Annotated in this window: 52 protein-coding genes and 1 pseudogene; 27 read left to right on the top strand and 26 right to left on the bottom strand. The window is 70.0% G+C overall.

Annotated elements, in window-relative coordinates:
• Positions 1–60: 60 nt before the first annotated feature.
• Both leuE and ACFXJL_RS03925 read left to right on the top strand, forming a co-directional pair.
• Entirely contained in the window at positions 61–723 is a 663-nt protein-coding gene (gene leuE, locus ACFXJL_RS03930) for a leucine efflux protein LeuE (RefSeq protein WP_384631622.1), read from the top strand.
• 80 nt (positions 724–803) lie between these two features.
• The gene (locus tag ACFXJL_RS03925) at positions 804–1,103 is read left to right on the top strand and encodes a DUF1876 domain-containing protein (RefSeq protein ID WP_358876364.1); all 300 of its coding nucleotides are present in this window, start codon (positions 804–806) and stop codon (positions 1,101–1,103) included.
• 140 nt (positions 1,104–1,243) lie between these two features.
• Here ACFXJL_RS03925 and ACFXJL_RS03920 read toward each other — a convergent pair whose 3' ends face one another.
• The 3 genes from ACFXJL_RS03920 to ACFXJL_RS03910 form a co-directional block, all read right to left on the bottom strand.
• On the bottom strand, positions 1,244–2,251 hold the full coding sequence (locus ACFXJL_RS03920) for an Acg family FMN-binding oxidoreductase (RefSeq protein ID WP_384688909.1): 1,008 nt from the start codon (positions 2,249–2,251) through the stop codon (positions 1,244–1,246).
• A 200-nt stretch (positions 2,252–2,451) separates the two neighbouring features.
• The gene (locus ACFXJL_RS03915) at positions 2,452–3,387 is read right to left on the bottom strand and encodes a universal stress protein (protein ID WP_384631619.1); all 936 of its coding nucleotides are present in this window, start codon (positions 3,385–3,387) and stop codon (positions 2,452–2,454) included.
• Positions 3,384–4,073: a CBS domain-containing protein gene (locus tag ACFXJL_RS03910; protein ID WP_358876361.1), complete on the bottom strand. Its 690-nt coding sequence runs from the start codon at positions 4,071–4,073 to the stop codon at positions 3,384–3,386. The genes ACFXJL_RS03915 and ACFXJL_RS03910 overlap by 4 nt, the downstream gene beginning before the upstream one ends.
• A gap of 494 nt (positions 4,074–4,567) precedes the next feature.
• Here ACFXJL_RS03910 and ACFXJL_RS03905 point away from each other — a divergent pair, with 494 nt between their 5' ends.
• The 8 genes from ACFXJL_RS03905 (at position 4,568) to ACFXJL_RS03870 (ending at position 13,886) form a co-directional block, all read left to right on the top strand.
• Positions 4,568–5,815, top strand: coding sequence for an amidohydrolase (locus ACFXJL_RS03905; protein ID WP_358876532.1), 1,248 nt, complete (start codon positions 4,568–4,570; stop codon positions 5,813–5,815).
• Between the two features lie 382 nt (positions 5,816–6,197).
• A complete protein-coding gene (locus tag ACFXJL_RS03900; protein WP_384631615.1) occupies positions 6,198–7,241 on the top strand; it encodes a BMP family protein in 1,044 nt (347 codons plus the stop codon).
• Between the two features lie 238 nt (positions 7,242–7,479).
• Positions 7,480–9,255 (top strand): ABC transporter ATP-binding protein, encoded by a 1,776-nt coding sequence (locus ACFXJL_RS03895; protein WP_384689163.1) that lies wholly within the window; start codon positions 7,480–7,482, stop codon positions 9,253–9,255.
• Positions 9,252–10,364, top strand: coding sequence for an ABC transporter permease (locus tag ACFXJL_RS03890; RefSeq protein ID WP_358876359.1), 1,113 nt, complete (start codon positions 9,252–9,254; stop codon positions 10,362–10,364). The genes ACFXJL_RS03895 and ACFXJL_RS03890 overlap by 4 nt, the downstream gene beginning before the upstream one ends.
• Entirely contained in the window at positions 10,361–11,650 is a 1,290-nt protein-coding gene (locus ACFXJL_RS03885; RefSeq protein ID WP_358876358.1) for an ABC transporter permease, read from the top strand. The genes ACFXJL_RS03890 and ACFXJL_RS03885 overlap by 4 nt, the downstream gene beginning before the upstream one ends.
• Positions 11,647–12,045: a cytidine deaminase gene (locus tag ACFXJL_RS03880; RefSeq protein ID WP_358876357.1), complete on the top strand. Its 399-nt coding sequence runs from the start codon at positions 11,647–11,649 to the stop codon at positions 12,043–12,045. The genes ACFXJL_RS03885 and ACFXJL_RS03880 overlap by 4 nt, the downstream gene beginning before the upstream one ends.
• A gap of 97 nt (positions 12,046–12,142) precedes the next feature.
• Positions 12,143–13,420 (top strand): thymidine phosphorylase, encoded by a 1,278-nt coding sequence (locus ACFXJL_RS03875; RefSeq protein WP_384688903.1) that lies wholly within the window; start codon positions 12,143–12,145, stop codon positions 13,418–13,420.
• Between the two features lie 142 nt (positions 13,421–13,562).
• Entirely contained in the window at positions 13,563–13,886 is a 324-nt protein-coding gene (locus ACFXJL_RS03870; protein ID WP_358876355.1) for an STAS domain-containing protein, read from the top strand.
• 48 nt (positions 13,887–13,934) lie between these two features.
• On the opposite strand, the gene ACFXJL_RS03865 is transcribed toward ACFXJL_RS03870, so the two are convergent.
• From ACFXJL_RS03865 to ACFXJL_RS03855, 3 genes are all read right to left on the bottom strand, one after another.
• Positions 13,935–14,924 carry a sigma-70 family RNA polymerase sigma factor gene (locus ACFXJL_RS03865; RefSeq protein WP_384688900.1) on the bottom strand — a complete coding sequence of 330 codons (990 nt, stop codon included), beginning with the start codon at positions 14,922–14,924 and terminating at the stop codon, positions 13,935–13,937.
• A 68-nt stretch (positions 14,925–14,992) separates the two neighbouring features.
• Positions 14,993–15,718: a L,D-transpeptidase family protein gene (locus ACFXJL_RS03860; protein ID WP_329022620.1), complete on the bottom strand. Its 726-nt coding sequence runs from the start codon at positions 15,716–15,718 to the stop codon at positions 14,993–14,995.
• A gap of 234 nt (positions 15,719–15,952) precedes the next feature.
• Positions 15,953–17,239 carry an MFS transporter gene (locus tag ACFXJL_RS03855; protein ID WP_358876353.1) on the bottom strand — a complete coding sequence of 429 codons (1,287 nt, stop codon included), beginning with the start codon at positions 17,237–17,239 and terminating at the stop codon, positions 15,953–15,955.
• Between the two features lie 62 nt (positions 17,240–17,301).
• On the opposite strand from ACFXJL_RS03855, the gene ACFXJL_RS03850 reads away from it, so the two are divergent.
• Positions 17,302–18,255 carry a LysR family transcriptional regulator gene (locus ACFXJL_RS03850; protein ID WP_358876352.1) on the top strand — a complete coding sequence of 318 codons (954 nt, stop codon included), beginning with the start codon at positions 17,302–17,304 and terminating at the stop codon, positions 18,253–18,255.
• A gap of 46 nt (positions 18,256–18,301) precedes the next feature.
• Here the strand turns inward: ACFXJL_RS03850 and ACFXJL_RS03845 are convergent, their stop codons facing one another.
• Positions 18,302–18,994, bottom strand: coding sequence for an alpha/beta hydrolase (locus ACFXJL_RS03845; protein WP_384631609.1), 693 nt, complete (start codon positions 18,992–18,994; stop codon positions 18,302–18,304).
• 250 nt (positions 18,995–19,244) lie between these two features.
• On the opposite strand from ACFXJL_RS03845, the gene ACFXJL_RS03840 reads away from it, so the two are divergent.
• The gene (locus ACFXJL_RS03840; RefSeq protein ID WP_384688896.1) at positions 19,245–20,399 is read left to right on the top strand and encodes an adenosine deaminase; all 1,155 of its coding nucleotides are present in this window, start codon (positions 19,245–19,247) and stop codon (positions 20,397–20,399) included.
• Between the two features lie 125 nt (positions 20,400–20,524).
• Positions 20,525–20,896, top strand: a complete 372-nt coding sequence (locus ACFXJL_RS03835) for an ATP-binding protein (protein ID WP_358876350.1) — start codon at positions 20,525–20,527, stop codon at positions 20,894–20,896.
• Between the two features lie 94 nt (positions 20,897–20,990).
• On the opposite strand, the gene ACFXJL_RS03830 is transcribed toward ACFXJL_RS03835, so the two are convergent.
• From ACFXJL_RS03830 to afsQ1, 5 genes are all read right to left on the bottom strand, one after another.
• The gene (locus ACFXJL_RS03830; RefSeq protein ID WP_329022631.1) at positions 20,991–21,200 is read right to left on the bottom strand and encodes a PspC domain-containing protein; all 210 of its coding nucleotides are present in this window, start codon (positions 21,198–21,200) and stop codon (positions 20,991–20,993) included.
• A gap of 101 nt (positions 21,201–21,301) precedes the next feature.
• Complete coding sequence (locus ACFXJL_RS03825; protein ID WP_384688891.1) at positions 21,302–21,883, bottom strand: VanZ family protein; 582 nt, start codon at positions 21,881–21,883, stop codon at positions 21,302–21,304.
• 132 nt (positions 21,884–22,015) lie between these two features.
• Positions 22,016–22,747, bottom strand: coding sequence for a hypothetical protein (locus tag ACFXJL_RS03820; protein WP_358876348.1), 732 nt, complete (start codon positions 22,745–22,747; stop codon positions 22,016–22,018).
• Entirely contained in the window at positions 22,744–24,345 is a 1,602-nt protein-coding gene (locus tag ACFXJL_RS03815; protein ID WP_358876347.1) for a HAMP domain-containing sensor histidine kinase, read from the bottom strand. Before ACFXJL_RS03815 ends, ACFXJL_RS03820 begins: the two co-directional genes overlap by 4 nt.
• Positions 24,346–24,409: 64 nt before the next feature.
• Positions 24,410–25,087, bottom strand: a complete 678-nt coding sequence (gene afsQ1, locus ACFXJL_RS03810; protein ID WP_175257369.1) for a two-component system response regulator AfsQ1 — start codon at positions 25,085–25,087, stop codon at positions 24,410–24,412.
• 194 nt (positions 25,088–25,281) lie between these two features.
• On the opposite strand from afsQ1, the gene ACFXJL_RS03805 reads away from it, so the two are divergent.
• Positions 25,282–26,028 (top strand): SigE family RNA polymerase sigma factor, encoded by a 747-nt coding sequence (locus tag ACFXJL_RS03805; protein ID WP_358876346.1) that lies wholly within the window; start codon positions 25,282–25,284, stop codon positions 26,026–26,028.
• A 223-nt stretch (positions 26,029–26,251) separates the two neighbouring features.
• On the opposite strand, the gene ACFXJL_RS03800 is transcribed toward ACFXJL_RS03805, so the two are convergent.
• A complete protein-coding gene (locus ACFXJL_RS03800) occupies positions 26,252–26,956 on the bottom strand; it encodes an ATP-binding protein (protein WP_358876345.1) in 705 nt (234 codons plus the stop codon).
• Between the two features lie 118 nt (positions 26,957–27,074).
• Here ACFXJL_RS03800 and ACFXJL_RS03795 point away from each other — a divergent pair, with 118 nt between their 5' ends.
• Complete coding sequence (locus tag ACFXJL_RS03795; RefSeq protein WP_329022642.1) at positions 27,075–27,476, top strand: hypothetical protein; 402 nt, start codon at positions 27,075–27,077, stop codon at positions 27,474–27,476.
• Positions 27,477–27,612: 136 nt separating this feature from the next.
• Here ACFXJL_RS03795 and ACFXJL_RS03790 read toward each other — a convergent pair whose 3' ends face one another.
• The 3 genes from ACFXJL_RS03790 to deoC are packed head-to-tail and all read right to left on the bottom strand — an operon-like array spanning position 27,613 to position 30,943.
• Complete coding sequence (locus ACFXJL_RS03790; protein WP_358876344.1) at positions 27,613–28,560, bottom strand: aldehyde dehydrogenase family protein; 948 nt, start codon at positions 28,558–28,560, stop codon at positions 27,613–27,615.
• A complete protein-coding gene (locus tag ACFXJL_RS03785; protein WP_329022646.1) occupies positions 28,553–29,989 on the bottom strand; it encodes an aldehyde dehydrogenase family protein in 1,437 nt (478 codons plus the stop codon). The genes ACFXJL_RS03790 and ACFXJL_RS03785 overlap by 8 nt, the downstream gene beginning before the upstream one ends.
• 6 nt (positions 29,990–29,995) lie before the next feature.
• A complete protein-coding gene (gene deoC, locus ACFXJL_RS03780) occupies positions 29,996–30,943 on the bottom strand; it encodes a deoxyribose-phosphate aldolase (RefSeq protein WP_384689161.1) in 948 nt (315 codons plus the stop codon).
• 211 nt (positions 30,944–31,154) lie between these two features.
• On the opposite strand from deoC, the gene ACFXJL_RS03775 reads away from it, so the two are divergent.
• The gene (locus ACFXJL_RS03775) at positions 31,155–32,702 is read left to right on the top strand and encodes an FG-GAP and VCBS repeat-containing protein (protein WP_384688885.1); all 1,548 of its coding nucleotides are present in this window, start codon (positions 31,155–31,157) and stop codon (positions 32,700–32,702) included.
• 141 nt (positions 32,703–32,843) lie between these two features.
• Positions 32,844–33,479 (top strand): PH domain-containing protein, encoded by a 636-nt coding sequence (locus ACFXJL_RS03770; protein WP_358876342.1) that lies wholly within the window; start codon positions 32,844–32,846, stop codon positions 33,477–33,479.
• A 66-nt stretch (positions 33,480–33,545) separates the two neighbouring features.
• Here ACFXJL_RS03770 and ACFXJL_RS03765 read toward each other — a convergent pair whose 3' ends face one another.
• The 3 genes from ACFXJL_RS03765 to ACFXJL_RS03755 all read right to left on the bottom strand — a co-directional run bounded on the left by ACFXJL_RS03765 (position 33,546) and on the right by ACFXJL_RS03755 (position 37,845).
• Positions 33,546–34,754 carry a hypothetical protein gene (locus ACFXJL_RS03765; protein ID WP_384688882.1) on the bottom strand — a complete coding sequence of 403 codons (1,209 nt, stop codon included), beginning with the start codon at positions 34,752–34,754 and terminating at the stop codon, positions 33,546–33,548.
• A 196-nt stretch (positions 34,755–34,950) separates the two neighbouring features.
• Positions 34,951–36,645, bottom strand: a complete 1,695-nt coding sequence (locus ACFXJL_RS03760; protein WP_384688880.1) for a phospho-sugar mutase — start codon at positions 36,643–36,645, stop codon at positions 34,951–34,953.
• 423 nt (positions 36,646–37,068) lie between these two features.
• A complete protein-coding gene (locus ACFXJL_RS03755) occupies positions 37,069–37,845 on the bottom strand; it encodes a purine-nucleoside phosphorylase (RefSeq protein ID WP_358876528.1) in 777 nt (258 codons plus the stop codon).
• 217 nt (positions 37,846–38,062) lie between these two features.
• Between ACFXJL_RS03755 and ACFXJL_RS03750 the strand changes: the two genes are divergently transcribed.
• Both ACFXJL_RS03750 and ACFXJL_RS03745 read left to right on the top strand, forming a co-directional pair.
• Positions 38,063–38,332: a hypothetical protein gene (locus ACFXJL_RS03750; protein WP_384688877.1), complete on the top strand. Its 270-nt coding sequence runs from the start codon at positions 38,063–38,065 to the stop codon at positions 38,330–38,332.
• 173 nt (positions 38,333–38,505) lie between these two features.
• A complete protein-coding gene (locus ACFXJL_RS03745; RefSeq protein ID WP_384688874.1) occupies positions 38,506–38,853 on the top strand; it encodes a hypothetical protein in 348 nt (115 codons plus the stop codon).
• A gap of 486 nt (positions 38,854–39,339) precedes the next feature.
• On the opposite strand, the gene ACFXJL_RS03740 is transcribed toward ACFXJL_RS03745, so the two are convergent.
• Entirely contained in the window at positions 39,340–39,777 is a 438-nt protein-coding gene (locus ACFXJL_RS03740) for a gamma-glutamylcyclotransferase (RefSeq protein WP_329022672.1), read from the bottom strand.
• A 179-nt stretch (positions 39,778–39,956) separates the two neighbouring features.
• On the opposite strand from ACFXJL_RS03740, the gene ACFXJL_RS03735 reads away from it, so the two are divergent.
• Together ACFXJL_RS03735 and ACFXJL_RS03730 are read left to right on the top strand one after the other, a co-directional pair.
• The gene (locus ACFXJL_RS03735; RefSeq protein ID WP_358876337.1) at positions 39,957–41,396 is read left to right on the top strand and encodes an NAD(P)H-quinone dehydrogenase; all 1,440 of its coding nucleotides are present in this window, start codon (positions 39,957–39,959) and stop codon (positions 41,394–41,396) included.
• Positions 41,397–41,600: 204 nt separating this feature from the next.
• On the top strand, positions 41,601–42,539 hold the full coding sequence (locus tag ACFXJL_RS03730) for a DeoR/GlpR family DNA-binding transcription regulator (protein ID WP_384631915.1): 939 nt from the start codon (positions 41,601–41,603) through the stop codon (positions 42,537–42,539).
• A gap of 87 nt (positions 42,540–42,626) precedes the next feature.
• On the opposite strand, the gene ACFXJL_RS03725 is transcribed toward ACFXJL_RS03730, so the two are convergent.
• Entirely contained in the window at positions 42,627–43,211 is a 585-nt protein-coding gene (locus ACFXJL_RS03725) for a TetR/AcrR family transcriptional regulator (RefSeq protein ID WP_384631913.1), read from the bottom strand.
• Positions 43,212–43,522: 311 nt separating this feature from the next.
• Positions 43,523–45,277: a biotin carboxylase N-terminal domain-containing protein gene (locus ACFXJL_RS03720; RefSeq protein WP_384631584.1), complete on the bottom strand. Its 1,755-nt coding sequence runs from the start codon at positions 45,275–45,277 to the stop codon at positions 43,523–43,525.
• A gap of 468 nt (positions 45,278–45,745) precedes the next feature.
• Between ACFXJL_RS03720 and ACFXJL_RS03715 the strand changes: the two genes are divergently transcribed.
• The gene (locus tag ACFXJL_RS03715; RefSeq protein WP_384688871.1) at positions 45,746–46,198 is read left to right on the top strand and encodes a hypothetical protein; all 453 of its coding nucleotides are present in this window, start codon (positions 45,746–45,748) and stop codon (positions 46,196–46,198) included.
• A gap of 172 nt (positions 46,199–46,370) precedes the next feature.
• On the opposite strand, the gene ACFXJL_RS03710 is transcribed toward ACFXJL_RS03715, so the two are convergent.
• The 4 genes from ACFXJL_RS03710 to ACFXJL_RS03695 all read right to left on the bottom strand — a co-directional run bounded on the left by ACFXJL_RS03710 (position 46,371) and on the right by ACFXJL_RS03695 (position 49,304).
• Positions 46,371–46,982 (bottom strand): Maf family protein, encoded by a 612-nt coding sequence (locus tag ACFXJL_RS03710; RefSeq protein WP_384688868.1) that lies wholly within the window; start codon positions 46,980–46,982, stop codon positions 46,371–46,373.
• Between the two features lie 20 nt (positions 46,983–47,002).
• Complete coding sequence (mmpB, locus tag ACFXJL_RS03705; RefSeq protein WP_383535877.1) at positions 47,003–47,131, bottom strand: morphogenic membrane protein MmpB; 129 nt, start codon at positions 47,129–47,131, stop codon at positions 47,003–47,005.
• A 336-nt stretch (positions 47,132–47,467) separates the two neighbouring features.
• Positions 47,468–47,674, bottom strand: a complete 207-nt coding sequence (locus tag ACFXJL_RS03700; protein WP_329022683.1) for an acyl-CoA carboxylase epsilon subunit — start codon at positions 47,672–47,674, stop codon at positions 47,468–47,470.
• Positions 47,675–47,711: 37 nt separating this feature from the next.
• A complete protein-coding gene (locus ACFXJL_RS03695) occupies positions 47,712–49,304 on the bottom strand; it encodes an acyl-CoA carboxylase subunit beta (protein WP_329022685.1) in 1,593 nt (530 codons plus the stop codon).
• A gap of 131 nt (positions 49,305–49,435) precedes the next feature.
• Here ACFXJL_RS03695 and ACFXJL_RS03690 point away from each other — a divergent pair, with 131 nt between their 5' ends.
• The 5 genes and pseudogenes from ACFXJL_RS03690 (at position 49,436) to hutH (ending at position 56,025) form a co-directional block, all read left to right on the top strand.
• Positions 49,436–50,296, top strand: a complete 861-nt coding sequence (locus ACFXJL_RS03690; RefSeq protein ID WP_358876332.1) for a biotin--[acetyl-CoA-carboxylase] ligase — start codon at positions 49,436–49,438, stop codon at positions 50,294–50,296.
• 128 nt (positions 50,297–50,424) lie between these two features.
• Positions 50,425–51,597 (top strand): adenylate/guanylate cyclase domain-containing protein, encoded by a 1,173-nt coding sequence (locus ACFXJL_RS03685; RefSeq protein ID WP_329022688.1) that lies wholly within the window; start codon positions 50,425–50,427, stop codon positions 51,595–51,597.
• Positions 51,598–51,796: 199 nt separating this feature from the next.
• Positions 51,797–52,591, top strand: a complete 795-nt coding sequence (locus ACFXJL_RS03680) for an enoyl-CoA hydratase/isomerase family protein (RefSeq protein WP_384631579.1) — start codon at positions 51,797–51,799, stop codon at positions 52,589–52,591.
• A gap of 948 nt (positions 52,592–53,539) precedes the next feature.
• Positions 53,540–54,358: pseudogene (locus tag ACFXJL_RS03675) on the top strand (diguanylate cyclase domain-containing protein); the annotation flags it as partial.
• A 113-nt stretch (positions 54,359–54,471) separates the two neighbouring features.
• Positions 54,472–56,025 carry a histidine ammonia-lyase gene (gene hutH, locus ACFXJL_RS03670; RefSeq protein WP_358876526.1) on the top strand — a complete coding sequence of 518 codons (1,554 nt, stop codon included), beginning with the start codon at positions 54,472–54,474 and terminating at the stop codon, positions 56,023–56,025.
• The last annotated feature ends 267 nt before the right edge of the window (positions 56,026–56,292 follow it).

The following is a 56,292-nucleotide window of genomic DNA, read 5'->3' as shown; positions in this document are numbered from 1 at the left end:
TCCGGGCGTGACCGGGAACACACTGATGAATCACCGTAACTCTGTGCGAAACTCCGATTCATGCTGGGTGTCACCGATCTTCCGACCTACTTGACGGGTCTCATACTGATCGTCCTCCTGCCGGGCCCGAACTCGCTCTACGTCCTCTCGGTCGCGGCCCGACGCGGCGTGCGTACGGGATACACTGCCGCAGCCGGCGTCTGGTGCGGCGACGCCGTGCTGATGGTGCTCTCCGCCGCGGGTGTCGCCTCGCTGCTCCAGGCGAACGCCGTCCTCTTCGGCATCGTGAAGTTCGCCGGTGCCGGATATCTGACCTGGCTGGCGATCGGACTGCTGCGCGCGGCCTGGTCGATGTGGCGGGCGCGGCGCGAGTTGCCCGAGGCGACCCTGTCCGAACAGGGCGCTGAGGACGGCGCGAGCGTTGAACGGCCCTTCCGCAGGGCCCTGGTGATCAGCCTCCTCAACCCCAAGGCGATCCTCTTCTTCATCGCCTTCTTCGTGCAGTTCGTCGATCCCGCCTACGCCTATCCCGCACTGTCGTTCGTGGTCCTCGGAGCCTTCGCCCAACTGGCGTCCTTCCTCTATCTGACCCTGCTGATCTTCACCGGCACCCATCTCGCCGCGGCCTTCCGGCGTCGCAGGGCACTGTCCGCGGGGGCCACATCGGCGGCGGGCGCCCTGTTCCTCGGCTTCGCCGTGAAGCTCTCGCTCAGCAGCGCCTGAAACGGGTGTGGGTGCGATCCTGAAGGCAGGAACGCGCCCCGGCGGCTGACCAGGGCCGGGCGCGGTGGAGGAGGTGTGCCATGACACGGACCCTGGAGTGGAAGGTCGATCTCGTCCTGTCGGAGGAGGACGGCACGACCAGAGCCCGCGCGATGCTGGAGACCGGTTCGGGGCGGCTGACCGGACGCGGTACGGCCCGTTGCAGCCCGGCCGACGCCGACATCCCGAAGATCGGGGACGAGCTGGCGGCTGCGCGGGCGATGCGGGACCTGTCCGGGCAACTGATGCGGGTGGCGGACCGCGATCTGGAGGCGATGGGTGCCGCCCCGCCGGTGCAGCCCTCGGTGCCCGACACCGGCTGGTCACCGGCCGCCGGATAGGGCGCGCGGTCCGCCCGACCTGCCGCCCGTAGCGGGACTCGACGCCCACGGCCCGGCCCGGTTGCTCGACTGCGCACACAACCGGCTCGCGGAGCCGGCCGCCGCCGACCGCGTCCCGATCGTGCGGTGCTGCCGATCGCTCAGCGGATGTCCAGCATGTCCTCCACGGACCTTCGGGGTGTCGCCGTGCCGTGGGGGCCGTACCCCAGCCGGATCACCATCTGGATCTGACCGCCCGATGCCGAACCCGGCTCCCGTACCGCCCACCGCAACTCCGGCCACTCCAGGGCCTGCGAGGTCAACGAGGTGGACAGCCCGTCGATGGTGGCTTGGAGCAGTACGCGCTCCAGCGCCTGGCCCGCCCGCAGCCAGTCCACCGGCCGGTCCTCGGCGGTCCCGAGCAGCCCGAGCCGCGGATAGTGCTCGAACTCCACCGCCTCCCGGCCGGGGATCGGCCGGCCCTGGGCGAAGTCCCGCATCGGGCCGGTGGTCCCGCGCGGCCGGGGCCCGAAGGCGCTCACGGGAATGCCGTCGCCCGGCTGGGGAGTGCCGTCTCCGTCTCCGGTCCGCACCTCGGTCCTGGTCCACGAGGCCAACTCCGCCCGGGCCTCGGGGTCCAGCACCGCCCGTTCCTCGGCCTCGTGCACCAGGTCCAGCACCGTCTGTACGTGCCAGTCGTCGGGGAAGACCAGTCGGCACCCCTCCAGCAGTGCGGCGGCGCTGAGGCCGTCCAGCACCTCGACCGGAACCGCCTCGTGGGTGAAGGGGTGGCGGCTGGTGTGGCGCAGGCTGATGGCGGGGTGGAGCGGGGCCAGATCGTCGTCTGCGCGGACCGGTTGATCGAGCCGCACCTCGGCGAGCAGCGCCGGGTCCGAGCCGTCGGGCAGCAGTGCGGTGACGGGTTCCCACCCCTGGTGGGCCGCCGCGACCCGCAGGTTGAAGAGGGCGGCTCCGCAGCCCAGGTGGAGGGCCCGGTTCGCGGGGTCCTCGGCGGGCAGCGCCCGGGTGGGGTCGGCCCGCACCTGGAGGACGCTGCGCTCGCGCAGCAGCCGGAACTTCCAGGGCTGGGCGTTGTGCAGTGAAGGGGCGGCTGCCGCGTCCTGGACGACGGCCGTCACCGTGGCCGGGTCGAGTGGTCGTGCGGGCACGGGTCCTCCTCGGTGTGACTCGGGATGTGACTTGGTGTGACTCGATGTGACTCGGGGTGAGCGTTTCTGCGCGTGCGGTCCTGGTGCGATCCCCGGTCCGGGGGATGTCCGTTAGGGCGACCGCAGTGAAGAATCGTTTCTTCTCTAGGGCTTTCACGCCTTCCGCGATCTGCGGTGAAACCTTTCTTCTCGATGGGTCCTCAACTGTGCGCGATGATCGCCACCGGGGCGGTGGCATGGTGCATCACCGCATGGGTGACCGGGCCGATGTGGCCGCCCAGCGGAGACCGCCGGGCCCGTCGTCCCACGACCACCAGGGCCGCACCTCCCGTGGCGCCGAGCACGGCACGGGCGGCGGAACCGGCATGTGCCTCCTCGACCACCTTCACCGACGGATATCGCTGCCGCCACGGGAGCAGCAGATCGCGCAGGGTGCGGGTGAACTCCCGTTCGACCTCCAGCCGGGTCGTCGCGTCGAAGGCAAGCCCGTGGACGAAGGGCGGACGCCAGCCGTGCACGGCACGCAGCGTGCAGCCGCGGCGCACGGCCTCCTCGAAGGCGAAGGCCAACGGTGCGTCCACGGGGTCGTGGACGTCCACGGCGACCACCACCTCTCCCGGGGGCTGGCCCGAATCGGCTGCCGTCCCGGTATGTCCGTCCGCCCCTTCGCCCGGGACAGGAGCGCCCCCGCCCACCGCGTTGGCCGTGCTCCCCTCCGTGCTGCGCACCAGGACCACCGGACGGGTGGTCGCCCCCACCGTCGCCGTTCCGACCGAGCCGATGAGGAAACCCGCCACCGAGCCCAGACCACGTGAACCCAGCACCAGCAGACCGGCCTCGTCACCCTCCGACGCCAGGGCGGCGGGGGTACGGCCCGAGCGTTTGCGGGTGGTGACCTCCAGCGCCGGGTGCCGTGCCCGCAGGGTCGCTGCGGCCTCCTGGAGGACGGCGTCCCCAGCCGCGCTGTCATCGCTCGCCGCGATCGCGAGCGCCGCCACGACCAGGGTGAGCGGCTTGTCCGCCACGTGCACCAGCCGCAGGGGCACATCGCGCAGCAGGGCCTCCGTCGCCGCCCACTCGGCGGCGGCGAAGCCCTCGGGGCTCCCGTCCACTCCGACGGCCACGTGGTGGGTCATCCCTCCCACCCCCCGCCCGTAGCCGCCTCGGCTCTCGTCCCGGCCGTGCGGGTCGCCGCCCTCCCCGCCACCGGCTCCAATGCCGTCCCACCCGTGTCATCGACCTCGTAGACCAGTCGGTCCACCACGTCCACCACGCCGTCCACGCTCTCGCAGAGCCGTACGGTCACCGGGATCAGACTGCTCCGCTCCACCGCTCCACTGAGGGTGACGACCCCGTCGGTGACATCCACCGTCAGGGCGGAGGGGGAGAGTCCGAGCGTCTGGGTGAGGACGTCCTCCAGGATCTCCTCCTGGATGGACCGGTCGCGGCGCAGGAAGAGCTGGAGCAGATCGCTACGGCTGATGACCCCTGTCAGCCGGCCGTCCCCGTCCACCACGGGCAGCCGTTTGATGCGGTGCTGTTCCATCACCCGGGCGGCCCGGATTGCGCTCCAGTGCGGCTGGGCGACGACGGCGGGGCTGGACATCAGCGACTCGGCCGTGTTCCCGGTCGTCTGCGAGGTCTGTCGGCGCAGCAGATCGGCCTCTGAGACCACACCGACCGGTCGTTCGTCCTCGTCGACGACGGGTACGGCGGTGATCCCGTACTCGTCGAGGAGGCGGGCGATCTCCTTGAATCCGGTTCCCCGCTGGACGCTCACTGCGGCGGGCGTCATCAGGTCGGTGACCCTGCGGTGCCTCATGGCTGGCCTTTCCGGCATATCAAAACATTCGCCTGTGAACACATGATCTGATCACAAGGGTGGACCCGGTGCGCTGCACAGGCACAGGGACCTTGGACCCTTTGGTGCATTCGTAGGGCCCCGATGCCGTCCCGGACGCTCGTTTTGCCGCGCCGGTGACCGGGTGACCGGGTGAGCGAGTACCGGGTGGCTGGGTGAGCGAGCCGTGCGGTGCCGGGCGGTGCGGGGCGCGGCAGCGGCCGTCGTCCCGGGCTCTGTCCCCGGTCGGTTCGGGCGCGGGCCGTTCGGCCCCTCCACACGGCGGCGGGAGGGCTTCCCGAAGGCCGGGAGCGATGGGTTGCGGTACGGTCGATAAAGAGCCGTGAGCTTACCCACACGCCCAGGTATTCATGCCGCTAGGGGTCGTTTTTCCTTCCCCTAACGGATTGAACTTTTGTTGATCAGTGGCCAGTTGGGCCTTGCCTGGGCTTACCCTTCAACAGGTGAACCAACTGATGTCCCGTGAGTCCGCAGCAGACCTGCCCGGGAGCGGCGCACTGCCCGGCATCCTGTCCCCGGAACTCCGTGCTGAGCTGATCGCCTTCCGTCGGGATCTCCATATGCACCCCGAACTGGGCAACCAGGAGTTCCGCACCACCGCGGCGCTCAAGGCCCGACTGGAGAGCGCCGGACTGGAACCGCGCGTCCTGTCCATCGGCACCGGACTCATGTGTGACATCGGCGTCTCGGACGGCTCACGCCCCCTCTTCGCCCTCCGCGCGGACATCGACGCGCTGCCCATCCCGGACACCAAGACCGGCGTTCCCTACCGCTCCACCGTTCCCGACCGGGCCCACGCCTGCGGTCACGATGTCCACACCGCCGTGGTGCTCGGCGCCGGGCTCGTACTCGCGGAGCTGGACCGCCGAGGGCTCCTGCCGCAACCGGTGCGACTGATCTTCCAGCCCGCCGAAGAGGTACTGCCCGGTGGCGCCCCCGATGCCATCGAATCAGGTGTCATGGACGGCGTCGGCAAGATCATCTGCCTGCACTGCGACCCCAAGGTCGACACCGGTGTCATCGGGCTGCGCCCCGGGCCCATCACCTCGGCCTGCGACCGGCTTGAAGTCACCCTCGACGGCCCCGGTGGACACACCGCCCGACCGCACCTCACCACGGATCTGGTGACGGCGGCGGCCAAGGTCGCAACCGAGGTCCCTGCGGTGCTCTCCCGCCGGGTGGACGCCCGCTCCGGGCTCGCCGTCACCTGGGGCCGCATCGAGGCGGGCCACGCCTGCAACGTCATTCCCCAGCACGCCGAACTCTCCGGCACCGTTCGCTGCCTCGACCTCCCGGGATGGCGGGCCGCTCCCGACCTCGTCCACGCGGCCATCGACGAGATCGCGACCCTGCACGGCGCCAAGTCGCAGATCAACTACATCCGCGGGGTTCCGCCCGTGGTCAACGACCCGGACGTCACCGAGCTGCTGCGGGCGGCCCAGACCGCCCGTCGTGGGCTGCAGGCCGTCGAGGACACCGAGCAGAGCCTGGGGGGCGAGGACTTCTCCTGGTACCTGGAGCACGTGCCAGGTGCGATGGCCAGGCTCGGAGTGCGCACTCCGGGCGACACCACCAAGCGGGACCTCCACCGCGGTGATTTCGACGCCGACGAGGACGCCATCCAGGTCGGTGTGGAGCTGTTCACGGCGGCGGTGCTGCTCGACGCGGAACTACTCGACGCGGAACTACTCGACCGGGGCTGACTCCCTCCCGGACGTCCTGATTCCCCCGGGCTCTGTCCGTGCGCCCTGAGACCGCGGGCGTTTGTTCGCGCGGCCCGGGCCGTCGGGTTTCGCGGAGGCGCTGGGGTTCTGTGGATGCCCCTGACTCTCCGTAGTGTCGGCCCTCTTTCCCCCCTGCCCCCTTTGATCCGGTTCGCCCACCACCTCCCCAGGGTCAAGATCAAGGCACCCGGCGGCCCGGGCGGGCTCTCCGCTTCCCGCCGACTCCCGGCCCGACCCCCTCTTGCGACGATCCGATAACGACTCATGAACGTGGTTTTAACTGACATCTACGCGCGTTACGATCGCCGCGAAACCAGCGCCGGAAGAGGCGCTTTCGGTCAGCCTCGAAGGGACCCTCCTCTTGCGCCAGGTATCGAAGATCGCGGTCGCGTCCATCGCAGCCGCGGCCATGGCATTTACCGCCACTGCGTGTGGCGAGTCGTCGACTGACGGCGGCAGCTCGGACGACAGCGGCAAGCTGAAGATCGGCATGGCCTACGACGTCGGCGGCCGTGGCGACAACTCCTTCAACGACTCCGCCGCGCGTGGTCTGGACAAGGCCAAGGCCGAACTCGGTGCGGAGACCAAGGAACTCACCGCCCGCACCAGTGAGACCCCGGCCGACCGCGAGACCCGTCTCGCCTCGCTCGCGAAGGACGGCTACAACCCGGTCCTCGCCGTGGGCTTCCTCTACAAGAGCGCGGTCGACAAGATCGCCAAGGAGTACCCGGACACCACGTTCGGCCTGGTCGACTCCGTCTCGGACGTGAAGAACGTCGACAGCATCGTCTTCACCGAGGAGCAGGGCTCGTACCTCGCCGGTGTGGCCGCCGCGCTGAAGTCCAAGGACGGCAAGATCGGCTTCATCGGAGGCGTCGACCTCCCGCTGATCAAGAAGTTCGCCGCCGGCTTCGAGCAGGGCGTCCTGGAGACCAACCCGAAGGCCACCGTCCAGATCCAGTACCTCTCCACCGGTACGGACACCTCCGGCTTCACCAGCCCGGACAAGGGCAAGGCCGCCGCGCAGGGCATGCTCGACAAGAACATCGACGTCATCTACACGGCGGCGGGCGGCTCCGGTGCGGGCGCCATCGCGGCCGTCGCGGCCAAGCCCGGCACCTGGGGCATCGGCGTCGACTCGGACCAGGCCAAGGACCCGGCGCTCTCCAAGTACGCGGCCTCGATCCTGACCTCGGTCGTGAAGAACGTCGACACGGGCGTCTTCGAGCTGGCCAAGTCGGTCAAGGACGGCAAGCCCCTGACCGGTGTTCACACCTACTCGCTCGCCGAGAACGGTGTCAGCCTCACCACCACGGGTGACCACCTCAAGGACATCCAGCCCAAGCTGGACGAGGCGAAGAAGAAGATCATCGACGGTCAGATCAAGGTCAAGACCACGACCTGACCGGTCCGTTCACCGGGGCTCGCGAGAGTGGCCGTGCCGCTCTCGCGGGCCCCGATGCACGTCGTGCGTCCATCGCCTCAACAAGTTGCTGGCGCTACGCGCGTAGCTCTCCCCTGTGCACGGTAGTTTTCGCCACCACGCATCGGGCAACACACCAGGCAACACCCAGCACCACCGGCAGCCCCCGCTACCGGCCCGCCTCTGCTCCTCCTCCGCTCCTGCCCAGGGAGAGTGCGCCATCAACGCGTCCAGCAGTTCCCATGCCGTAGAGCTCCGCGGCATCACCAAACGATTCCCCGGCGTCGTGGCCAACCACGACATCGACATCACCGTGCGCCGCGGCACCGTCCACGCCCTCATCGGCGAGAACGGCGCGGGCAAGTCCACCCTGATGAAGATCCTCTACGGCATGCAGAAGCCGGACGAGGGAACCATCGAGGTCGACGGCCAACAGGTCACGTTCTCCAACCCCGGCGACGCCATCGCCCGAGGCATCGGCATGGTGCACCAGCACTTCATGCTCGCCGACTACCTCACCGTCCTGGAGAACGTCGTCCTCGGCTCGGAGAAGCTGTACGGGATCGGCGACAAGGCCCGCGCCAAGATCAGGGAGATCTCCGACGCCTACGGTCTGAACGTCCGCCCCGACGTCCATGTCGAGGATCTCGGAGTCGCCGACCGTCAGCGCGTGGAGATCCTCAAGGTCCTCTACCGCGGTGCCCGCACCCTCATCCTCGACGAGCCGACCGCGGTCCTCGTACCGCAGGAGGTCGAAGCACTCTTCGACAACCTGCGTGAACTCAAGGCCGAGGGCCTGACCGTCATCTTCATCTCGCACAAGCTCGGCGAGGTGCTGTCGGTCGCCGACGAGATCACCGTCATCCGACGCGGCACCACGGTCGGCACCGCCGACCCGGCCAACACCACGACCAAGCAGCTCGCCGAGCTGATGGTGGGCAGTGAACTGCCCTCGCCCGAGACCCGTGAGTCCACCGTCACCGATGTGCCGATGCTCCAGGTCCGGGACCTCCGACTGACGGCCACCGACCCCGACGGCGTCGTGCGCTCCCTGCTCGACGGCATCGACTTCACCATCCACAAGGGTGAGGTCCTGGGCATCGCCGGAGTGGAGGGCAACGGCCAGTCCGAACTGGTCGAGGCCATCATGGGCATGCGGACGTTGGACGGAGGCTCACTCCACCTGGACTCCGCTGACATCTCGCACCGTCCCACCCGCAAGCGGCGTGAGGACGGCATGGCGGTCATCCCCGAGGACCGCCACCGACACGGCCTGCTGCTCGAAGCTCCGCTGTGGGAGAACCGCATCCTCGGTCACGTCAGCGAGAAGCCCAACAGCAAGGGCGTCTTCCTCGACCCCAAGGCCGCCCGCGCCGACACCGAGCGGATCGTGCGCGAGTACGACGTCCGCACCCCCGGGATCGAGGTCACCGCGGCGTCCCTGTCCGGTGGCAACCAGCAGAAGCTGATCGTCGGCCGGGAGATGAGCCACGCACCGAAGCTGCTGATCGCCGCGCACCCCACCCGCGGTGTGGACGTCGGCGCACAGGCACAGATCTGGGACCAGATCCGGGCCGCCCGCCGGGAGGGCCTGGCCGTGCTGTTGATCTCCGCCGACCTGGACGAGCTGATCGGGCTCTCCGACACCCTGCGCGTGATGTACCGGGGCCGGTTGGTCGCGGACGCCGACCCGGCCACCATCACTCCGGAGGAACTCGGCTCGGCGATGACGGGTGCGGCCACCGGCCATCTCGAAGTGCCCGCAGACGAGCCCTCCACCGACGAGCTTTCTACAGACACAGACACAGACACAGACACAGACACGTCCACGGACGCTTCCGCCCCATCCGGCAGTGCCTCCCCCGAGCGCACTGCCGAACCCGCGGAGACTGCTGACACTACGGACACCACAAACACCACAGGCACCGCCGACACTCACGCTCCCCGCCCCGACAGCGGCACGGACGGCAACACCGACGGGGGAGAGGACCGATGAAGAAGTTCGACAAGGAGCGCGTGCTCCTGGGGCTCGCGGCTCCCGTCCTGGCCATCGTGGTCGCGTTCCTGGTGACGGCCGTGGTGCTGGCCGCCACCGGCAAGGAGCCGTTCAACGCCTTCCGGATCATGTTCGACTACGGTTCCAAGTCGGACAGCCAGGTCTACATCCTGAACAAGGGCACCACGTACTACCTGGCCGGACTCGCGGTGGCCATCGGCTTCCGGATGAACCTGTTCAACATCGGTGTGGACGGTCAGTACCGCCTCGCGGCCTTCTTCGCCGCGGCCCTCGGCGGTGCCCTCACCCTCCCCGGCATCGTCCAGATCCCGCTGATCATCCTCTGCGCGATGATCGTCGGCGCCATGTGGGCCGGTATCGCCGGTGTCCTCAAGGTCACCCGAGGGGTCAGCGAGGTCGTCTCCACGATCATGCTGAACGCCATCGCCACAGCGGTCATCGGCTACCTCCTCCAGGTGGGACGACTCGGACAGCTCGACGAGGCGGGGACGAAGATCTCCACCAAGCCGCTCCCCGAGTCGTCGCACTTCTTCGAGTTCCCGACCGAACCGGCACCCGTCTGGGGCTTCATCGTCATCGCGATCATCGCGGGCATCGCGTTCTGGTTCACGCTCGCCCGCACCCGCTTCGGTTTCGACCTCCGCACGGTCGGCCAGTCCGGCAGTGCGGCCGAGGCCAGCGGTGTGAACGTCAAGAAGATGATCGTCACCTCCATGCTGATCTCCGGCGCCATGGCCGGTCTGATCGGCATGCCGACCCTTCTGAACGACTCCTACGAGTACGGCGGCGACTTCCCCGTCGGCATCGGCTTCACCGGCATCGCCATCGCGCTCCTCGGCCGTAACAACCCGGTGGGCATCGCGCTCGGTGCACTGCTCTGGGCCTTCCTGGAGCGTGGCAGCGGCCAGCTGGAGTTCCAGGGCTACGACAAGGAGATCGTCGGCGTCATCCAGGGCGTCATCGTGCTCTGTGTCGTCATCGCGTACGAAGTGGTGCGCCGCTACGGCCTCAAGCGCCAGCAGCGGCAGGTCGGCGCCAAACTCGCCGCCCAGGCCCGTAACTCCGAGAAGCAGGAGGTGTCGGCGTGACCGTCACGGCGACTTCCACCCCGCCGCCCACGGCACCCAAGGTGAGTGGCGGCAAGGGAGGGCGTACCCGCCTCTCCTTCCCGGTCATCCTGCTGATCATCGCTGGCGGGCTGCTCGCCCTGTCCGCGGTGCGCGCCATCACCGGCGCACAGGACATCACATCGGCCGGCCAGATCAGCGCCGCCCTGGCCATGGCCGTGCCCATCGGCATGGCCGGTCTCGGCGGTCTGTGGGCCGAGCGCGCGGGCGTGGTCAACATCGGCCTTGAGGGCATGATGATCCTCGGCACCTTCTTCGGTGCCTGGGCCGGCTGGCAGACCGATCCCTGGATCGGTGTCCTCGCCGGTGTCCTGGGTGGCATGGCCGGCGGTCTGCTGCACGCGATCGCCACCGTCACCTTCGGCGTCGACCACATCATCTCCGGCATCGCCATCAACATCCTGGCCGTCGGGTTCACCACCTACTTCGCCAAGCTGTGGTTCAACACCGCGGAGGCTTCGGCGAAGGGCGGCAGCCCCAAGCAGTCACCGCCGTCCGAGGACATCACCACCGTCACCGTGCCCGGGGTCTCGGACTGGCTCGGTGACATCGAGAAGCACCACTGGTTCTTCATCTCGGACATCGCCGGTGTCCTGCGCGGTCTGGTCACCAATCTGTCGCTGCTGACGATCGTCGCCGTGCTGCTGTTCGTCCTGACGTTCCTCGTGCTGTGGAAGACGTCGTTCGGTCTGCGCCTGCGCTCCTGCGGTGAGAACCCGATCGCCGCCGAATCGCTCGGCGTGAACGTCTACAAGTACAAGTACATCGCGGTGATCATCTCCGGCGGCATGGCCGGTCTCGGCGGCGCGTTCCTGGCGCTGGTCACCTCGAACATCTACAACGAGGGCCAGACCGGAGGCCGCGGCTACATCGGTCTCGCCGCGATGATCTTCGGTAACTGGCGGCCGGGCGGACTGGCGATGGGCGCCGGGCTGTTCGGCTTCGCCGACGCGCTGCAACTGCGCAACGGCGGCCAGTCCGTCCACGCCCTGCTGCTGCTCCTCGTCGTGGTCCTCGCCGGGCTCGCGCTGTGGAAGCTCTACCGCAAGAGCTATCTCACGGCCGCGATCAGCGGTGTCCTCTCCCTCGGGGTACTGGTCTGGTACCTGGGCACGGACACCGTTCCGAACGAGTTCGTCACCGCCACCCCGTACGTCGTGACCCTCCTGGTGCTCTCCCTGTCCGCGCAACGGCTGCGCATGCCCAAGGCGGACGGCATGCGCTACCGCAAGGGCCAGGGCAAATGACGGCCGCGGCGGTCGACTGGGCGGCCCTGCGGGAGCATGCGCGTGCGGCCATGACGCGTGCGTACGCCCCCTACTCGGGCTTTCCGGTCGGGGTCGCCGCCCTGGTGGACGACGGTCGGACGATCACCGGTTGCAATGTGGAGAACGCCTCGTACGGACTCTCCCTGTGCGCGGAATGCGGTCTGGTCTCCGAGCTCCAGGCCACGGGGGGCGGCCGGTTGACCCACTTCACCTGCGTGGACGGTCGGGGCGAAAGCCTCGTGCCGTGCGGCCGGTGCCGTCAGCTCCTCTATGAGTTCGGCGGTTCGGAACTGCTGCTGGACACCCCTCAGGGGATCGTCCCGCTCGCGGAGATACTGCCGCAGCCCTTCGGTCCACAGCACCTTCCGGCGTAAATCCCCTGCGGCCCCTCCGTTCCGGCGGAGGGGCCGCTCCCTTACCCTCGTCTCTATGCGCGTAGAGCGCGATGAGCTGCCATTCTGGAGGAATGCCATGGACGTCATCTCCGTCATCCGCACCAAGCGGGACCGGGGTGAGCTCAGCCCCGAGCAGATCGACTGGGTGATCGACGCCTACACCCGCGGTGCGGTGGCCGACGAGCAGATGTCGGCGCTGGCGATGGCGATCCTGCTCAACGGCATGAACCGCACCGAGATCGCCCACTGGACGGCGGCGATGATCGCTTCCGGCGAGCGCATGAGCTTCGATGCGCTCTCCCGCCCCACCGCGGACAAGCACTCCACGGGCGGTGTCGGCGACAAGATCACCCTGCCGCTCGCGCCGCTGGTCGCCGCCTGTGGCGCGGCGGTGCCCCAACTCTCGGGCCGGGGCCTCGGTCACACCGGCGGCACCCTCGACAAGCTGGAGTCCATCCCCGGCTGGCGAGCCCTGCTCTCCAACGAGGAGATGCTGCACGTCCTCGACACCACCGGAGCAGTGATCTGCGCCGCCGGTGATGGCCTCGCCCCCGCCGACAAGAAGCTCTATGCCCTCCGTGATGTCACCGGCACGGTCGAGGCGATCCCGCTGATCGCCTCCTCGATCATGTCCAAGAAGATCGCCGAGGGCACCGGCTCCCTCGTCCTGGACGTCAAGGTCGGCACCGGCGCCTTCATGAAGAACATCGAGGACGCCCGGGAACTCGCCTCCACCATGGTCGCCCTCGGCACCGACAGCGGAGTGAAGACGGTGGCACTGCTCACCGACATGTCCACCCCGCTCGGTCTCACCGCAGGCAATGCCCTTGAGGTCCGTGAGTCCGTCGAGGTCCTCGCGGGCGGCGGCCCCGCCGATGTCGTCGAACTGACCCTGGCCCTCGCCCGCGAGATGCTGGCCGCAGCCGGTATCGAAGGCGCCGATCCGGCCAAGGCGCTGGCCGACGGTTCGGCGATGGACGTCTGGCGCCGCATGATCACCGCGCAGGGCGGTGACCCGGACGCGGCCCTGCCCACCGCCCGGGAACGGCACGTGGTCACCGCCCCGGCCTCGGGCGTACTGACCCGTCTCGACGCCTACGACGTCGGCATCGCCGCCTGGCGGCTCGGCGCGGGCCGCGCCCGCAAGGAGGACCAGGTGCAGGCGGGCGCCGGGGTGGAACTCCACGCCAAGCCCGGTGACGCCGTCACCGCGGGCCAGCCGCTGCTGACCCTCCACACCGACACCCCGGAGAAGTTCGACTACGCGCTCCGCTCGCTGGAGTCGTCGTACGACATCGCCCCGGCCGGTACTCAGTTCACCGCGCCCCCGATCGTCCGGGACCGCATCGCCTGACAGACCGATTCCCCCCGGAAGGGCGATTCTCCCCGAAAGGGGCGCGCGAAAGGGCATGCGGACGCCTCTGCCGCGGTCGGTACCACCGGCGCGGCAGAGGGCGCACCGATGAGTTCCACCTGATGGGCCGGTCTCATCAGACATGAGTGTGGAAACCGCTGACCCGGTCGGCTCCGGCCCGGTCGTCCTCGTCGTGTCCGCGCCGGTGACCTTCGCCGACGTGCCGCCCCTGTGCGCACGGCTGCAAGCGCTGTACGGGGCGGGCGCCGACGAGGTGGTGTGCGATCTTGCGGGGCTGACCAGAGCCGACCTCGCCTCGGTGGAGGCGGTGGCGAGGCTGAGGCTCACCGCCCGCAGGGCCGGACGCACCGTCCGCATGCGGAACGCAGGACCGGAACTGTTGGCCCTGCTGACCCTGATGGGTCTCGACGGCCTCACCCGACCGGATGGCGCAGCCCCCACCTGATCAGGGCCGCCCCGACGGCTGATACGCCACCCGGGACGGCCCGGCCGTTCAGGAACCCTCCGGCTCCAACCGCTCCGGCAGGTCGAACAGCGGGAACCAGCGCGCGGTGTCCAGGAAGGAATTGATCCCCGCGATCTTGCCGTCGCGGATCTCCATGACCATCAGGGCCCACGGCGTGTGCCCGTTTCCGTCCTCTGCCAGGTGGTAGTGGGCGAACGCCGGCATGCCGTTCGCCACGGTCGGGATGAGGCGTGAACCACGACAGACCGATCCGACACCCTCCATCCAGCCCACGATGTCCTCGTGGCCCTGGAGCCACAGGTCGTACGGGGGCATGGAGAGGGTGGCGTCATCGTGGAGGACCGCGGTCAGCGCCGCCATGTCGTACCCCTCGAAGGCGGCCACATAGCGCTCAAGGAGCTTCTGCTGCTCCTCATCGAGGGGGTTCGCCGCGTCGGACTCGCTCGGCGGTGACTCGGCGAGCGTCGCCCGCGCCCGCTGGAGCGCGCTGTTCACCGAGGCGACCGACGTGTCCAGCAGCTCGGCGACCTCAGCGGCCTTCCAGGCCAGCACCTCACGCAGGATGAGCACGGCCCGCTGCTTGGGCGGCAGGTGCTGGAGCGCCGCGATGAACGCCAATCGAATCGACTCCCGCTCCAAGGCCGTCTCCGCCGGATCCGCGACCGACGGCAGCACCCGCCCGTCCGGGACGGGCTCCAACCAGGTCGCCTCAGGACGAGCGCTGAGCTGCGCCTGGGCGACGGGCGTGGGCCCGGAGAGGTCCATCGGGCGGGCCCGGCGGTTGCCCGCGTTCAACATGTCGAGGCAGACGTTCGTCGCGATGCGGTACAACCACGACCGCAGCGACGAACGCCCCTCGAACTTCTCGATGTTCCGCCAGGCCCTCACCATGGTGTCCTGGACCGCATCCTCCGCTTCGAAGGACGAGCCCAGCATGCGGTAGCAGTAGCCGGTCAGCTCTCGCCGATACCGCTCCAGCTCCCTGTCGAGGTCCTGTGTCGTTGCCGTATCACTCATCGGGTCCACCCCTGTCGCCCACTGGCACCAGCCCTTGGGAACCTACAGGAGGCCACTGACAGTGGGACTCAGGTTCCCGGCTTGGTGCCGTAGACGAAGACGTCGTCGCCGTTCCTCAACAGGTTCCAGTATGACTTCGCGTCCGCGGGTCGCAGGTTGACGCAGCCTGCGGAGCCCGGCGGGTTGTACATCGACTTCGTCGTCGAGTGGAACGCCTGGCCGCCGTCGAAGAACTGGGCGTAGGGCATCGGCACGTTGTACAGCGACGAGACGTGGTTGATGTTGCGCCAGTAGATCTTCTTGGCGCCGGTCCTGGTTTCGGCCTTGTCCCGTCCGGTGCGCACCGGCACGGGGCCGTACTTCAGCGTCTTGCCGTCCTGGATCCAGCTGAGCTGCCGGGTCAGGTCCACACAGGCGATGCGGCCCTTGTTGGTGGGACACGTGCCGGCCTTGTTCGGATTGCTGCCGGCCGCGCGCTGCTGAAGGATCGTGTTCATCGTGCGCCAGGTCAGCGGCCCGGCGTAGCCGATGGTGGGGGTGATTCCGTGCTTGGCCTGGAAAGCCTTGATCGCCTTGCAGTCGGTCTGCGACTGCTTTCCGTCCACGGGGCGACCGAGGAACTTCTCCACCTGCTTCTGGTGCGGTCCGACCCCCGCGGTGCACGAGGCCGCCTGTGCGGTACCCGCGCCCAGCGCCGTTGTCAGTGGGACGATCAGCCCCGTCAGTGCGAGGGTGATTCCCGCCCGCCTTGCGAGTCGCCGTCCCCCGAGCGTCTTGTGCGTGCCGACTCTCACCGTTCCCCACTCCCCTCCGTCTACCGCCGCGATTGCGGCAGTCTGTCCATGTGACGCTCGTGGGGGACGGGTAGTTGTACGGAACATGTCTCAATCGCGCTACGGCGTGCGCCGGCCCCCCAGAACGGAATACCCCTCGGCGTTCCCGAACGTGAGACCTCGGCGCCCGCCCGGGCCGGTCCGCTAGCGCGCCAAGGGCCGGCACCGAAGCGGTGCCGGCCCGATAAGCCCAGTTCAGCGCGTTGCCACGGCCACGGCGAGCCGTTCCTGACGGGCCACCTTGGTCCCGTACAGCGTGATCGACACGACCCCGAGCACCGCGAGTAGGCCCAGCCCCACGGTCCCCGCCCAGCCGGCCGAGTGGAAGGCGATCGCACCGAGCGTGCCACCGACGCTACTGCCGAGGTAGTACACAGACTGGTACAGCGCCGACGCCTGCGCCCGCCCCGTCTTCGCCGTCCGGCTCACCGACGCGGAGGCGACCGCGTGGCCCGCGAAGAACCCCGCCGTGATGAGCACCAGACCGGCCAGGACCGCCGTCAGCGAATCGGAGAGCGAGAGCCCCAGGCCCAGCGCGGTGGTGGCGACCGCCGCGTACAGCGCTCCACGACGACCGAGGCGGCCCACCAGTCGGCCCGCCGTGGCGGACGAGATCGTACCGACCAGATAGACGAGGAAGATCGAACCGATGACGCCCTGCGGCAGGTTGAAGGGCTCACCGATCAGTCGGTAGCCGATGACTGTGTAGACCGCACCGAAGACCGTCATGAACAGGGCGCCGATCGCGTACAGCCGCAGCAGCAGCGGATCGGCCAGATGACCGCGCACCGTGGTCGCCAGCACCTTCGGGTTCAGCGTTCCCGGGGTGAAGCGGCGGGCCTTCGGCAGCAGTGCCCGGAAGACCAGGACGCCCAGCAGCGCGAGCAGTCCCACCGCGGCGAGCCCCGCCCGCCATCCCCACAACTGCGCGGCCCAGCCGGTGACGATCCGGCCGCTCATACCGCCGATGCTGTTGCCCGCGACGAAGAGTCCGATCGCGGCCACCAGGGCCTTGGGGCGGACCTCCTCGGCCAGGTACGCCATCGCCGAGGCCGGCAGCCCCGCCAGCGCCGCGCCCTGCATCGCCCGCAGGGCCACCAACCACTCCAGGTTTGGCGCGAAAGGCACCAGCAGCCCCAGAACCACCGCCACGGTCAGTGACACCGTCATCAACGTCCGTCGACCGAAGCGCTCGGAGAGGGCGCTCATCGGGAGGACGAAGAGGGCCAGTGCGCCCGTCGCCGCCGAGACCGTCCAACTGGCCGCGGAGGCACTCGCACCGAACGCGGTGGAGATCGCGGGCAGCAGTGCCTGGGTGGAGTAGAGGAGCGCGAAGGCCGCCATGCCCGCGGCGAAGAGGGCGAGGTTCATCCGGCGGTAGCCGGGACGCCCGGGGGCGATGGGCTCGGGGAGGGGCTCGGTGGAGGACGTATCGGCGAAGACGGCGCCCACCGGGGTGGACGCCTTGGTACTGGCAGGCATGACTAGAACGTATGCCCGTAGGATTCATGCGTCCAATGCATGGAACGGGCATAATCGTTCCCATGGTGCATGACTACAGCTCACAGCTTCGCCTGTCACACGGTAGTTACGAAGAAGACATGGCGCTGCTGCTTGCGCCCAGGCTCGCGTACTTCGCGGAAGTGGCTCGCCACGAACATGTGACGCGGGCCGCACAGGAGCTGGGAGTGCCCCAGTCGACGCTCTCCCGGGCCGTCGTGCGGCTGGAGCGGGATCTCGGGGTGACCCTCTTCGCACGCAAGGGCCGCACGGTCTCCCTCACCCCCGCGGGCCGCACCTTCCTCGCCTCCGTGGAGCGCGCGCTCGGAGAGGTCGAGCGGGCGGCCGATTCGGTGCGGGCCGACGCCGACCCCCATGCGGGCAAGGTCGCCTTCGGCTTCCTCCACACCATGGGCTCCGAGACCGTCCCCGGGCTGCTGCGCGCCTTTCGAGCGGACCACCCCCGCGTCCGGTTCACCCTGGTGCAGAACTACGGCGAGGCGATGCTCGGCGGTCTGCGCACCGGTGAACTCGACCTCTGCCTCACCTCGCCCGTTCCCGACGCACCCGACCTCGTGGCCCGTCGTCTCGATGAACAGAGGCTGCGGCTGGTGGTCCCCGACGACCATCGGTTGGCCGGCCGCAAACGTGTCCGGCTCGCCGAAGCTGCAGACGAGGCATTCGTCACCCTGGAGTCCGGCTACGGGCTGCGGCGGATCACCGACGACCTCTGTGCGCAGGCGGGCTTCACCCCGAAGGTGGCGTTCGAGGGCGAGGAGGCCGAGACCCTGCGCGGTCTGGTCGCCGCCGGGCTGGGGGTGGCCCTGCTGCCGCCACCCGCGGTGGCCAGGCCCGGAGTCGCCGAACTGACGGTCACCGCACCGCGTGCCGTCCGGGAGATCGGGGTGGCCTGGCTGGACGGACACCCCGACACGGCACCTGTCGCCGCCTTCAAGAAGTTCCTGCTCTCCCGCCGCGGCCAACTCCTGCCCGAGTGAGCCCCGGGCGCGGGGCGCCGTGAACCCATCGCCCCGCAGCCGTTGTTCACTGTCTGAGCGACTTCCCGAACCCCGCCGCCAACGGCATCCGCAGCCCCAGCGGCGGTGGGGCGGCCAGTGCGTCCGTCACCGGCCGGGAGTAGGGATGGGGAAAGAGCGAACCCAGTACGAAGTCCGTCGCCAGCGCCAGAACCTCGAAGTGGTGCTGCCGCAGTGCGTTGCCGTCGGTGTGCACCTCGAACCGGCATATGTTCCGGTTGACCTTCTTGACCCGCTCCGCCAGCCGGTACGACAACTCGGGTGAGGTACGTGCGTCATTGGTGCCGTGCACGACCAGGACCTGTTTGCCCACCAACTGCTTCACCGGCTCGGCCTCGGCCCCTGGCTGCTCATCGGGCAGCCAGGGGGCCATCGCCAACACCGTGCTGACCGCCGGATGATCAGCCGCTCGGAGGGCCGCCCGCCCGCCGAACCCGTGCCCCGCCAGACAGATCGGCACATCGCCGTACCGCCGGACCACCTCGTCCGCCGCCCAGGAGGCGTCCGCCGCATGTTGCGCTGCCTCACCGTTCCAACCGCGGGTGCGGTAGTGCACGGTGTGCACCACCAGTCCGTCCTGGCGTCCCGCCCGCGCCAGCGCCCGTCCCAGCGGCAGCGCTCGCGCGAGCGACAGCGCTGACGGTCTGCGGGGTGACTCCCGATCGCCGTCCGGCAGGATCAGCACCACTCCTGCCGCCAAGGGTCCCGCCCCGCCCCGTCGCCCGCCGTAGGGCCTGCCCAGTCGTGGTCGCTGCCCGCCGCCTCCCCGCCCTTCCCCTTTGTCCGCTGCGCTTCGCTCACGATCTCCAGGACGCCCCCGCCCGGGGGGCAGTGCACGGTGTGCCATGGCAGAACAGTGTCAGAAGCCCTGGTCTACGCCACCCGTACGCGCGGTCACTGTTACGTATCGGCCAGGCGCTCTCTACGCGCGTAGGGGCTAGAGTGCGCAGATGACGAGCCAGACCCTCCACACGCCCACCGCGGATCAGATCCGTCGCGCTCCGAAGGTGCTCCTCCACGACCACCTCGACGGCGGGTTGCGTCCGGGCACGATCATCGAAATCGCCCGGGAGACCGGCTATCGCGACCTCCCCGAGACGGACGTCGACAAGCTGGGCACCTGGTTCCGCGAAGCGGCCGACTCGGGCTCGCTGGAACGGTACTTGGAGACGTTCGCACACACCTGTGCCGTGATGCAGACCCGTGAGGCGCTGTTCCGGGTGGCGGCCGAGTGCGCCGAGGACCTCGCCGAGGACGGCGTGGTGTACGCCGAGGTGCGGTACGCCCCGGAGCAACACCTGGAGGGCGGCCTCACGCTCGAAGAGGTCGTCGAAGCAGTCAACGAGGGATTTCGCGAAGGCGAGCGGATCGCCCGCGGCAACGGTCACCGCATCCGGGTCGGCGCCCTGCTCACGGCCATGCGGCACGCCGCCAGGGCCTTGGAGATCGCCGAACTCGCCAACCGCTACCGCGATCTGGGTGTCGTCGGATTCGACATCGCCGGGGCGGAGGCCGGCTTTCCGCCCACCCGTCACCTCGACGCGTTCGAGTACCTCAAGCGGGAGAACAACCACTTCACCATCCACGCGGGAGAGGCGTTCGGCCTGCCGTCGATCTGGCAGGCCCTCCAGTGGTGCGGTGCGGACCGGCTCGGCCACGGCGTGCGCATCATCGACGACATCCAGGTGTCGGACGACGGCCAGGTGCAACTCGGTCGGCTCGCCGCGTACGTCAGGGACAAGCGCATCCCGTTGGAGCTCTGCCCGACGTCCAACCTTCAGACCGGAGCCGCCCAGTCCTACGCGGAGCACCCCATCGGCCTGCTGCGCGAGCTGCACTTCAGGGCAACGGTCAACACGGACAACCGACTGATGGGCGCGACCAGCATGTCCCGTGAGTTCGAGCTGTTGACCGACACCTTCGGATACACGCTCGACGATATGCAGTGGTTCACCGTCAACGCGATGAAAAGCGCCTTCATCCCTTTCGATGAAAGGCTCGCGATGATTAATGACGTCATCAAGCCCGGGTATGCCGAATTGAAATCCGAATGGCTGTTCCGGCAGACGGCCACCACCAGCGAATCTCTGCCCGAACAGAGCTGACCTGGGCCGTTCGGGGGTCGTCGGACACGTCAACACTCCCTCTTCCCGAGGTGTTTGCTTCCGCGTCGCGACGGTGGCTAGCTTGCGGAGCCGCTCATATTCCCCGTCCCAAGGACACACCCCTGATGAAGCAGTCTGCTGCCAAGTCCCTTGGCGTCGTCGCCCTCGGCGCCGCCTTCGCCGCGGTCGCCGCGGGCTCGGCCGTCGCGGAGCCCGCTCCGTTCCCGGACTCCGCCACCTCGCTCGACACCATCGGCCACGTGGTGCCCCTCAAGGACACCCTGACCAAGGTGCCGGCCGGCGCGGAGGTCCTCGCCGGTGGCCAGGCCGCCCTGATCGAGAGCACCGCCACCCTGCCGGGCACCCTCCAGGGGGCGGGGCAGCGAGTGCTGGCCCCCGAGGCGTCGAAGGATGTCGTCGGCTCGCTGCTGGGCGGTCTGCCGGTGGCCCAGCTGACCAAGGCCCTGCCGACCGGTGGTCTCGGCGGCATCGCCTGACCCGTCCCGTCCACCGTCACTTCCCCTGAGACGGCAGTACGGCACAGCTGTGGGGCGTCGCACCGGACTTTCGGTGCGACGCCCCACGCGTGTGTCACCAGGCCGTCGCGGCCGTCTTCCCGCCCTTCTCGGCGGGGAGGAACAGCCAGAGCGCCGCGTAGACGAGGAACTGCGGGCCGGGCAGCAGACAGGAGACGAGGAAGATCACCCTCATGGTGTTGGCGGAGGTGCCGAAGCGCCCTGCCAGCGCCGCGCACACACCGCCGATCATGCGTCCTTCGCGAGGGCGGACAAGTGCGGCCATGGCGGACTCTCCTTCGCAGATGTGCGGTCGGTTCGCCGGAACGCTTCTTTGTACGTTCCGATGACTCCAGCCTCCTCCACGAAGAGGGGCAAAGCATCGCTCTAGGGGGCGATCCCGACCCTGGAAATCGTCGGGGTCGACCCCTGAGGCCCCTCCACGGCGGCGGACTGGCCGGTCCGCTCGGGCCGCCGGATGCCGCTGCCCCTGCCCGGTGGGCGCAGCCGACGCCGCCGTAGCCGCGCTCGGCCCGCGGGCACCACCAGCAGATGGGCGACCGCCACTCCGGTCGTGTTCAGCAGCAGCGAGTCCACGTCGACCACCCGACCGGGCACCCCGGTCTGGAGGAGTTCGATGCCCAGCGAGAGCAGGGCGCCGGCCGTCACCGTGCGGGCCAGGGACGCCAGGGGGGAGACCGCGATCCGGCCGCTGACCATCGGGAGGAGCACCCCGAGCGGGGCGAGCAGCAGAAGTCCACCGCCGAGTTGCCGCGCGGCTTCCACCGGCCCGAGTTGGAGATCGGCCCTGATGCCCGCGAACGGCTCCAGATTGGCGGCCGTCACCCATGGCACATCGAGAGGGCGCAGGGTCAGCCATCCGACGAGCAACAGGTGCACGAGGAGGAGGACGACCCCCGCCACACGGAAGCGGATGACGGCACTGCCGCCTTTACCTTGACGCTGCACGATGCACAAGACGCGCCGCGGGTACGGAATGGTTCCGCCGCCCGCGGCATCGCGTGCCCCGCCCGTCCTGCCCCGGCGAGATCCCGTTGTCCACTCCGCCCCCCGTCATTACCCGTTCTGGGCCAGCCATGGCTACTCGACCGTGGCCGGACCGGTGGCCGGCGGTGTGGAGAGCGCCGCTCCGGCACCCGGGGGGACCGACTCCGTGGTGGTGGCTGCACCACGCGTCGCCGAGGGCGACGGCAGCGGGCCCACCGTGGGCAGTACGTCCTCCGGCCGGTCCTTGGCCTTCCCGGAGCAGCCGTACCCGCGCGGCGCGTACTCTCCGGGCCCACCGAGGATCACGGCCCCGCCCGTGGCCGATGCCTGGCTCTCCGAGAACGTGCACACGATCTGCGCGAGCGCCGCAGCCGGCAGGTCCTCCGGCTGTCGGCTCAGTCGCAGGGTGCCGTCGGGGTCGCTGCGACGTTGACCGCTGACCGCGATCGGCCCCCGGACGTAGGTCGCGAACCCCGCCTCCCTTTCTGCCGCCGACGGTTCGCGCTGCAACTCTTCGAGCAGTGCCTGCGCGACCTGGATGCGGCCCTCATCGGACTTGGACTCGGGTATCTCCGCGGTACGGTCCACCGGCTCCAGCTGGGAGGCGCAGACCAGGTAGATCCGTACCGGCACGTCCCGGGACTGCGACTGCTGCGTGATGTCCTCGCCGTTGACCTCGCACGGCACCCGTGAGGGCGCGGGACCGCCGTCCACCGGCACGTGCGTGGGCCTGATCCCGCAGCCGCCGAGCGCGAGTACGCCCAGCAGGGCGGCGAGCCCCGCCACCTTCCGCCTGGTGCGCAGCCCCCGGACCTGATCCGTCACCGCTGGCCTTCCTCTCCCCGTCCGGGGCTTTCGGTGTCCGAGGGACGGTCGGGGCCCGGCCCGTCGAGGTCCCCGGTGTCCGCGCCGGTGGGGCCCGCCGAACCGGCGGGTTCGTCCTTGGGCGCCGACGGGTCCAGCGGCAGTCTCAGGAGGAACACGGCGCCGTCGCCGTCGGGCGAGTTCGCGGCCGTGATGTCCCCTCCGTGGATGTGCGCGTTCTCCATGGCGATGGAGAGCCCGAGTCCACTGCCCTCGGACCGTGGTCTGGACGCGCTGGCCTTGTAGAAGCGGTCGAAGACATGGGGCAGGACGTCCTCGGGGATGCCGGGTCCGTGGTCGCGCACCTCGATCAACAGTTCTCCGTCCACGGGTCGCACCGAGACGCGCACCGGTGAGCCGCCGTGCTTGAGGGCGTTGCCGATCAGGTTCGCCAGGATCACATCGAGTCGACGTGGATCGAGCCGGGCCATCAGTCCGCGCTCGGCGTCCAGGTCGACCGCGTCCAACCAGGCCCGTGCGTCGATGCAGGCCGTGACCTGGTCGGCGACGTCGACGTCGTCCAGCACCAGTCTGGCGGTGCCCGCGTCGAAGCGGGTCACCTCCATCAGGTTCTCGACGAGGTCGCCCAAGCGCCTGGTCTCGCTCACCACGAGGTTCACCGCGGGCGCGATCATCGGATCGAGGTTGTCGATCTCGTCCTCAAGGACCTCGGTGACGGCGGTCAGCGCGGTCAGCGGGGTCCGCAGTTCATGGGACATGTCGGCGACGAATCGACGGCTGGACTCCTCGCGGGCGCTCATGTCGGCGACCTTCTTCTCCAGCGACTCCGCCGTCTTGTTGAAGGTGCGCGCGAGTTCGGCCAGTTCGTCGGTGCCGGACACCCTCAGCCGGGTGTCCAGCTTGCCCTCACCGAGCCTGCGGGCGGCTTCGCCGAGCCGGCGCACCGGCTTGAGCACGGTCGTCGACGCCGCCTGCGCCAACAGCGCGGAACCGACGAGCGCGAGCGCCGTGGCGATCCCCAGCGACCAGGCCAGGGTGTTGAGGTCCTCCCGCTCCTGGTCCAGCGATTTGAGGACGTAACCCGTCGGCCCACCCCCCACGATCCGGGTGCCGCCGACCAGATAGGGCTTGCCGCGCAACTGGATGCGCTGCCAGTACAGGTGGTACGGGGAGGAGTTCCCCGCGACCGTCTCCTGACGGTCGTTCACCGCCTCCCGCAGTCGCCGGGGCACGTCATCGAAGGTGAAGTCGTCCGGGTCCGAGGTGGCGACGATCGGTTTGCCCTCGTCGCGCTCCCCGATCAGGAGCACGGTGAACCCGGCCTTGCCCTGGGACATCTGGTCGACGGTGATCTGTAGTTCGCTCTGGGACGGATGCAGGGGCAGCGAGGCCGCCCGGTTCTGCATCTGCTGACGGAAGTCCCCGAGCGCCGAGTCCTGCGTCCGCGTCAGCACGGCTTCGCGATTGAGCCAGTAGGCGATGCCCGATGCCGAAACCGCCGCGGTCAGGGCGACCACGGCGAAGACGACGACCAGACGCAGCCGCAGGCTCGTCCAGCGGAGGCTGGCGAGCACCGCGCGCTTCACGGCACCGCTCACCGCGCGCTGCCGAACTCATGGGGAGGGGCGGTGAGGTCGTGGTGGTTCGGGGGATGAGCAAGGGTCACTGGGGAACGTCCAGCCGATAGCCCACACCACGTACGGTTCGGATCAGCGTCGGCGAGGACGGGACGTCCTCCACCTTCGCCCGCAGCCGTTGGACACAGGCGTCCACGAGCCGCGAATCCCCGAGGTAGTCGTGTTCCCACACCAGTCGCAGCAATTGCTGTCGGGACAGGGCCTGCCCCGGTCTACGGCTCAGTTCCAGCAGAAGGCGCAGCTCGGTCGGCGTGAGCTGCAGGTCTTCGCCGTTCTTGGTGACGGTCATGGCGGAACGGTCGATCACCAGGGACCCGAAGGTGGCGGAGTCCGTGGACTCCCGTTCGCCCCGGCGCAGTACGGCACGGATACGGGCGTCAAGCACCCGACCCTGTACGGGTTTGACGACGTAGTCGTCGGCTCCGGATTCCAGGCCCACGACGACGTCGATGTCGTCGCTGCGGGCGGTCAGCAAAATGATTGGCAGCTGATCGGTGCGCCTGATGCGGCGGCACACCTCGAAGCCGTCAATCCCGGGCAGCATCACATCCAGCACGATCAGATCAGGTCGCTGCTCACGCAGCAGTTTGAGGCCGTCCTCGCCCGTCGCCGCAGTGGCCACACGGTGGCCCTGGCGCGACAGGGAGAGTTCGAGGGCCGTGCGGATGGCGTCGTCGTCCTCGATCAGCAACAGGAAAGGCACAGGGGCCATTCTGGCGTATGGCTGCGGCGGAGTTCGACTGGGAGAAGGACCGGACAACTCCGCGACCTCAGCGTCCGCCCGTCAGCGGCCCCTGTGACAGCCCTGTGACAGTCGGCGGACAGCCCCATGAAATCGCCTGGGCAAGATTTTCGACACACGGACGGAAACGGACTCCACTCGACGGGGGGCGCAAGATGAACGCACTGCACAGCACCGCCACAAGCGCAGTTGTCACGCGTCTCCACGACGTCGGGAGGACCACGGAAAAGTCCGGTGCCGTGAACGGGCGGGGGTGCGTTCGCGGCACCGGGCGTCAGCACAAGCCGTCGTACATGACGGTGGTTGACGCGCCCACGGGGGCCGGTGGGGGGACCACCGGAGGGAGCGGGGAAGCGTACCGGGAGAGCGATGTCAGCCTTTCCGAGGCGGAGTTCACCGCCTATGTGAAGGAGCGTCGCTCCTCCCTGTACGCGACCGCTTACCACTTGACCGGGGATCGTTTCGAGGCCGAGGACCTGTTGCAGAGCGCGCTGTTCTCGACGTACCGCGCTTGGGACCGCATCAGCGACAAGGCGGCGGTCGGTGGATATCTGCGCCGCACCATGACCAATCTGCACATCAGCGCCTGGCGCCGACGCAAGCTCAACGAGTACCCCACGGAGGAGCTGCCGGAGACGGCGAGCGACACCGATGCGATGCGGGGTACCGAACTGCGCGCGGTGCTCTGGCAGGCGCTCGCCAGGCTTCCCGAACTCCAGCGGACGATGCTGGTCCTTCGTTACTACGAGGGCCGCACCGACCCGGAGATCGCGGACATCCTGGACATCAGTGTCGGCACGGTGAAGTCGAGCATCTGGCGGTCGCTCCGCCGGCTGCGCGAGGACGACGTCCTCAGCTTCGGCCGTGACGAGGAAGAGTCCTTCGGCGAGCTGGTGGCCTGAAGGCACGGGGGATAGACCGGGGGGACGCCGTCTCGGGGGAGACGGCGACGGTGGGGGCTGTGAGGTCATGGGGGACCTCGCGGGAGCCACGGGGGAAGAGCGGGACCGAACGGGCCGGGGGGTCTTGTTCGGTCCCGCGTCTTTTTGCGTCCGGGGCCTGGCTCAGACCCGTCGAGGGAATCGGTCGTCGGGAGAGCCGAGCTGGTCTGAGTGCCCGAAGGCGTCAGACGGACGGTCCCGACGAAGCCACCGGCGCTGACGCGGGACTCTCCACAGCCGGATCGACGGCCGTTCGGGGACGCGGCGGCACCGGCACGGCCAGGGCGGAAGCGATCCGCGCCAGCGCCTCCCGCTTGGCGCAGGGGTGGGCGCCCAGAGCCGCCTGCCGCGCCACGATGCCGCGCTCGGTGCGCATCAGCCGCCAGCCCCTGCGCAGCAGGAACGCCACCGACTTGCGGCCCTCCTTCAGATCCCTGGCCAGCCGGCGGCGGAACGTGGTCGAAGGGCGTCCGCGCAGACAGAGCGCATCCGCCAGCAGACCCAACTCGGTACAGCGCGCCACCAGATCCGCGGCGAAGATGCCCTCGGCGATGAAGAGCCGCGCACCACCGAGGTCGAAGACCTCGCGCCCGACCCGTGAACTGGAGCCGATGTCGTACACGGGAACGGCCGTGCTTCCGGATTCGCACAGTTCTGCGAGGGCGGACACCGCGGTGTCAGCGTCCCAGGAGAGCGGCGAGTCCCAGTCGATGTCCGCGCTGCCCACGACCAGCGGGAGGGTCGGGTCGTCGTGCTCCTTGTAGAAGTCGTCGAGGCGCAGTACGGGCAGTCCCGTACGGGCGGCGAGAGAGGACTTGCCCGATCCGGAGGGGCCCGTGAGCAGTACGACGCGCGCTGAGAGGGCGCGGGAGGCTGGGAAGGCGGTCACAGGACACCAGTGTGAGGCATTGACCCGTGAAGGGGACCCGTCGGGTGTCCGGTAGCTCTGGAATCATTGCTCAACTACGCTGCGTACTCGTCCGATTACTACCCCAGGCGGGATTTTCATGGCACGTCACGCAGCTCCCCACCCTCGTCGGCGCCTCGCATACGGCGCTGGCCTGACCGTCGCCGCAGCAGCCGCGGCCCTCGGCGCAGGGGGCACCGCACAGGCGGCGCCCGCCGCCCCGGTGGCACCGGTGGGACTCGACACCCTCGACACGGCGCTGCCCGGCAGCGGTGTGACCGGGGCGCTCACCAACTCGGTCTCCGGGATCGGCTACCTCAAGCACCTCCAGCTCAACCCGCTGGCGAAGACCGGGGTCGACCCGCTGGCCAACGGAGTGGGGACGCAGATCGCCGACTTCAAGCCGATCGGTACGGACCTGGTCACGGGTCCGCTCTCCGACGGCGGATCGCTCACGGATCTGCCGTTGGTCGGGAAGGTCGTCGACGCCCTGCCCCTGTAGGGCAGCAGAAGGAGCCCCCTGCCGCCGGACGGGACGGCAGGGGACTCCCGATCAAGGGGGCGTTCTTACGCCCAGTACGACTGTGCGGGGCCGTCCGTTCAGTCCGGCGCCCCGCCCAGTGCGTCAGCGCGTCACCTCAGTAGGACGAGCCGGACGTGCCCAGGGCGCCCGTCGGGTGCCAGACCGTCTTGGTCTCCAGGAACGCCGTCATCCGATGGGTGCCGGGGTCGGCTGCCAGGTCCAGCGGAGCCGGGCGCAGCACCCGCTTGAGGTTCTCGGCGGCGGCGATCTCCAACTCCTTCGCCAACGCGGGGTCCGCACCGGTGAGGTCGATCCCGTTGACGTCCAGGTGCGCGGCGAGCGGGGCCGCGATCTCTCCCGTACGACCGGAGAGCACATTGACCACTCCGCCCGGCAGGTCGGATGTGGCCAGCACCTCGCCGAGGGAGAGGGCGGGCAGCGGGGCGTTCTCACTGGCGATCACCACGGCGGTGTTGCCGGCGGCGATCACGGGGGCGACCACCGAGACCAGCCCGAGGAACGATGACTCCTGCGGGGCGAGGACGGCCACCACACCGGTCGGCTCCGGGGTGGAGAGGTTGAAGTACGGGCCCGCGACCGGGTTCGCCCCGCCCAGGACCTGGGCGAGTTTGTCGGTCCAGCCCGCGTACCAGACCCAGCGGTCGATCGCCGCGTCCACCTGGGCTGCCGCCTTGGACGTGGACAGCCCTTCCGCGTCCGCCACTTCCCGTACGAACTGTTCGCGGCGGCCCTCCAGCATCTCGGCGATGCGGTAGAGGACCTGCCCGCGGTTGTACGCGGTCGTGCCCGACCAGCCGCCGAACGCCTTACGGGCCGCGACCACCGCGTCCCGCGCGTCCTTGCGCGACGACAGCGGGGCGTTGGCGAGCCAGACGCCCTTGTCGTGGCCCTTGCGCTGGCCCTTTCCCTTGCCCGCCGCGCCGGCGGCGGATGTCCTCGTGGTCACCTCGTACACCCGGCCGCTCTCGGAGCGGGGGAACTTGCCCCCGACGTACAGCTTGTAGGTCTTGAACACGCTCAGACGGTCATTGCGCTCAGACATCGAGGTACGCCTCCAGGCCGTGACGGCCGCCTTCACGGCCGAAGCCCGACTCCTTGTAGCCGCCGAACGGCGAGGTCGGATCGAACTTGTTGAACGTGTTCGCCCAGACGACACCCGCCCGGAGCTTGCTGGCCACCGCCAGGATGCGGGAGCCCTTCTCGGTCCAGATGCCGGCCGAGAGCCCGTACTGGCTGTTGTTGGCCTTGGCGACGGCCTCGTCCGGCGTGCGGAACGTCAGTACGGAGAGGACCGGGCCGAAGATCTCGTCCCGGGCGACGGTGTGCGCCTGCGTCACGTTCGTGAACAGCGTGGGCGCGAACCAGTAGCCGGACGACGGCAGCTCGCAGGGTGCGGACCAGCGCTCGGCGCCCTCCGCCTCGCCCGTTTCGGCGAGTGCGGTGATCCGGGCCAGCTGCTGGGCCGAGTTGATCGCGCCGATGTCGGTGTTCTTGTCGAGGGGATCACCGAGGCGCAGCGTGGAGAGCCGGCGCTTCAGGGAGTCCAGCACCTCTTCCTGTACGGACTCCTGGACCAGCAGCCGGGAGCCCGCGCAGCAGACCTGGCCCTGGTTGAAGAAGATGCCGTTGACGATGCCCTCGACCGCCTGGTCGACGGGCGCGTCGTCGAAGACGATGTTCGCGCCCTTGCCGCCGAGTTCCAGCGTCAGCTTCTTGTCCGTACCGGCGAGCTCTCGGGCGATCGCCCGGCCCACCCCGGTCGAACCGGTGAAGGCGACCTTGTTGATTCCCGGGTGCTGGACCAGGGCGGTGCCGGTGCGGCCGTCGCCCGTGACGATGTTGACGACGCCCTTCGGCAGCCCCGCCTGACGGCAGATGTCCGCGAAGAAGAGGGCCGAGAGGGGTGTGGTCTCGGCGGGCTTCAGCACCACGGTGTTTCCGGTGGCGAGCGCCGGAGCGATCTTCCACGCCAGCATCAGCAGCGGGAAGTTCCACGGGATGACCTGGCCGGCGACTCCGAGCGGGCGGGGGTTCGCGCCGTAGCCCGCGTGGTCCAGCTTGTCGGCCCACCCGGCGTAGTAGAAGAAGTGGGCGGCGACCAGGGGGAGGTCCGCGTCCCGCGTCTCCTTGATCGGCTTGCCGTTGTCCAGGGTCTCCAGCACGGCGAGCTCACGGCTGCGTTCCTGGATGATCCGGGCGATGCGGAACAGGTACTTCGCCCGCTCGGCGCCGGGCAGAGCCGACCACTTCTCGAATGCCTTGCGGGCGGCCTTCACGGCCCGGTCGACGTCTTCGGCGTTGGCCTGGACGTACTCCGCGAGGACTTCCTCGGTGGCGGGGGAGACGGTCTTGTTGCGGTCCGCGCCCGTGGACTCGACGAACTCGCCGTCGATGAACAGCCCGTACGAGGGGGCGATGTCGACGATCGCCCGTGATTCGGGGGCGGGGGCGTACTCAAAGGGCTTGGTCATGTCCGCTCAGTCCACAGTCACGTAGTCGGGGCCGGAGTAGCGGCCGGTGGCCAGCTTCTGGCGCTGCATCAGCAGATCGTTCAGCAGGCTGGAGGCGCCGAAGCGGAACCAGTGGTTATCCAGCCAGTCCGCGCCGACGGTCTCGTTGACCAGGACGAGGAACTTGATCGCGTCCTTGGTGGTGCGGATGCCGCCCGCGGGCTTCACTCCCACCTGTACCCCGGTCTGCTGCCGGAAGTCACGCACGGCCTCCAGCATGAGCAGTGTGTTGGAGGGGGTGGCGTTGACCGCGACCTTGCCGGTCGACGTCTTGATGAAGTCGGCGCCCGCGATCATCCCGAGCCAGGAGGCGCGACGGATGTTGTCGTACGTGGAGAGCTCGCCGGTCTCGAAGATGACCTTCAGCCGGGCCGATCCGGCGGCTTCCTTGACCGCGCGGATCTCGTCGTACACCTTCAGGTACTTCCCGGCGAGGAAGGCACCGCGGTCGATGACCATGTCGATCTCGTCCGCCCCGGCCGCCACCGCGTCCCGCGTGTCCGCCAGCTTCACTTCGAGCGCTGCCCGTCCGGCGGGGAACGCCGTGGCGACGGAGGCGACCTTGACGTCGGAGCCCTTCAGGGTCTCCTTGGCGGTGGCGACCATGTCCGGATAGACACAGACGGCGGCGGTGGCGGGTGTGTCCCGGTCGGTCGGATCGGGCCGTACGGCCTTGGCGGCGAGGGAGCGCACCTTGCCGGGGGTGTCGGCGCCTTCGAGCGTGGTGAGGTCGATCATCGAGATGGCGAGATCGATCGCGTACGCCTTGGCCGTGGTCTTGATCGACCTGGTCCCGAGGGAGGCGGCCCGGGCTTCGAGACCGACGGGGTCGACACCGGGCAGTCCATGGAGGAACCGGCGAAGTGCCTGGTCGGAGGCGGTGACGTCCGGGAGGGCGAGGGTATTGGTGGACATGCTCACCAGATGAGCATATCTACGCGCGTAGCAGCGTGTACAGGGGGGTGGGGGTGATTCGGGGCCGTTCGTGCGGGCGGCGGGGCCGCGGTCCGAAAGGGGTCGGGTTCGGCGCCCGCACGAACGGGAGCGCGTTGTCCGGCGGTTCGTTTCGACGGCCGGAGTGATTGATGTGATGTGCAACCTTCTACCGGTTTCGTGGGTCTCCTGCATGAACGTGAAGATCGTTGATCCGTACCTGTGGGGGGAAACCACCTTGCGCAAGCGCACGCTCGTCACCGCGATCGCCGTGACGTCCGCCTGTCTCGCCGGCACCGTCACACCCGCCGTCGCTGCCCCGGCCGGGGGCAAGGCCGCCGTGAAGGCGCCCGCGAAGAACTCGGCGGACTTCAACCGCGACGGTTACCGCGACCTCGTCATCACCGCCCCGATGAACGCGGTGGCCGGTGCACCCGCGGGGGGCGGCGCCGTCGTCGTGCTCTACGGCTCCGCCAAGGGCGTCGACCCGGCCAAGCGCCAGATCATCAGCCAGGAGAGCACGGGCGTTCCCGGGTCCTCCGAGTACGCCGACCGCTTCGGCACCCGGACGGCCTCGGGGGACTACGACGGGGACGGCTACGCCGACCTGGCCGTCTCCATCAGCGGCGAGGACATGACCATCGGCGGTGTCTACCGCCGCAACGCCGGTCAGATCGTGATCGTCTGGGGTGGCAAGAACGGGCTCGTCAAGCACGGCACCACCACGGTGAAGCAACTCCCGATCACCGGCGCCGACGTCCGCCGCGGAAGCGCGCTCGCGGCCGGTGACTTCAACGGCGACGGCAAGACCGATCTGGCGACCGGCGACTACAGCCAGGGCCGCGGCGGCGAAGTGCTCTACGGCCCCATCACCCGCAAGGGCCAGCCGAAGTCCACCATCAACCTCGGGCTGAAGGACGGCCAGACCTATGTGCACCCCTCGCTCGACAGCGGCGATGTGACCGGTGACGGCATCTCCGACCTGGTGGTGCAGGTCTTCTCGGGCCGGGGCACCCTCAGCCGCATCGAGGTCCACCGGGGCACCAAGAAGGGGCTGATCAGGACCGGCAACCTCAAGGACGCCCAGGGGAAGCTGTTGGAGAGCTTCGGCGCGGGGCGCACCGCCGTCGGTGACCTCGACAAGGACGGACACGCGGACATCGTGATCGGTCAGCGACACATCTCCCCCGAGGGACTCAAGGCCGTGGGACAGATCACGGTCGTCTACGGGGGCAAGAACGGCCAGTCGGCGGACCGACCCGTACAGGTGCTCTCCCAGGACACCGAGGGCGTCCCGGGCGTCGGCGAGGACTACGACAGCTTCGGTCAGTCGGTGGCGGTCGACGACATCAACGGCGACGGTTACGCCGACGTGGCGGTCGGCGCCACGGCCGACTACGACGAGGGCCCCCGTGCCGGAGAGGTGATCACCCTCTTCGGATCCGCGAAGGGGCTCACCGGTGAGGGCGGCAAGGTCTACGACCAGGCCGCCCTCGGCACGGCCGGCAACCACGTCTACGACCTGTTCGGTGCCGAGGTGAAGCTGACGGACCTCAACGGCGACCGCCGTGCAGAGCTCCTCGTCGGCGCCCCGAAGGCGAACAAGGACCAGGGGCGGATCTCGCTGCTGCCCGGTTCCTCGACGGGCACCACCGTGGTGGGTGCCAAGGTGTTCGGCCCCACCGACGTGGGTCTTCCCGGATACGCGGAGAACGGGTTCGGCTGGTCGTTCGGCGAGTAGGGGATTTGGCACATCGCCGTGCCCCCGACCCGCGTGCCGGGCCGGGGGCACGGCGATCTCGGGACCCCTACGCGGCCCTGTGCTCGGGGGGTCGGGCGCCCGGAGCGCGGTCTTCGGGGCCCGTGGGGCAGAATCGGGGGTATGAGCAGCCCGAAGTCTCCCGTGGAGCCCACCTACGCCGATCGTGTCTATCGATCGCTCGGCGGGATCATCGGCGGCACCCTGCTGCTCGGTCTCATCACCTGGCTCGCCATCGACGCCATCGTCCGGGGCGCCGGCCGCACTCCGTGGTTCGCGGTGGCCGCCGTGCTGCTGGTGGTGCCGCTGGTCGTCGCCCTCAGCCTCCGCCCCGCGGTCCTGGTCAGCGATGACCGGGTGCTGGTCCGCAATCCCTTCCGGACCGTCAACCTGCCGTGGGGCGCCATCGAGGACTTCCGCGCCGGCTACTCCAGCGAGGTCTGGACGAAGGCGGGCGCCAAGTTCCAGCTGTGGGCGGTGCCCGTGTCGCTGAGGCAGCGCAACCGTGCGGCGCGGCGCCGGGAGCGGCAGGGGCAGGCGAAGGCCGGGCGGGCCAACAGCGTCGGCACCCAGCTGCCCGACCACGGTTCCCAGTTGGCTCCCGCCGATCAGACCATCAGCGATCTGCGGGGCCTGATCGAGCACAATGCCGGCCGGCCCACCGCCCAGGGCGAACCGCGGGTCCGCTGGGCGTTCGAGCTGATCATCCCCGCCGTCATCGGGGCCGTGCTGATGATCGTGCTGTTCGCCATCGGATAGGGCTCCGTCTCCATCTACGGCTGCGGATACGGCTACGGCTACAGCTGCGGATACAGCGCCGGCGCGTCACGGAGGCCCCTTCCAGACCAGCAGCATGTAGGCGCCCGACCAGGACGACACCAGCGTCGCCGTGCCCAGCACCACCCATGCGGTGACCGTCCGCCGTGCCCGCGCCAGCCCCCGTGCCACCGGCAGGAGCAGGGGGAAGCCAGGCAGGAGGAAGCGCGCCCGGGGGAAGTACACCCCCGCGCTGCCCAACACCACCACCAGCAGTGCCCCGGTGAAGATCAGCAGCGCGAGGGGCTGTCGGTCCGTGACGCCCAGGACGAACAGCACCGCCGAGAGGACCAGCACGGTCGAGACGAGCAGCAGGAAGAGGGGTGGGCCGCCCGCGTACAGGAACTGCTGTCGTAGTTCCAGCAGGGTCGCCCGGCCGCCGTCCCACTCGTTCTTCCAGAGCCGCTGGACGGCGAAGTACCCGTCGAGTCGCCCCACCCGTAGGCCCACCCAGCCAAGGAACGCCAGCCAGCCCAGCGGGGCGATCAGCGCCCCCGTCACCGCAGCCCAGCGCCCTTCCGGCGAGGACCGGCGGGCCGCCAGGGCCGCGGCCACCGTTACTGCAGCGGCGACCGCGATCCCCGTCGGCCGGGTCAGACCAGCCAGTGACGCCAGCGTCCCCGCCCACAGCCAGCGGCCCGTCAGCACCGCGTACAGGGCCCAGGCGGCCAGGGCGGTGAAGGGCGACTCGGTGTAGCCCATCCACTGCACGATCCCGACCGGCAGCGCCCCCCACAGGACGGTGAGGACGATCCCCGTGCGTCGGCCGTAGAGGCGTGCCCCGACCGCGAACACCCCCCACGCGGCGATGAACGAGCAACCGATCGCCAGGGCGAGGCCCACCGAGGCGCGGGAGCCGGGAGTCACCGCAGCCAGGGCCTTCACCAGCAGTGGGTACAGAGGGAAGAAGGCCAGGTTGTTCTCGTTGATGCGGGTACCGAGGGTGTCGGTGTAGCCGTGATCGGCGATGCCCAGATACCAGTTCGAGTCCCAGGACGCGGCCAGGGTCCGCCAGACGCCGTCGCCCGTCGCCGCGGAGAGCCGGACCAGCACGGCGAGGCCGCAGAGCCGCACCGCCAGATAGCCGGCGAGGGCCGGCGCCGCGTACCGAAGCGATCGCAGCAGCCGTCCGCGGACCCCCGGTGCGGCGCCGCCTCCCGGGGCCGGGGGCCGACGGGAGGCGGGGACGAAGGCACGGATGGTCGCGGCGGGGGACAACGGCGGCTGCTCCTCGGAATCCGGAGGGACTGAATCCGTGGGACTACCTGGCCACCATTGCCCGCGGGGGGCACCCAGTGGGCCGCGCTCCGGTGGAGCCGGACGAGATTCACCCGTACGGTCCGCCGCACGAGGTGCCGTGTGAGCGGCTGTTCGGGCGGCCCCGCAGGGCCCGGAAGCGCCTTGCCGACAGGGCCTACAGGCCGGCCGCGGTCGCGAAGTCCCGCTTGAGCGCGGCGAGGAGATCCGCTGCGCGCGCCCGGGCGGCGGGCAGACCGTCCGCGCCCGTCACCGGTACGACGACCTCCAGATAGCACTTGAGCTTGGGCTCGGTACCGCTCGGTCGGACGATCACCCGGGCCTTGAACTCACCGTCCAGGTAGTACCGCAGACCGTCCGTCGGCGGCAGCTTCGCCGGCCTCCCAGAGGACTCAGACGACTCAGCCAGGTCCTCGGCGCTCGTGACCCTCAGCCCGGCGAGCTCGGTCGGGGGCCGCTCCCGCAGGGTGCGCAGGGCTTCGGCGATGACACCCAGGTCGTCCACCCGCACCGACAACTGGTCCGTGGCGTGCAGGCCGTGCTCCACGGCGAGGTCGTCCAGGAGATCGGTGAGCCCACGCCCCTCCTCCTTGAGCACCGACGCCAGTTCGGTGATCAAGAGGGCGGCGGTGATGCCGTCCTTGTCGCGGACGCCGTCGGGGTCCACGCAGTAGCCGAGGGCTTCCTCGTAGCCGTAGCGCAGGCCCTCGACGCGGGCGATCCACTTGAAACCGGTCAGCGTCTCCTCGTAGGGCAGCCCGGCCGCGTCCGCGATCCGGCCCAGCAGGGACGAGGAGACGATCGACTCGGCGAAGGTGCCGCGCGCCCCGGACCGTACGAGATGGGCCGCGAGCAGGGCGCCCACCTCGTCGCCTCGCAGCATCCGCCAGCCGGCCGCGGCGCCGCTGTCGGGCACCGCCACCGCGCAGCGGTCCGCGTCCGGGTCATTGGCGATGATGAGGTCCGGGGCCGCCCGGCGGGCGGTCGCGAAGGACAGGTCCATCGCCCCCGGCTCCTCCGGATTGGGGAACGCGACCGTCGGGAACGCGGGATCGGGCTCCGCCTGCTCGGCCACCAGTACGGGGGCGGGGAAGCCGGCCCGGGCGAACGCCGCGAGCAGCACGTCCTTGCCCACGCCGTGCATCGCCGTGTAGACGATCTCTGCGGTACGGGGGCTGCCCTCGGTGAGGACCGCGTCGGTACGGGCCAGATAGGCGTCCAGCACCTCGTCCCCGAGGGTCGCCCAGCCCGACTCGGCCAGGGGCACGTCGTACAGGCTGCGGATCGCGGCGATCTCGGCGGCGATCTCCACGTCCGCGGGCGGCACGATCTGTGAGCCGTCACCGAGGTAGACCTTGTAGCCGTTGTCCCGCGGCGGGTTGTGACTCGCCGTCACCTCCACGCCGGCCACCGCGCCCAGCTCCCTTATGGCGAACGCCAGGACGGGCGTCGGCAACGGCCGGGGCAGGACCGCGGCGCGCAGCCCGGCCGCCACCATCACGGCGGCCGTGTCCCGGGCGAAGTCGGCGGACTTGTACCGGGCGTCGTATCCGATGACGACGAGACCGCTGCTCTTCGGATGGGGCGCGTACTCCCCGTGCCCCTGGGCACGCAGATAGGCGGCGAGCCCGGCGGCAGCCCGGATGACGACGGCGCGGTTCATGCGCATCGGGCCCGCGCCCAACTCGCCGCGCAGCCCGGCCGTTCCGAACTGGAGCGTTCCGCTGAAGCGCGCCGCCAACTCGTCCAGCCGCTCCCCTTCGATCAGCGCGGCCAGTTCCGCCCGTGTCTCGGGGTCCGGGTCCTCCGCGAGCCACGTCCGGGCTCGGGCGATGAGGTCCTGCTGCTGCACGGTCGCTCCGCCTCTCGATGATCTGTGTGGATCTGATCCGGGTGGGACCGGGTCCGATGGGGACTTGATCCGTAGAGGACTCGGTCCTGGTGGGATGTGGTCCGGGTGGGACCGATGACTCTTCGGGGCCGTTCGGTGGGGACGGGCAGGGCCAGTCTGTTCCCGATCGCGGCGCCCGTGCGCTGGACCCGCGTCCATTCGCCCCCGGATGTCGCTGATCGGTCGGCGGTCTCGCGCTGTGCTCCCGGGAGCTGGGGCGTGCCGGACCGGCCGGGGGCGGTCGGTGCGGCCGACCGCTGCCCGGCGTACGTGCGCGGGGACCGCTGTCGTACTACCCGGTTCCTGCTACCCGGCTCGGTGCCGTCCCACGCGTGGGGTGCGGAGTCCTGGGGCGGGACTGCCACGGCCCGTCCTGGGGCCGCACTAGATGCGGTCGAGCACCCGGGTCAGCAGCTCACCCATGCGGGCCGCGGAGTCCCTGCCGGCCTGGAGCACCTCTTCGTGGTTCAACGGCTCACCGGACAGACCCGCTGCCAGATTGGTGACCAGGGAGATCCCGAGCACCTCGGCGCCCGCCTCGCGGGCCGCGATGGCCTCCAGCACGGTGGACATGCCCACCAGGTCGCCGCCCATCACACGGACCATGTTGATCTCGGCGGGCGTCTCGTAGTGCGGTCCGGTGAACTGTACGTAGACCCCCTCCTCCAGCGAGGAGTCGATCTCCTTGCACAGCGCGCGCAGCCGCGGCGAGTACACGTCGGTCAGGTCCACGAAGTTCGCGCCCACGATCGGCGAGGCCGCCGTGAGGTTGATGTGGTCGCTGATCAGCACGGGCTGACCGGGGCTCATGCCCGCGCGCAGACCGCCGCAGCCGTTGGTCAGCACCACGGTCTTGCAGCCGGCGGACACCGCCGTGCGCACACCGTGCGCGACCGCGGCGACGCCACGGCCCTCGTAGAAGTGCGTACGGCCGAGGAAGACCAGCACCCGCTTGGCGCCGATGCGGTACGAGCGGATCTTGCCGCCGTGGCCCTGGACGGCGGGTGGCGGGAAGCCGGGCAGCTCGGTGACCGGGAACTCGGCCTCGGGCGAACCGAGGGCGTCCACGGCGGGTGCCCAGCCGGAGCCCATCACCAGGGCGACGTCGTGGGTCTCGGCGCCGGTCAGCTCGCGCAGTCGCGCGGCGGCGGCATCGGCCATGTCGAGAGGAGAGGCGGTAGCGCCGTTGGTATCCGGCTTCACAGTTGCGTTCACGCGAATGAGGGTAGCCGGAGATTCCCTACGCGCGTAGATGTTGTGGCCATCGCCTCCCGGATCGTTGTGTTGTCGTTTCCGGCGAGCGGCGTCGGGCGGGCGGATGGCCGGGGACCGATCGGGCCTCGGCGGGGCGGCCCGACCTCGGTGGACGTTGGCCCGATTGCCCCCATCCGAGGAACGCAGGCAACCGGCCGCGCGTTCGTCCGCCATGAGCGTGGCGTGGCAGGTGGCCGGGGGAGCCCTCGGCGTGATCACCGCCCTGTTCCTGGTGGACAGGGCCCTCTTGGGGATGGAAGCCAGGGGCTGGATCTACTGGCGCCGTCGCAAGGGCTTGTCCGCTCTGGGGGTCGATTTCCTCCAGGAGGGCGACCCCGCGGCGCGGGCGGTCGTGCGGGGCATGGAGCAGGAGCGGGTGCGCAAGAGTGTGTGACCGGCGGACGAGCCCCAGCCCGTGCGGGTGGACCTGGAGACGGGAGTGGTGCGCATCCACATCCGGCCTGCCCGGGGTGGGGGAGGGGAGTCGGCGGAGGTCGCGCTGCGATCGGGAAGCCGACGACACTCGGCCGAGTACCGTCGAGAGCCGTCCGACGGAGGTGGGACGTGATGGGAGAGGCCGTTTCCCTGTTGGTGATCGCAGGCGCCCTCGCCGTGGTCATGGGCTTCTTCACCTGGCTGGCGTCGATCGTGCGCCGACGGGGTGCGGCGGGTACGGCCATCAGCGCGGCCCTCGCTTCGTACGACGAGGCGTTTCGGGTGACCGCACATGAATCGCACTACGAGATCCGGGCGCAGACCGAGCGCAAGGCGCCGGCCCCGTCGCCTGACGATCCTTGGCGTTCGGCCGCCGATGTCGACCGCCGGTCGAAGGGGCCGGCGCGGTCATCGCGTCGGCCACGGTCCCGTCGGCGCTGGTGGGGCGGGCGCAGACCGGGGCGTGGCCCTCGTGGGTGATCCAGCGCCGCCGCACTCGGTGCGGGGTGGCTGAGCCCTTGCCCTCGGTGTGACGAGGCCCCCGGGCGCCGGGCGCCGGACGCCGGGCGCCGGACGCCCGGGTCGTCGGGGCGCCGAAGTGGCGGCGCATGGCATCGGCGTCGCGCGGGTGGGTGCCCCGGCCTTTTCCGGTCATGCTCCGGGCGTGGTGGTGGCCGATGGCCGGTCGCCCGGGTGATTCCCCGTCAACTCACCGGTTCCATCACTGAGTGAATCCCTGCAGCGGCCCTGGGCACGGGCACATCGCTTCGGGCTCGCCCATGACGGGCCCACCGGCTCGAAGGTGGGCCCGACCGTGGTGTCGGCGCCACCTTCGAGACGGTGGGCCACAGAACGAAGGAGGACGGTCCGCTTGCCGGACGCGAAGGTCCGCAAACCCGGCCGGGGGCGCTGTCCCGCGGTTCGCGAGCGGCTCCCGCCGCATTCGCCACGGCCCCTCGCCCGCCCTCAACACGGGCGCTTGCGCAACTCCATCACATAGTCGTGGGGCGCCCCGGCCGAGTCGGCGGCATCCGCGATCTCGCCCAGATAGCGGGCGGACGGCAGCCCGCCCTCGTAGCCGTTGAGCACGTACACCCAGGCCGGTTCCTCGCCGTCCAGCGTGTGCACCCGCAGGCGCATCCGCCGGTAGATGTCCATTCCGACACCCTCCCAACGATCCATCGAGTCCTCGTCCATCGGGGCGATGTCGTACAGCGCGACGAAGACCTGCGAGCGCGGCGCTTCCACGATGGTGGCCAGCGCGCCTTCCCAGCCCATCTGCTCGCCGCCGAACGTCAACCGCCAGCCGTTGAGCCAGCCCGTGCCGCGCAGCGGTGAGTGCGGTGCGCGGCGGGTCATGAGCCGCGCGTCGAGGTTGCCGGCGTACGCGGCGTAGAGCGACATGAGATTGAGGGTACGGGAGGGGTGGCGGTGAACGCCTTTCCCGACGTGGCGAAGGCCACTGGTCCGAATGTGGGCCCCGGGGGCGCGATGGTTGATGCGTGCGGGACAATGGTGTACGTACTCCAGCCCAGCGGGAACTCCCCCCACCCGGCACAACGAGAGCGCGAGGCGTAACCCCAGTGACCCGGATCGTGATCATCGGCGGCGGACCCGGCGGATACGAGGCGGCCCTGGTGGGCGCCCAACTAGGCGCGGAGGTGACCGTCGTCGATTGCGACGGGCTCGGTGGCGCCTCCGTGCTGACCGACTGTGTACCGTCCAAGACCCTCATCGCCACGGCCGAGGTGATGACCACCTTCGACTCCTCGTACGAGGAACTGGGCATCATCGTCGCCGACGACACCCCGCCGATGGAGCAGGCGGCGCGCGTGGTCGGCGTCGATCTCGGCAAGGTGAACCGACGGGTGAAGCGGCTCGCTCTCGCCCAGTCGCACGACATCACCGCGTCGGTCACCCGTGCGGGTGCCAGGGTGCTGCGCGGCCGGGGCCGGCTGGAGGGCCAGCAGGCCATGGACGGCTCCCGCAAGGTCGTCGTCCGGGCCGCGGACGGCAGCGAGGAGACCCTGACCGCCGACGCCGTGCTGATCGCGACCGGTGGCCATCCCCGGGAGATCCCGGACGCACTCCCCGACGGTGAGCGCATCCTCAACTGGACCCAGGTCTACGACCTGGATGAACTGCCCGAGGAACTGATCGTGGTCGGCTCCGGTGTCACCGGTGCCGAGTTCGCCGGTGCGTACCAGGCGCTCGGTTCGCGGGTCACCCTCGTCTCCTCCCGGGACCGGGTGCTCCCCGGCGAGGACCCGGACGCCGCCGCGGTCCTGGAGGACGTTTTCCGCCGTCGTGGCATGAACGTCATGGCCCGCTCCCGAGCCGAATCCGCCAAGCGGGTCGGTGACCGGGTGGAGGTCACCCTCTCCGACGGCCGGGTCATCTCGGGCAGCCACTGTCTGATGGCCGTCGGCGCGATCCCCAACACCGCGGGCATGGGTCTGGAGGACGCGGGCGTGCGGCTCAAGGAGTCGGGCCACATCTGGACGGACCGGGTCTCCCGCACCAGCGCGCCCGGCGTGTACGCGGCCGGCGACGTCACCGGGATCTTCGCCCTCGCCTCCGTCGCCGCGATGCAGGGCCGGATCGCGATGTACCACTTCCTGGGTGACGCGGTGACTCCGCTCAACCTCAAGACGGTCTCTTCGAATGTGTTTACCGATCCGGAGATCGCGACCGTCGGTTACACCCAGGCGGACGTGGACGCCGGCCGGATCGACGCCCGGGTGGTGAAACTGCCCCTGCTGCGCAACCCTCGCGCCAAGATGCAGGGGATCCGGGACGGCTTCGTCAAGATCTTCGCCCGCCCGGGCACCGGGATCGTGGTGGGCGGCTGTGTGGTCGCCCCCCGTGCCAGTGAGCTGATCCACCCCATCTCGATCGCGGTCGACAACAACTTGACGGTGGAACAGATCGCAAACGCCTTCACCGTCTATCCGTCCCTGTCGGGGTCGATCGCCGAGGTGGCACGGCAGTTGCACACCCGTAAATCCGCAGGCGAGGGCTGAGGTACGAGCGCCCGGGGGGGCGAAATCCACCGAACCCCGGGCACATGCCTCGACGGATGATCAACTATGCGCTTGCGTATACCACTTGACCGCCCTTGCTGAGCGCAATACTTGTTATTCGGCGCATACTGCTGAAAACTATCGGCCGCGCAGGTTACTGTCAGTTTCGTGTTCGCTGCAGAACGTCGCCAACTGATCCTAGAAATGGTGCGCGCCAACGGAGCCGTATCGCTCCGTGAGCTCGCCCGCGTCGTCCAGACCTCCGAAGTGACCGTACGACGCGACGTGCGGGCACTGGAGGCAGAGGGACTCCTCGACCGCCGGCACGGCGGTGCGGTGCTACCGGGCGGTTTCACCAGGGAGTCCGGGTTCCCGCAGAAATCACTGTCCGCCACCGCGGAGAAGACGGCCATCGCCGATCTCGCCGCGAGCCTCGTCGAGGAGGGCGAGGCCATCGTCGTCGGGGCAGGCACGACCACTCAGGAGCTGGCCCGCAGGCTGGCTCGCATTCCGGGCCTGACCGTCGTCACCAACTCCCTGCTGGTCGCGCAGGCATTGGCCCATGCCAATCGCGTCGAGGTCGTGATGACCGGTGGCACCCTGCGGGGCTCCAACTACGCGCTGGTGGGCAGCGGCGCGGAACAGTCCCTCCAGGGTCTGAGGGTGTCGCGTGCCTTCCTCTCCGGGAGCGGGCTCACCGCAGAGCGGGGACTCTCCACCTCCAACATGCTCTCCGCCAGTGTCGATCGTGCACTGGTGCAGGCCGCTGCCGAGGTGGTGGTCCTCGCCGACCACACCAAACTCGGCGCCGACACGATGTTCCAGACGGTGCCCACCGATGTGATCACCCGATTGGTCACGGATGAGCCGCCGCCCCACGACGACCGTGCGGCGACGGAACTCCAGGCCCTCGCCGACCAGGGGGTACAGATCGCCATCGCCGGCTCGGGTGACCCCGGATCCGACGCCGAAACGGCTCCGGGACGGTCCCGCCGTGAGGTGCCGCTGCCCGGTCAGCGTCGTACGCGCGGTGGCGCGGGTCCCGGGCCGACGCGGCTCAGTGCCGCGGGCGGGCTGGAGCCGGGCACGGGGTCCGGCGGGATCGAGCGCCGGGCCCGGGTGGCCGACCTGCGCCGACGCTGAGGCGCCGGTCCACCGCAGCCTGTCACCTGTCGCTCCCCATGCATCGGCCCCGCCACCCTCGGTGGACGGGGCCGATGGCGTGGACCGCTAGCGGGTCGACGCGGTCGCTGATGCGTAGGACCGCTGGTCGTCCCGTAGTCCGTGCAGGGTGAGCAGCAGCAGACGGTCCGGCAGTTCGGGATCGTCGGGGGCCTGCTCGGCCGCGAGAGCGATCGCGTTCGTCAACTGCATCAGATCGTCGATGGAGACGTCCAAGCGCACGGCCCCGCGCTCACGTGCCCGAGCGAGCAGGGTGTTCCCCGCCTCCGCCAGCGGGACACAGCACTGGGACAGGGCGAGGCTGTCATCGCGGGAGGCCGACATCAGGGCCGCCGCCAGTCCCCGGTACTCGCTCGCATGGGAGATCAGGGCGCGCAGCCACTCGATCAGGGCGCCGCACGGCTGCTCGGCGTGGGCCAACTCCCGCGAGCGCTCCAGCAGGGCGGTCTTCGCCTCCTGGAAGACGGCGTTCATGATCGCCTGGCGGTTGGGGAAGTGGCGGTAGAGGGTGCCGATGCCGACCCCCGACCGGCGGGCGATCTCCTCCAGCGCGGCGTCCGTGCCGTGTTCGGAGAAGACCGTACGGGCCTCGACGAGCAGCCGTTCGTAGTTGCGCCGGGCATCGGCGCGCATGGGCCGCACGGCACCGGCGGTCGCACCCTCCCGGATGGCGCTCGGGCTCGCGGCCGACCCGGTCAGCGGGGAGCACTCCCCACTCCACGGTTCGGTGTGCGGGCGCGCCGGGTCATCACCCGTCCGTGCCCCGCCCGCCGCCGTATCAGTCGCCATCCGATTACCACCCTCCCCGGGTCAGCCCCAGCACCTAAGGATGCCATCGGTCGTGCCCGCTGCTGGGGCAGTTGACAGAGCCCGCCCGATGCCGTTCGGCTTCGGGCGGGCTCGTCGTCACACGGTGATGATCGGCGCCGGATGAGGTGCCGGTGTCAGTCCTTGATCTCGCAGATGACGGCGCCGGACGAGATGGACGCGCCGACCTCGGCACTCAGTCCCTTGACCGTGCCCGCGCGGTGCGCGTTCAGGGGCTGCTCCATCTTCATGGCCTCCAGGACGACGATCAGATCGCCCTCGTTGACCTCCTGGCCCTCCTCGACGGCCACCTTCACGATGGTGCCCTGCATCGGAGAGGCGAGGGTGTCACCCGAGGCCGCGGACGAGGACTTCTTCGCCGCCCGTCGCTTGGGCCGGGCGCCGGCGGCGAGGCCGGTGCGGGCCAGGGTCATCCCCAGCGACGCGGGCAGCGAGACCTCAAGCCGCTTGCCGCCGACCTCGACGACGACCGTCTCCCGGCCCGTCTCGTCCTCGGTGTCCGCGTCGGTGGCCGCTGCGAAGGCGGGGATCTCGTTGACGAACTCGGTCTCGATCCACCGGGTGTGCACCCGGAACGGGTCACTGGTGAACGCCGGGTCGGCGACGACCGCACGGTGGAAGGGGATGGCGGTGGCCATGCCCTCGACATTGAACTCGGCCAGCGCGCGGGCTGCGCGCTGGAGTGCCTGCTCCCGGGTGGCGCCCGTGATGACCAGCTTGGCGAGCAGCGAGTCCCACGCGGGGCCGATCACACTGCCCGACTCCACACCCGCGTCCAGCCGGACACCGGGGCCGCTCGGCGGGTCGAAGACGGTGACCGTACCGGGGGCGGGCAGGAAGTTGCGGCCCGGGTCCTCGCCGTTGATGCGGAACTCGAAGGAATGGCCGCGCAGCTGCGGGTCGTCGTAGCCGAGTGCCTCGCCGTCGGCGATCCGGAACATCTCGCGTACGAGGTCGATGCCGGTGACCTCTTCGGTGACGGGGTGCTCGACCTGGAGGCGGGTGTTCACTTCGAGGAAGGAGATCGTGCCGTCGACCCCCACGAGGAACTCCACCGTGCCGGCGCCCACATAGCCGGCCTCCTTGAGGATGGCCTTGGACGCGGAGTACAGCTGGGCGTTCTGCTCCTCGCTGAGGAAGGGCGCGGGCGCCTCCTCGACCAACTTCTGGTGGCGGCGCTGGAGCGAGCAGTCACGGGTCGAGACGACCACGACATTGCCGTGGCTGTCGGCCAGGCACTGGGTCTCGACGTGGCGCGGCTTGTCGAGGTAGCGCTCGACGAAGCACTCGCCGCGACCGAAGGCGGCGACCGCCTCGCGGACGGCCGAGTCGTAGAGCTCGGGCACCTCTTCCAGGGTGCGGGCCACCTTGAGGCCACGACCGCCACCGCCGAACGCGGCCTTGATCGCGATGGGCAGCCCGTGCTCCTGGGCGAACGCCACGACCTCATCGGCCCCCGAGACCGGGTCGGGGGTTCCAGCCACCAGAGGGGCGCCGGCGCGCTGCGCGATATGACGGGCGGCGACCTTGTCGCCGAGGTCGCGGATGGCCGACGGCGGCGGGCCGATCCAGATGAGACCGGCGTCCAGGACGGCCTGCGCGAATTCGGCGTTCTCCGAAAGGAATCCGTATCCGGGGTGAATGGCGTCCGCGCCGGAGTCCTTCGCGGCCTGTAGCACCTTGGCCATGTCGAGATAGCTCGCGGCCGGTGTGTCACCACCCAGTGCGAATGCCTCGTCGGCCGCGCGGACGTGCAGGGCGTCCCGGTCCGGGTCCGCGTAGACGGCTACGCTTGCGATCCCGGCGTCCCGGCAGGCACGGGCGACACGGACAGCGATTTCGCCTCGATTGGCGATGAGCACCTTGCGCACGATGGCTCCCTCCTTGCAGTGTTTTTCCCGGGGGGCGGCCCCGGGGACCCTGGTCGGACACACCCGAGCCAGGGCGCTCGAAAGGTCACCGTGCCGATGACTTCGATGGCTTCCCGGATCACGCTGAGTTTAGGGACTGCCGACACGGCCTTTCGACCCGTCCACAAGGGTGAGCTTGCCCACACAGAGCGTTATCCAAGACGCACGGACAGCAGGAAACCCCTTGTCGAACCGTGGTGCGGCGGGTTTCCTCTCCGAACAGTAGCCCCGATATGTGGTAGAGGTCTCTGTTCGAGGGGCCAGCCGAAGAATGGGTTTCTTTGTGGAGTCCCTACGAATGGGCGAATGATTCTTTGCGGTGTGACCGAGCGTGTTCGGCCCTTGCGCAAAGCCTTGTCTCCGCTTCTACCCGTTAGTAACGTGCGGGCATTCGCCGTATGTACCGACGGTAACGAGGGGGTGGGCGGCATGGGGCGTCGAACGGCGGCCATGGTGACCGCGGGAGTGCTGCTGGTGGAGGCCGTCGGGGCGGTGGCGATCCACGGGGTCCTCGCCGTCGTCGTCGAGGGTCAGAACATGTCCCTGGACGGCTTGGCCCCCGATGTGATGGTCACCGCGACCTGGGCGGCAGGGCTTGCCCTCGGCGTCTTGCTGGGGGCGTGCGCACTGGTGGCCCTCCGGCTGGGCGTGCGTGACCGGGCGCCCGGCGGGTTCGCCCACGCCCTGTTGGTCTGCGCCGCCGTGGTGCACGGTGTGCTCGGCGCGCTCGCCGTGGGACTCGTGGGCTGGTCCGCGTTCGTGCTGCTCATGGCGGTGCTCGCGCTGTTGGTCTGGGTGCTCGTGTCCTACGGGAGGCGGCAGCCGCAGGCGCGCACCCCCGCAGACGGGGCACTGCCGAGCAGCGGGGTCGCGCCGGCGTAGGAAATCACCGGGCCGCGCACCTCCCGCGGACGTTGCCGCTCAGGGCTCAGGGCTCAGGGCGGCGGAATGCCGTCGTCAGGGCGCCGTGCGCACGGCCGTGCTGTCCCGTCCGCGCGGTATGTCCGGGCTGTATGTCCAGGCCGGGAGCAAGGTCAAGGTCGGGGCCGGCCCCTCAGGTCCACAGGTCGGTGATCGAGTGGTCCAGTTCGGCGAGCAGGGTGCGCAGCAGCGGCAGGGAAAGACCGATCACATTGCCGTGATCGCCGTCGATCGAGTCGATGAACGGCGCGGAGCGCCCGTCCAGGGTGAACGCCCCCGCCACATGGAGGGGTTCACCGCTGGCGACGTACGCCGCGATCTCGGCGTCCGACGGCTCGCCGAAGCGGACCGTCGTGGACGCCGTCGCGGACGCTATGCGGCCTGTCACCGTGTCGGTGACGCAGTGCCCCGTACGCAACACGCCCGAGCGTCCGCGCATCGACTTCCACCGCGCGGTGGCTTCTTCGGCGTCGCAGGGCTTGCCCAGGGCCTCACCGTCGAGTTCGAGCACCGAGTCACAGCCGACGACGAGGGCGCCGGCGGCCTCGGGCAGCGCGGCGACGACCGCGGCCTTCGCCTCGGCGAGGACCAGGGCGAGTTCGGCGGGGGTCGGAGCGCTCAGAGCGTCCTCGTCGACACCGCTGACGATCACCTCGGGGGCGAAACCGGCGGTCCGCAACAGGCCGAGACGGGCGGGCGACGCGGAAGCGAGGATCAGGCGCAGGCGGGGGGTGGGGGCGGTCATGTCGCCATCGTAGGCGGTGGTCAGTGCAGGCCCACCACGAACATGGCGAGCACCATGGCCAGGGCAAGCACCACGCCGACGCGGCGCATCATCGCCTGTGTCTCGCGCAGTTCCTCGGGCGGTTCGTTCTGGGGGTCCGACCACAGCATGTCTTCGATCCTGCGGTCGTGACGCGGCCGGGCGCCTGAGTACCGGTACTCAATCGCGACCGTGCCCGAGACCAGATCATCGAGCCCGGTCATCGCGTGATAACCAGATGTTCTCGCCTGGAATCCTTGTGCCGCCGATCCACCTGTGCAGGGGCGTGGCGTGGCATGGAACAGGGGATTCCCAGGATTCTCGTCCCCCGCGCGAGGTCACCCCTCGCCTCGGCTCTGGTCGGGGCAGCTGTCCGGGCAGGCCGGGACGTGCCGGTGGCCGCGGCACGACGGCGCCAACCCCCGGGCGCCGGTACCCAACGGCGCCCGGGGGTTGGTGCTTGCCGCTCACACCGGCCAGTACGTCCGAGCCCAGGCCCGCGGGCCCGGTAGCGGCCTGCCGCCACGGGCGATCCGTGCCGGGTCGGCCCACTGCTCGGGCGGCAACGCGGTATCCGCGGCGGCGGACGTCGATGCCGCCGCCCGTGCCTGAACCACCGCCAGTGCGGCGGCCAACTCCTCCGGCGTGGGATTGCCCCGAATGACCTTGATCATGGTCTCGCCCTTTCTGACGGCCTGGAGCCCCATGGGCCTAGAGCGGGATGTTGCCGTGCTTCTTCGGCGGCAGGCTCTCGCGCTTGGTCCGCAGCTGTCGCAGACCACGGACCACCTGGGCCCGTGTGTCCGACGGCATGACCACCGCATCGACATAGCCTCGTTCCGCCGCCGTGTACGGGTTGAGCAGGGCGTCCTCGTACTCCTGGATCAGCCGCGCCCGGGTGGCCTCCGCCTCGTCCGCGTCGTCCACCGCTGCGATCGTGCGCCGGTGCAGGATGTTCACCGCGCCCTGGGCGCCCATCACCGCGATCTGCGCGGTGGGCCAGGCGAGGTTGATGTCCGCCCCCAGGTGCTTGGAGCCCATCACGTCGTACGCCCCGCCGAACGCCTTGCGGGTGATGACCGTGATCAGCGGCACGGTCGCCTCGGCGTAGGCGTAGATCAGTTTGGCGCCGCGGCGGATGATGCCGCCGTACTCCTGGTCCACGCCGGGCAGGAAGCCTGGGACATCCACGAAGGTGAGCACGGGGATGTTGAACGCATCGCAGGTACGGACGAAACGCGCGGCCTTCTCGGAGGCATTGATGTCCAGACAGCCCGCGAACTGCATCGGCTGGTTGGCGACCACACCCACCGGGAAGCCCTCGACCCGGCCGAAGCCGGTCAGGATGTTCGGAGCGAACAGCGCCTGCGTCTCCAGGAACTCACCCTCGTCCAGTACGTGCTCGATCACCGTGTGCATGTCGTACGGCTGATTGGCGCTGTCCGGGATCAGGGTGTCCAGTTCGCGGTCCTCGCCGCTCACCGACAGATCCGCTTCCTCCGGGAAGGCGGGCGGCTCGGACAGATTGTTCGACGGTAGATAGGACAGCAGCGACTTCACGTACTCGATGGCGTCCTTCTCGTCCCCCGCCATGTGGTGCGCCACGCCCGATGTCGTGTTGTGCGTACGTGCACCGCCGAGTGCCTCGAAGCCGACGTCCTCGCCGGTGACCGTCTTGATGACGTCCGGGCCCGTGATGAACATGTGCGAGGTCTGGTCGACCATCACTGTGAAGTCGGTGATCGCCGGAGAGTAGACGGCGCCGCCCGCACACGGACCCACGACCAGCGAGATCTGCGGGATCACACCCGAGGCGTGGGTGTTGCGGCGGAAGATCTCGCCGTACATGCCGAGCGCGCTCACACCCTCCTGGATGCGGGCGCCGCCTGAGTCATTGATCCCGATCATCGGGCAGCCCGTCTTCAGCGCGAAGTCCATCACCTTGATGATCTTCTGCCCGTACACCTCGCCCAGCGCACCGCCGAAGACGGTGAAGTCCTGCGAGAACACGGCGACCGGGCGACCGTCCACCGTGCCGTAGCCGGTGACCACGCCGTCCCCGTAGGGGCGGGTCGCGTCCAGACCGAAGTTCGTCGAGCGGTGCCGGGCCAACTCGTCGAACTCCACGAACGAATCCTCGTCCAGCAGCAGACCGATCCGCTCACGGGCCGTCAGTTTGCCCTTCGCGTGCTGCTTCTCCACCGCGCGTGCGGACCCGGCGTGCGTGGCCTCTTCCGTACGGCGCTGAAGGTCCGCGATCTTTCCCGCGGTGGTGTGGATGTCGATCTGTGCCGGCTCGGACATCGGGATGCGGCTCCCTGGCTGGTCAACCGCCTGCGGGCGGCCTTTGGCGGAACTCCCTGGCTCTGTTTCGTAGCGTATCCGCGTGGATACCGTTCGGCAGTGCGGTGTTTACCACACCTAACCTGTCTTGCATGACGCCCCGGAATGCGCACTTCAGCCCCTGGTCCGACCTGGACAGACCCCCTCTTAACGCAGCCGCGCTGCGCCGTGCCCTGATCCAGCCCGAGGGCCTGTGGACCTCCTTCGAGCTGCTGCCCTCGATCGGTTCCACCAACACCGAACTGGTCCGCAGGGCCGCCTCGCTGCCGGGCGAGGGCGCGGTGCTCGTCGCGGAGGAACAGACCGCCGGGCGAGGGCGGCTCGACCGGGTGTGGACCGCACCCCCGCGCTCGGGAATCTTCCTCTCCGTACTGCTGCGGCCACCCGCCGAGATCCCGGTGGAGCGCTGGGGGTGGCTGCCGCTGCTCGCCGGAGTCGCCGCCGCGACCGGGCTGAGCCGGTCCGCGGGCATCGACATGTCGCTCAAATGGCCCAATGACCTGCTCGTGACCGTCGACGGCGAAGAACGCAAGGTCGGCGGCATCCTCGCCGAGCGTGCCGGAGACGGCGCCATCGTGATCGGCATTGGCATCAACGTCACCCTGCGCGCCGATGAGCTCCCCGTGCCGACGGCCGCGTCCCTCGCCCTCGCGAACGCCGTCTCCACCGACCGCGACCCCCTGCTGCGGGCGATCCTGCGCTCCCTGGAGCACTGGTACGGACAGTGGCGCGCGACGGACGGTGACCCCCGGCTCTCCCAACTCCAGGAGGCTTACGCCGCCGGCTGCGCGACACTGGGCCGCACCGTCCGGGCCGAGCTGCCCGGAGGGCGTTCCCTCACCGGTGAGGCCGTGGCGCTCGACGGCGACGGGCGGCTGGTGCTCGCCCTGCCCGACGGGGAACGGCACCCGATCGGTGCCGGTGACATCGTGCATCTGAGACCGGCCGGCTGATCTTCCGTGCTCCCGGGTGAACGGGTACGGCGACTGGCACGTGAGCCAGGGCACACCTGCCGTATCGTTGAGGCGATCGAGCGACAGACCGGCAGGGCAGCGCGCAGGGAACGGGCAGGAGGCGGGTGGTGACCGTCGACGACACCACTTCCGGCGCGGACGCGCCGGACGGGTCCGGCGGCTCCCGCGGTGCCACGGGCTCCGGGGCCGCTCATCCGACCCCGCACCACGCGGTCGACCACACCGCCGAGCCCACCGACGACCCCTTGGCCATCCGGCTGGAACAGCTGATCCTGGGCGCGGACCGCCGCTATACGCCGTTCCAGGCGGCCCGCACCGCGGGCGTCTCCATGGAACTGGCCTCGCGGTTCTGGCGGGCCATGGGCTTCGCGGACATCGGGCAGGCCAAGGCGCTCACCGAGGCGGACGTGCTGGCGCTGCGCCGGCTCGCGGGCCTGGTGGAGGCCGGGCTGCTGAGCGAGCCCATGGCGATCCAGGTGGCCCGCTCGACCGGACAGACGACGGCCCGGCTCGCCGAGTGGCAGATCGACTCCTTCCTGGAGGGGCTGACCGAGCCGCCCGAGCCGGGCATGACGCGCACTGAAGTCACCTATCCACTGGTGGAACTGCTTCTTCCGGAGCTCGAAGAGTTTCTCGTGTACGTCTGGCGGCGGCAGCTCGCGGCAGCCACCGGGCGGGTCGTCCAGGCCGCTGACGACGAGGAGATGGTCGACCGCCGGCTCGCTGTGGGCTTCGCCGACCTGGTGGGCTTCACCCGGCTCACCCGGCGGCTGGAGGAAGAGGAACTGGGCGAGCTGGTCGAGGCGTTCGAGACCACGGCGGCCGATCTGGTGGCCGCGCACGGTGGACGGCTGATCAAGACCCTCGGCGACGAGGTGCTCTTCGCGGCCGACGACGCCCGGACCGCGTCCGAGATAGCGCTTCGGCTGATCGACGCCATGACCCAGGACGAGACGATGCCGGCGCTACGGGTGGGGATCGCCTTCGGGACGGTCACCACGCGGATGGGCGACGTCTTCGGGACGACGGTGAACCTGGCGAGCCGACTGACGTCGATAGCGCCGAAGGACGCCGTTCTCGTGGACGGGGCGTTCGCCGAGGGGCTGATTCGCACCGGGGACGCTCCGGCATCGGAGGCCGCGGCGGCCGAGGAAGCGGCTGCGGCCGAGAAGGACGGCGAGGTGCCGCCCTCGTACCGGTTCGCACTCCAGCCGATGTGGCAGCGTCCGGTGCGCGGGCTCGGTGTGGTCGAGCCCTGGCTGCTGACCCGCCGCCGCTGAGCGTAGTCGTCGGGCGCCGGGCGTCGACCCGGGCCGTCTCTTCCGTCTTTCCTGCTTTCCTGGCACCAGCTCGGGCTTTCTGCCCTTCTTGGATATGCCAGGGACTTCGGTGCCTTTCGGGGTCTTCCGGGCCTTCCATGGGTCGGAATTCGGGCTGCCCCTATGATCCGGTGAACCAACGTTAACCGGGAGGGCCTCCATGTCCGATGCCGAGCAGCGCTTCGGTGACTTCGTCGTCACCCGTCAGAGCGGCCACGTCGCCGAACTGGTCCTCGACCGCCCCGCGGCGATGAACGCGGTCTCCACGGCCATGGCCCGCTCCATCGCCGCGGCCTGCGCCGCGCTCGCCGCCGACCCCGCCGTACGCGTCACGGTCGTCAGCTCCTCCCACGACCGGGCCTTCTGCGTCGGCGCGGACCTCAAGGAGCGCAACTCCTTCACCGATGCCGAACTGGTACGACAGCGGCCCACCGCCCGGGCCGCCTACACCGGTGTGCTGGAGCTGCCCATGCCCACCGTCGCGGCCGTGCACGGATTCGCCCTCGGCGGCGGCTTCGAGTTGGCCCTGTCCTGCGATCTGATCGTCGGCGACGACACGACGGTGGTCGGACTGCCCGAGGTCTCCGTCGGGGTGATCCCCGGTGGCGGTGGGACGCAGCTGCTCCCGCGCCGGGTCGGTGCGGCCCGTGCCGCCGAGTTGGTCTTCACCGCTCGTAGGGTCGAGGCTCAGGAGGCGCTGGGCCTCGGGCTCGTCGATCAACTGGCGGCGGACGCCCGGACGGGGGCACGGGAACTCGCGGCGCGGATCGCCCAGAACTCGCCGGTGGGGCTGCGGGCCGCCAAGCGGGCGATGCGGCTGGGGCACGGGCTCGACCTGCGTGCGGGACTTGAGGTGGAGGACGCCGCCTGGCGCTCCGTCGCCTTCTCGGGGGACCGGGCCGAGGGTGTTGCGGCGTTCAACGAGAAGCGGAAGCCTGACTGGCCCGGTCAGTGACTTTGAGTGACCAGCAGAACCGCGACTCATTCCAACCGATCAAATCCAGCCAATCGTCCCTAAGCTGGGGTGATGGCTGAGGATCGGCAGTTGCGGGCCGTGGTGGCGCTGGCGCAGGCGATGGCAGCCGCGCACACTCCGCGTGAGTCCTGGCGGGCGGCGGCACTGGGCGCGTGCTCGGCGCTGGCCGGCTCCTTCGCGGCGCTCTCGGTGTGGGAGCGCGAGCGGGGGCGGCTGAGGGTACTGGTGAACGCGGGGGAGCGGGTGCCCGACGAGGAGGAGTTCCCCGAATCGGAGACGTATCCGGTGAACCGCTTCCCGGAGATCACGGAGTTCCTGCACGAGCGTTGGGCGGGCGGCGGGGAGCCGGACGCCTGGGTGGAGTCGGCGGACGGCCCGTTGCTGCCCGAGCCGGGGGAGGAATGGGAGCCCGGCCGGGTCGGCAGGGACGAAGGCGCTACGGGCGCTCCCGAGGCCGCGGACGCGACCGATGCGCACCCGCCGGCCTCGGGAGCGCAGGGCCGGGCGCCTGGTCCATCGCCCGGGGGGCGGGGCAGGAGTGAATCGGATCGCCCTGGCCGCGCCTTCGCCACGCAGGACACCAGCGATGCACACAAGGCATCCGACGCATCCGACGCATCCGACGTGCAGGACGCTCGGGGTGCAGGCGCCCCATCGACCGGTGAGGATTCCCAGGCGGGGGACTCCCGGGCTGAGGATTCCCAGGCGGGGGACTCCCGGGCTGAGGACTCCCGGGCTGAGGACTCCGTCTCCGGCGCGCTCTGGCCCGGGCACGCCCTGTCCGCGGACCCCTTCGCTCCCGGGGGCCTCCCTCCGCGGGAGGAGTCCGCGCCGTCGTCCGGACCCGTCCAGCAGTCCACCGCCGACCGACCGCCCCTCTCCCGCGGCTATCGTCATCCGTCGCTTCCGCCCGGACCCACCGGACCCCAAGCCCGGGTGGCCGCACTCCGTCGACGCCGGCGCGGCTGCTGCGTCGTCGCCCCGATCGTGCTGCACGGTCGTGCCTGGGGCGAGTTGTACGTCGCCCGGCCGCTCGGCGCCCCCGTCTTCGGCCGGGAGGACGCCGACTTCGCCACCGTCCTCGCCTCGGTGATCGCCTCGGGCATCGCGCAGACGGAACGCCTCGAAGAGGTCCGCAGGCTGGCCTTCACCGACCCCCTGACCGGGCTGGCCAACCGCCGCGCGGTGGACGCCCGGCTCGATGAGGCGCTGGAACGCCACCGGGATGACGGTTCCGTGGTCAGCCTGGTCGTGTGCGACCTCAATGGACTCAAACAGGTCAACGACACCCATGGCCATGCGGTCGGGGACCGTCTGCTGGAGCGGTTCGGTTCCGTGCTCTCCCTGTGCGGGGCGATGCTTCCGGGTGCGCTCGTGGCCCGGCTCGGCGGGGACGAGTTCTGTCTTGTCTCGGTCGGGCCGACGTCGGACGAGGTCGTCCGGGTCGCCGACGAACTGTGCGTACGGGCCGCGGAGATGGAACTCGGCGACGGCGTGGCCTGCGGTGTCGCGTCGACGGGCGACCCCATCGGCCAGGTACGCAGCGCCCGCAGGCTCTTCCGGCTCGCTGACGCAGCCCAGTACCGGGCCAAGGCCGCACGCTCCGCCAAGCCGGTGGTCGCGGGCCGCGACGGAACGGTGCTCCAACTCGCCGACACCCCGCCCCGGCCGCAGCACCAGCAGGAACGCCGCCGCTTCCGCGGTGTCGCACCGGAGGACGTGGCCGAGCCCTGGAGCGAGCCATGAGCCGCCGATGCCCACCCGGCCGAGGGGTTCGTTCCGTACGGCACGTCCACAGGATGGGTCCTCCATCCCTGGTGACATAGTCCAATGCAATCCGTACGCTGCTGAATATGGATATGCACAACGTCGTGGTGGGAACCTCAGGTACCACCGCCGATGAGGTCATCGCCGTCGCCCGCGCCGACGCCCGCGTCGAGATCTCCGCCGATGCCCTCGCCGCCCTCGCCGCCTCCCGCACGATCGTGGACGCACTCGCCGCCAAACCCGAGCCCGTCTACGGCGTTTCCACCGGCTTCGGTGCCCTCGCCACCCGGCACATCGGCCCCGACCTGCGCGCCCGCCTCCAGCGCAACATCGTCCGCTCCCACGCCGCAGGCATGGGCCCCCGCGTCGAGCGCGAGGTCGTCCGCGCCCTGATGTTCCTCCGGCTGAAGACCCTCTGTTCGGGACACACCGGAGTGCGCCCCGAAACCGCGCTGACCATGGCGGAACTCCTCAACGCCGGGATCACCCCCCTCGTCCACGAGTACGGCTCCCTGGGCTGCTCCGGAGACCTCGCCCCCCTGTCCCACTGCGCCCTCACCCTCATGGGCGAAGGCGAAGCGGAGGGCCCCGACGGACAGGTGCGACCCGCGGCCGAACTCCTCGCCGCGCACGGCATCACCCCCGTCGAACTGCGGGAGAAGGAGGGGCTCGCCCTCCTGAACGGCACCGACGGCATGCTCGGCATGCTGATCATGGCGATCGCCGACCTCCAACGCCTCTACACCTCGGCGGACATCACCGCCGCGTTCTCCCTGGAAGCGCTCCTCGGCACCGCCAAGGTCCTCGCACCCGAACTCCATGCGATCCGCCCCCACCCCGGTCAGAGCGTCTCGGCCGCACAGATGGCCGCAGTCCTCCAGGGGTCCGGTCTCACCGGCCACTTCCAGCAGGACGAAGCCCCTCGGGTCCAGGACGCCTACTCCGTACGCTGCGCACCCCAGGTCGCCGGTGCGGGACGGGACACCGTCGCGTACGCCCGACTGGTCGCCGAGCGCGAGTTGGCCGCGGCCGTCGACAACCCCGTCGTCCTCCTCGACGACGAAGGCGGCGGACGGGTCGAGTCCAACGGCAACTTCCATGGCGCACCGGTCGCCTACGTCCTCGACTTCCTCGCCATCGCCGCCGCTGACCTCGGCTCGATCGCCGAACGCCGCACCGACCGGCTGCTCGACAAGAACCGCAACCACGGCCTTCCGCCCTTCCTCGCGGACGACGCGGGCGTCGACTCCGGCCTGATGATCGCCCAGTACACCCAGGCCGCGCTGGTCAGCGAGATGAAGAGGCTCGCGGTACCCGCTTCCGTCGATTCGATCCCGTCATCCGCGATGCAGGAGGACCATGTATCGATGGGGTGGTCCGCGGCACGCAAACTGCGGACCGCCGTCGATGCGCTCGGGAAGATCATCGCCGTGGAGCTGTACGCCGCGACCCGGGCCATCGAACTGCGCCACGGTCTCACCCCGGCCCCCGCCTCCGTCGCCGCCATCGCCGCACTGCGCAAGGCCGGTGTCGAGGGCCCAGGCCCGGACCGGTTCCTCGCGCCCGATCTGGCCGCAGCGGAGGCGTTCGTACGGGAGGGAATGCTCGTCTCGGCCGTGGAAGAGGTCACCGGGCCCCTGGTCTGAGCCGGGCCCTGGTTTGAGCCGGGCCCTGCGCTGGACGAGGCCCTGCACCGGACCGGGCCCTGCACCGGACCGGGCCCTGCCCGAACCGGCCGACCGTTCTCCTCCAGCCGGCTGTTCTGGCCCGGGTCCTGCCTCTGACCTGGAGCTTGGCCCCTGCCTCGAACCCTCGCTCCGGCGCCGCAGGGCGAAGGGCCGTCCCCACAGGCTTTGCGGGGACGGCCCTTCGACACGGAGGGGACAGGCGGCGAGCGGTCCTCGCGGCCCTGC

The sequence above is a fragment of the Streptomyces sp. NPDC059256 genome (assembly GCF_042753785.1).
Lineage (GTDB): Bacteria > Actinomycetota > Actinomycetes > Streptomycetales > Streptomycetaceae > Streptomyces.
Note: the sequence above shows the minus strand (reverse complement) of the source record. Positions and strands in the feature narration are given on the sequence as shown.

What these genes read in the sequence shown, in the direction of transcription:
- leuE (WP_384631622.1), top strand. Translation starts at nt 61, where the DNA reads ATGCTGGGTGTCACCGATCTTCCGACCTACTTGACGGGTCTCATACTG.
- ACFXJL_RS03925 (WP_358876364.1), top strand. Translation starts at nt 804, where the DNA reads ATGACACGGACCCTGGAGTGGAAGGTCGATCTCGTCCTGTCGGAGGAG.
- ACFXJL_RS03915 (WP_384631619.1), bottom strand. Translation starts at nt 3,387, where the DNA reads ATGACCCACCACGTGGCCGTCGGAGTGGACGGGAGCCCCGAGGGCTTC.
- ACFXJL_RS03910 (WP_358876361.1), bottom strand. Translation starts at nt 4,073, where the DNA reads ATGAGGCACCGCAGGGTCACCGACCTGATGACGCCCGCCGCAGTGAGC.
- ACFXJL_RS03905 (WP_358876532.1), top strand. Translation starts at nt 4,568, where the DNA reads ATGTCCCGTGAGTCCGCAGCAGACCTGCCCGGGAGCGGCGCACTGCCC.
- ACFXJL_RS03890 (WP_358876359.1), top strand. Translation starts at nt 9,252, where the DNA reads ATGAAGAAGTTCGACAAGGAGCGCGTGCTCCTGGGGCTCGCGGCTCCC.
- ACFXJL_RS03880 (WP_358876357.1), top strand. Translation starts at nt 11,647, where the DNA reads ATGACGGCCGCGGCGGTCGACTGGGCGGCCCTGCGGGAGCATGCGCGT.
- ACFXJL_RS03875 (WP_384688903.1), top strand. Translation starts at nt 12,143, where the DNA reads ATGGACGTCATCTCCGTCATCCGCACCAAGCGGGACCGGGGTGAGCTC.
- ACFXJL_RS03870 (WP_358876355.1), top strand. Translation starts at nt 13,563, where the DNA reads ATGAGTGTGGAAACCGCTGACCCGGTCGGCTCCGGCCCGGTCGTCCTC.
- ACFXJL_RS03865 (WP_384688900.1), bottom strand. Translation starts at nt 14,924, where the DNA reads ATGAGTGATACGGCAACGACACAGGACCTCGACAGGGAGCTGGAGCGG.
- ACFXJL_RS03855 (WP_358876353.1), bottom strand. Translation starts at nt 17,239, where the DNA reads ATGCCTGCCAGTACCAAGGCGTCCACCCCGGTGGGCGCCGTCTTCGCC.
- ACFXJL_RS03850 (WP_358876352.1), top strand. Translation starts at nt 17,302, where the DNA reads ATGGTGCATGACTACAGCTCACAGCTTCGCCTGTCACACGGTAGTTAC.
- ACFXJL_RS03840 (WP_384688896.1), top strand. Translation starts at nt 19,245, where the DNA reads ATGACGAGCCAGACCCTCCACACGCCCACCGCGGATCAGATCCGTCGC.
- ACFXJL_RS03835 (WP_358876350.1), top strand. Translation starts at nt 20,525, where the DNA reads ATGAAGCAGTCTGCTGCCAAGTCCCTTGGCGTCGTCGCCCTCGGCGCC.
- ACFXJL_RS03830 (WP_329022631.1), bottom strand. Translation starts at nt 21,200, where the DNA reads ATGGCCGCACTTGTCCGCCCTCGCGAAGGACGCATGATCGGCGGTGTG.
- ACFXJL_RS03805 (WP_358876346.1), top strand. Translation starts at nt 25,282, where the DNA reads ATGAACGCACTGCACAGCACCGCCACAAGCGCAGTTGTCACGCGTCTC.
- ACFXJL_RS03795 (WP_329022642.1), top strand. Translation starts at nt 27,075, where the DNA reads ATGGCACGTCACGCAGCTCCCCACCCTCGTCGGCGCCTCGCATACGGC.
- ACFXJL_RS03790 (WP_358876344.1), bottom strand. Translation starts at nt 28,560, where the DNA reads ATGTCTGAGCGCAATGACCGTCTGAGCGTGTTCAAGACCTACAAGCTG.
- ACFXJL_RS03785 (WP_329022646.1), bottom strand. Translation starts at nt 29,989, where the DNA reads ATGACCAAGCCCTTTGAGTACGCCCCCGCCCCCGAATCACGGGCGATC.
- deoC (WP_384689161.1), bottom strand. Translation starts at nt 30,943, where the DNA reads ATGTCCACCAATACCCTCGCCCTCCCGGACGTCACCGCCTCCGACCAG.
- ACFXJL_RS03775 (WP_384688885.1), top strand. Translation starts at nt 31,155, where the DNA reads ATGAACGTGAAGATCGTTGATCCGTACCTGTGGGGGGAAACCACCTTG.
- ACFXJL_RS03770 (WP_358876342.1), top strand. Translation starts at nt 32,844, where the DNA reads ATGAGCAGCCCGAAGTCTCCCGTGGAGCCCACCTACGCCGATCGTGTC.
- ACFXJL_RS03755 (WP_358876528.1), bottom strand. Translation starts at nt 37,845, where the DNA reads ATGGCCGATGCCGCCGCCGCGCGACTGCGCGAGCTGACCGGCGCCGAG.
- ACFXJL_RS03745 (WP_384688874.1), top strand. Translation starts at nt 38,506, where the DNA reads ATGGGAGAGGCCGTTTCCCTGTTGGTGATCGCAGGCGCCCTCGCCGTG.
- ACFXJL_RS03740 (WP_329022672.1), bottom strand. Translation starts at nt 39,777, where the DNA reads ATGTCGCTCTACGCCGCGTACGCCGGCAACCTCGACGCGCGGCTCATG.
- ACFXJL_RS03730 (WP_384631915.1), top strand. Translation starts at nt 41,601, where the DNA reads ATGGTGCGCGCCAACGGAGCCGTATCGCTCCGTGAGCTCGCCCGCGTC.
- ACFXJL_RS03725 (WP_384631913.1), bottom strand. Translation starts at nt 43,211, where the DNA reads ATGCGCGCCGATGCCCGGCGCAACTACGAACGGCTGCTCGTCGAGGCC.
- ACFXJL_RS03715 (WP_384688871.1), top strand. Translation starts at nt 45,746, where the DNA reads ATGGGGCGTCGAACGGCGGCCATGGTGACCGCGGGAGTGCTGCTGGTG.
- ACFXJL_RS03710 (WP_384688868.1), bottom strand. Translation starts at nt 46,982, where the DNA reads ATGACCGCCCCCACCCCCCGCCTGCGCCTGATCCTCGCTTCCGCGTCG.
- mmpB (WP_383535877.1), bottom strand. Translation starts at nt 47,131, where the DNA reads ATGCTGTGGTCGGACCCCCAGAACGAACCGCCCGAGGAACTGCGCGAG.
- ACFXJL_RS03700 (WP_329022683.1), bottom strand. Translation starts at nt 47,674, where the DNA reads ATGATCAAGGTCATTCGGGGCAATCCCACGCCGGAGGAGTTGGCCGCC.
- ACFXJL_RS03695 (WP_329022685.1), bottom strand. Translation starts at nt 49,304, where the DNA reads ATGTCCGAGCCGGCACAGATCGACATCCACACCACCGCGGGAAAGATC.
- ACFXJL_RS03690 (WP_358876332.1), top strand. Translation starts at nt 49,436, where the DNA reads ATGACGCCCCGGAATGCGCACTTCAGCCCCTGGTCCGACCTGGACAGA.
- ACFXJL_RS03680 (WP_384631579.1), top strand. Translation starts at nt 51,797, where the DNA reads ATGTCCGATGCCGAGCAGCGCTTCGGTGACTTCGTCGTCACCCGTCAG.
- hutH (WP_358876526.1), top strand. Translation starts at nt 54,472, where the DNA reads ATGCACAACGTCGTGGTGGGAACCTCAGGTACCACCGCCGATGAGGTC.